We start from the raw sequence: 57,054 nt of genomic DNA, 5'->3' as shown, positions 1-57,054 counted from the left end.
GCTGGCGGACGGCTGGACGGTGGTCCTGGTCGGCCGCCGCAAGGAGCCGCTCGCGGAGACGGCCGGGCTCGCCGCCCCCGCCGACCGGGACCGCGCCGTCCCCTTCCCCGCCGACATCACCGACCCGGTGGCCGTGGACGGTCTGTTCGAGTTCGTCGAGGAACGGTTCGGACGGCTGGACCTCCTGTTCAACAACGCCGCCGACGTCATGCCGTACACCCCGACCGAGGACGTGGCCGTCGAGGACTGGCACCGCGTGATGGACTCCATCGCCACCGGCACCTTCCTCTGCTCGCGCGCGGCCTTCCGGATCATGAAGCGTCAGACCCCGCGCGGCGGACGGATCATCAACAACGGCGCGCCTTCCGCACAGACGCCCCGCCCGGACTCCGCCGCCTTCACCGCCGCCAAGCACGCGGTGGCCGGGCTGACCCGCTCGCTGTCCCTGGACGGCCGCCGCCACGACATCTCCTGCGGCCAGATCGACATCGGGAACGTGACCCCGCCCGACCGTCCCCAGCCGGCCGTCCTCCAGGCCGACGGCTCACGGCGGGTCGAACCGACCATGGACGTGCGGCACGTGGTCGACATGGTGCGGACCATGGCCGGGCTGCCGCTCGGGGTGAACATCCAGTCCGTCCTGGTCATGCCCAGCGCCATGCCGTACGTGGGCCGCGGCTAGCGCCGATCTCTCGGATCGCGCCGGGCGCCGCGCCGCCCCCGCACGGAACGTCGCGGCACCGCCCTGACCCATGTCCCGTCCCCCGTCCGGTTGCCGCTGCCGTTCGACCGGCGTCGACCGCGGTTCACCGGGTTGTTGCCCGGATGTCCCCGCGACGCCGCCGAAGCCGACGCCCCGAAGCTTCTGTCCCACCCCGGCCCGAAGCAATCCGCCGACGCGGCGAACGGCCGAAAAGTCGTCTCCCCCTCCCGCGGTGCCCCTCGCGGCGCGATCATCGTGCCGACGCCCGGTCACCACCAGCCCGTTGGGGGAGCCCTTGTTCCGCGACACCCGCCCGCACGGCATCCGCATACCGACCCACCGCGAGACCGCCGAGGAGTGGGGCGAGCAGATCGCCGTGCTCCGCGACGCCCCGCGCGGGTGGCGCTTCCTGCTGGGGCGGCTGTCCTCCGACGGCTACCTCTGCCACCTCGACCTCAACTACCACCTGGACGGCGAACTCGTCGCCGTCGTCCAGACCTCGCGCCCCGTCCCGTCCGGCCACCGGGTGGGCTCCCTCACCACCCCGCAGTCCCAACTCTCCACCTTCCTGGCGAATTCGGACCGCCTCGACCCCCGCATCCACCTCGCCCCTCCGGACGGCCCGCCCACCCCCGGCGAGGTCCGGCTCCACGGCGTCCCCGTCCCCGTCGAGGTCCACCGCAGCCACGGCTGCCGCAGCGCCCTGATCTCCCGGCTCCCCTCCCAGCCCGGCTACGCGATCGTCACCGCCGCGACCGAGCACTGGGCCACCGCCACCGACCTCGCCCTGCGGCCCCCGGCGGCGTTCTGACCGCGCGGGCCCCGCAACGGGCGTGCGCCGAAACGGGTGTGCGCCCCGAAACAGGCGCGCGCCCGCGATCATTCCCCTGTCCGGGTGACGGACGATCACATTCAGCCCTCCTCGGCAGTTCCCGGACCAGGGGCGGAGGTTGGGGTTAGCCTGTGGACATGGTTGCAAACTACAAGGAAGAAGTAGCCATGCCCGACGCGGAGTTCGTCAGCGGTCCCGCTCTGATCCTCCAGTCCCTCGCCTCCGATCCCGACCGGCAGGCCATCGTCACCGCCGACGGCGCCGAGATCACCGCCGGCGACTTCACCGCCGCCACCTACCGCCTCGCCCACGAGCTGATCGCCCGGGGCGCCGCCCTCGGCACCACCGTGACCCTGCTGACCGGCAACACCCCCGAGGCCCTGAGCGCCCGGTACGCGGCGGGCCTCGCGGGGGCCCGGGTGGTGAACCTGTACGACGGCATGAGCACCCCGGTCCTGGCCGAGATCACGGCGAGCGTCGACACCACCGTGCTGCTCGTGGACGCCGAACGGTACGCCGAGGCCGCCGAGTTGCTCCCGCTGATCGACGTGCCGACCGTCCTCACCCTCGGCCCCGGACCCGGCGGCGACCCCGCCGCCCTCGGCGAGGACGTCATCGCCGCCTCCGCCCACCGCCCCGCCGAACCCCCGGCCGTCCGGGTCGGGCCGGAGGACGACCTCAGCATCCGCCACACCGGCGGCACCACCGGCATCCCCAAGGGCATCCTCAGCCTGCACGGGCCGTACCGCCGCATCTTCGACGCCCCGATCGGCAGCGACCCCGCTGCCGGCGCGCCCCGCCTCCTCGCCGCCACCCCGCTCGCCCACCTGGCCGGCATCTTCGCCGACCTGACCCTCCAGCACGGCGGCACGGTGGTCCTCCAGCGCTCCTTCGAGCCCGGCGCGGTCCTGGCCGCCATCGAGCGCGAGCACATCACCGACCTCTGGGTGCTGCCGCCGCTGCTCCACCAGCTGCTCGACCACCCGGCGATCGGCCGCACCGACCTGTCCAGCCTGCGGTACCTCTCCTACGGGGGCAGCGCCGCCTCGCCGACCCGGATCCGCGAGGCGCTCAAGGTCTTCGGGCCGGTCCTGGTGGGCCTCTACGGGATGTCGGAGGCCCAGCTGATCTCCTTCCTCACCCCGCAGGAGCACGACCGGATCGGCCCCGGCGGCCAGGTCCCGGTCGGCCGGCCCGTCCCGGGCGTCGAGGTGGCGATCCGCTCCGACGACGGCACCGACCTGCCGACCGGCGAACAGGGCGGGATCCACCTGCGCTCCGACGCCGTCATGGCCGGGTACTGGAAGCGGCCCGACCTCACCGCCGCGGTGCTCCGGGACGGCTGGCTGAACACCGGGGACGTCGGCTACTTCGACGAGGACGGCTACCTCTACCTCTCCGACCGGGTCAAGGACCTGATCATCGTGGTCGGCGGCCACGTCTACCCCTCCGAGGTGGAGGACCTCCTGCTCACCCACCCGGCGGTCGCCCGCTGCGCGGTCTTCGGCGTCCGCGACGACCAGGAGGCGGAGCACGTCCACGTCGCCGTCGTCCCCGCCCCGGGGCAGCGGCCCGACCTGGACACCCTCCGCGCGTTCGTCACCGAGCGCAAGGGGCGGATCTTCGCCCCCGAGGTGCTGCACCTCGTCGACGAGATCCCGCTGACGCCCGTCGGCAAGCCGGACAAGAAGCGGCTGCGCGCGGCCGCCACGGCCTGAAGGCCCGCACCCGCCGGACCGCGCCGCGCGCGGCCGCCGGGTGGCGGCCGGGGTGCGCGGCCGGAGTGGCGGCCGCACACCGAACCGGCACCGGTCCCCACGGGAATCCCCACCCGGCTTCACCCCAAGGTGGGGTTTGGCTCAACACGCCACGGGCCCCGTGCCGAGAAGCCAACGGGGTGGCGGCGCTGAGGGCCGCCACCCCGTCGGCTTCCCCCCGCTCCCCCGCTACGGCCGCCGCGACCGCGCCAGCGCGTCGAGCGCCGCCGCGGCGGCCGGGTCCGGGCCGGGGGTGTAGACCTCCAACCGGTGGTCCGGCCGGTCGGGTTGGAGCCACACCTGGTACGTCACCTCCAGCGGCCCGACCGCCGGATGGTCCAGCGTCCTGCTGCCAAAGGTGCACTCCCGCACATTCCCGCCCGCCCACCAGGCGGCGAACTCCGGGCTCTTCATGCTGAGTTCGCCGATCAGCCGGGCCAGCTCGCGGTCCTCCCCGTACCGCCCGGCGACCAGCCGCAGGTAGCCGACGTGGGTCCGGGCGTAGTGCTCCCAGTCCCGTTCGAGCGCGCGGGTGCGCGGGTCCAGGAACAGCAGCCGGCTCATCGACGGCCGGGTGGCCGGATCGTCCGGCGCCCCGTACGGGAGGTGTCCGGCGAGCAGCGCGTGGCCGAGGCGGTTCCAGGCGAGCACGTCGTTGCGGCGGCCGAGCAGCAGGGCGGGCACGTGGTCCAGCGAGGCGAGGAGGTGCACCGAGCGCGGGTCCGGCTGCTCGACCGGAGGGCGGCTCCGTACGGCCCGGGGCGGGTGGCGGGCGAGGTCGCCCAGGTGGGTGCGCTGGGTGGTGTCCAGGCGCAGGACGCGGGCGATCGCGTCGAGCACCTGGTCCGAGGCGTTGGTGCTGCGCCCCTGCTCCAGCCGGGTGTAGTAGGCGACGCTGATGCCCGCCAGCCCGGCCAGCTCCTCCCGGCGCAGCCCGGCCACCCTCCGGTGCTCGGCCGGCACGCGCAGGTCCAGCTCGGCCGGGGTGACGGCGGCGCGGCACAGGCGCAGGAACTCGCCCAGCTCGCTGTTGGCTCCCATGCCCACCGAGGCTACGGCGGAAGGTTTCCGCAGGCCAGCGCCGTGGGTGACCCTCCGAGGAGCAGGAACGGCAGGTGGCTGGCCGGGGGCGCGCGGGGCGCCGGAGCATGGCCCCGTCCGGCCGCGCCCCGGCCCCGCCCCAGCCAAGGACCCTCCACCGCCATGCCCCCCGCCCTGCTCGCGCTCGCCCTCAGCGCCTTCGCCGTCGGCACCACCGAGTTCGTCACGAACGGCCTGCTGACCGCCCTCGCCACCGACTTCGACGTCACCGTCGCCCGCGCCGGGCTGGTCACCACCGCCTACGCCGTCGGCCAGGCCTGCGGTCCGGCGCTCGCCCTGCTCACCCTGCGGATGCCCCGCCGGCGCCTGCTCGTCCTGCTGATGCTGCTGTTCACGGCGGGCAACCTCGCCTCGGCCCTCGCACCGACCTTCGGCCTGCTCCTGGCCACCCGCTTCCTCACCGGGTGCACCCACACCGCCTTCTTCGGCGTCGCCTCCGTCGTGGCCTCCCGGCTCGTCCCGACGGCCCGGCGGGGAGCCGCGATCGCCCTGGTGTTCACCGGGCTGAGCCTGGCCAACGTGCTCGGCCTGCCGATCGGCACCCTGGCCGGGCAGGCCTGGGGCTGGCGCGGGGCGTTCGTGCTGGTCGCCGTGTTCGGCGCGGCGGGACTGCTCGGCCTGCTGCGGCTCCTCCCCCGCACGGACACCGCCCCCACCGACGCCCCCGCCTCCGCCGCGCCCTCGCTCCGCGCCGAACTGGCCGTCTTCGCGGACCTCCGCCTCTGGCTGGCCCTCGCCGCGACGGCCGTCGGCTTCGGCGGGCTGTTCGCCTCCTTCACCTTCGTCCAGCCGATGCTGACCGCCGTCACCGGCTTCGGAACGGGCGACGTGGTCTGGCTGCTGGCGGTCTACGGCGCCGGGCTGGTCGCGGGCAACTGGCTGGCCGGCCGGGCCGCCGACCGCGCCCTCGTCCCGACGACGGCGGCCCTGTTCGCGGCCCTCGCCCTCACCCTCGCCCTCTTCACCGCCACCGTCCACCACAAGGGCGCCGCCGTGGCCACCCTCTTCCTGCTCGGCTTCTGCGGCTTCGGCCTGCTCACCCCGACCCAGGCCTACGTCCTGCGGGTCGCGGGCCGTGACTCCGCCCTGGTCGGCACCGCCAACACCGCCGCCTTCGGCGTGGGCATCACCCTCGGCTCCCTGCTCGGCGCCGCCGTCATCGAACACGGCGGCCCCCACCCCGACACCGCCCTCCCCCTCACCAACCTCGCCGGCGCCGCCATGACGGCCCTCGGCCTGCTGGTCTTCGCCCTCTCCGCCGCAACGGGCCCCCGCCGCCCCGCCACCGCTCCATCAACTCCCGGATGACGTGCACCGGTTCAGCCGGTGCGAACCGCTCAGCCCTCCTCGCGGCCGCGGAAGGCCCGGCGGTACTCGCGGGGGGCGACGCCGACCCGGTCCACGAAGACCGGCCGCAGGGAGACCGCGGAGGCGAAGCCGCAGTGGGTGGCGACGGTGTCGACGGGCAGGTCGGTCTCCTCCAGGAGGCGCTGGGCGGTGAGGACGCGCTGGTCGAGGAGCCAGCGCATCGGGGTGGTGCCAGTGGTGGCGGTGAAACGACGGGCGAAGGTGCGTTCGGACATCAGGGCGGCGGCGGCCATCCGGCGCACCGTCCAGGGGGTGTCGAGGGAGGCCAGGACCTCGGCGCGGAGGCGGGCCAGCGGGTCGTCGCCGACGGCGGCGTCCGGGACCGGGGAGGGCAGGAACTGGTTCTGGCCGCCCGCCCGGAAGGGCGCGGTGACCATGGCGCGGGCGATGGTGGCGGCGGCCCGCTGGCCGTGGGCGGTGCGGACGAGGTGCAGGCAGAGGTCGATGCCCGCCGCGACGCCGGCCGAGGTCCAGAGGCCGTCGCCGCCGGTGAAGAGCACCTCGGGCCGGACCGTCACCGCCGGGAAGCGGCGGGCGAGTTCGGGGGCGAGCGCCCAGTGGGTGGTGGCCTCGCGGCCGTCCAGCAGGCCGGCCTCGGCGAGGACGAAGGCGCCCGCGCAGAGCGAGGCGATCGGGACGCCGGCCGCGGCGACGGCCCGCAGGGCGCCCAGGACCTCCGGGGTATGCCGGGCCCCCGGGTCCTCGACGCCCGGCACCACCACCAGGTCGCAGTCGGTGAGCGCGCCCAGGGCGTGGTCGGGGAGCCGCTCCAGCCCGCCGCCCAGCCGCACCCGGGCGCCCTCCGGCCCGCAGACCCGCAGGTCGAAGAGGGGCTGGCCGGGCCGGATGGCCCGGTTCGCCCACACCTCGCCGATCACGGCGTAGTCGAAGGCCCGGACACCGTCGAAGATCAGGCAACCCACCGTACGCATGGCAGGAATCTATCGATGGTCGGCATCTCCGCCCATCACGCCTCCCCGGCCCCGCCGACCACCATGGACGGCATGACGAACCTCGACGCCTTCGACGCCCCCCTCGCCCTCGACCCCGACGCCGTCCTGCTGCTCATCGACGTCCAGAAGGGCTTCGAGGCCCCCGCCTTCGGCCCCCGCGACAACCCGCAGGCCGAGCAGCGGATGGCCGAGCTGATCACCGCCTGGCAGGACACCGACCGCCCGATCGTCACCGTGCAGCACGACGGCCCGGGCACGCCGCTGGCCGGGGGCACCCCGGGGCACGACCTGAAGGACTTCGTCGCCGGGCTCACCCCGGCGCTGCACGTCACCAAGACCGTCAACAGCGCCTTCTACGGCACCCCCGACCTGCACGCCTGGCTGCAGGAGCGCGGCGCCCGGCAGGTGGTGGTCACCGGGATCATCACCAACGTGTGCTGCGAGACCACCGCCCGGATGGCCGGCAACCTCGGCTACGACGCGATCTTCCCCACCGACGCCATGCACTCCTTCGACATGGCCGGCCCGGACGGCACCACCATCCCGGCCGCCGACCTCGCCCGCGCCACGGCCGCCACCCTGCACGCGATGCGCTTCGCCAAGGTGGTGACCACCGAGGACGTCACCGGAGCCGCCCGGGCCTGAACAGCGGCTCGTAGGCGTTGCCCTCCTCGGCATTGAGCAGCACGTACGACGCCCCGGGGCCCAGCGCGAGCTCCCGCAGCCGCGCCAGGGCCCCGAAGGCCGGGGGACGTCGGGCCCGAGCACGGCGGCCGGGGGGCCGCTGAGCCCAAGCGCGGCGGCGGAGTCGGCGCGGACGGCGTCGAGGAGGGGCACGGCGGCCACCCCACGGACCACGAAGGGGCAGCCGTCAGGCCGCCAGCCGCTCCGCCAGGTACTCCTCCCAGGTCCGCCGCCCGTGGTCGGCGCCCGCCGGGGCCAGGTTCTCCCCCGCCCGGTACGCCCGCCCGACCTTGCCCGGCACCCGGAGCGGCAGCCGCCGGCGGCTGCGGCCGCGCGCCGCGAGGTAGCCGCGGGTCAGCTCCTCCATCGCGTACACCGTCGGACCGGCCAGGTCGGGCACCGCCCCGGCCGGCTCGCCCAGCGCCAACTCCACCAGCCGGGCGGCGACTTCCCGCACGTCCACGGGCTGCCAGCGGACCCCGCCGGGGGCCGGGACGAGCGGCAGCCGGGCCGTCTTCTCCGCCACCGTGAACGCCAGGTCGTGGAACTGCGCGGCCCGCAGGACCGTGTACGGCAGGCCCGATTCGGCCACCGCCCGCTCGGCGGCGTGCTTGGCCCGGAAGTAGCCGAGCGGCAGCCGGTCCGCGCCGATCACCGAGATGTACACCAGGTGCCGCACCCCGGCCCGCCGGGCGGCGGCGACCAGCAGCCGGGTGGCGACGTCGTCGCCCTTGGGGCCGCCCGCCAGGTGCAGCACGGTGTCCACGCCCGCCAGCGCCTCGTCCAGCCGGGCGGCCGCCGTCGCCGGGTCGCCGAGCAGGTCGCCGCGCACGTACGCGACGCCGTCGGCGTCCGGGCGCTCCCGCCGGCTGAGCACCCGCACCGGCAGCCCGGCCGCGCGCAGCAGCGGGACCACCTGCCGGCCCAGGGTCCCGGTACCTCCGGTGACCAGCACCGTGTTCTTCGTCATGACCGTCTCCGATTCGTCCCGGGAGGGGAGTTGATCTCCCCGCCGCGGCCGTTGTTGGGTGATTCCTGCTGCCCTGACCCCCGGCGACGAAGGAATGTGACACGTGGACGAGAAGGTGGACGGGGAATCCGCCCGGACCGCGCTCTTCGAGGAGCACCGCCCGCACCTGCGCGCGGTCGCGTACCGGATGCTCGGCTCGATCAGCGAGGCCGAGGACGCCCTCCAGGAGGCCTGGCTCCGCTACGACCGCACCGACACCGCCGGGGTGGACAACCTCGGCGGCTGGCTGACCACGGTGGTCTCCCGGGTCTGCCTGAACCTGCTGCGCACCCGCGCCCAGCGCCGCGAGGAGCCGCTGGAGCCCGCCGGGCCGGGCGGCGAGCCGGGCCCGCCGCGCATCCCGGACCCGCTGCTGCGGCGCGAGGGCGTGGTGGACCCGGAGCAGGAGGTGATGCTCGCGGACTCGGTCGGGCTGGCGCTGATGGTGGTGATGGAGTCGCTGTCACCGGCCGAGCGGGTCGCCTTCGTGCTGCACGACCTGTTCGCGGTGCCGTTCGAGGAGATCGCCCCGCTGATCGAGAAGACCGCCGCCGCCACCCGCCAGCTGGCCAGCCGGGCCCGCCGCAAGGTGCAGGGGCAGGCGCCCGCGCCCGACCCGGACCCCGGCCGGCAGCGGGCGGCCGTGGACGCGTTCTTCGCCGCCGCCCGCAACGGCGACCTGGACGCGCTGCTCGCCGTGCTCGACCCGGACGTGGTGCTGCGCTCGGACGGCGGCGCGCTGCTGGCCCGGCACACCGTGGTGCTCTCGGGCGCCGGCACGGTGGCCGGCCAGGCCGTCCTGTGGGGCACGCTGTCGCCGTTCGCCCGCCCGGCGCTGGTCAACGGCACCGCGGGCGCGGTGGTCATCGGCGACAACGGCCGGCCGCTGTCGGTCATGGCGTTCACCGTGGTGGACGGCGCGATCGTCGCGATCGACGTGCTCACCGACCCGCAGCGGCTGGCGGGCCTGGACCTCACCGACTTCCGGAACGGCTGACCCGGGAGGCGGGGCGGGGAGGGCGGCCGCGCCCTCCCCGGTCAAGCCCGGTCGGCCCTGCGTTCCCCCCGGTCACCGCGCCACCCTGACCAGCCCCTGAGGCGACGTCACCAGCCCTGCGCGACCACCCAGTCGGCCAGCTTCCGGGCGCAGTCGTCCACCGCCTCCTTCCAGCTGTGCTCGGCACCGTCCCCGGCCTGGTCGCTGACGTGCTTGACCAGCCGCACCGGCAGCCCGGCGCGGTGGGCGACGGTGGCGACGGCGTAGCCCTCCATGTCCACCAGGTCGGCGTGCTCGGCGAGCCGGTCGCGGGCGTCCGTGTCGGAGACGAAGAGGTCGCCGGTGGCCAGCACCGGGCCGTCGCCCTTGCCGATCACCAGCGGGGCCCCGTACTCACGCCCGGTGAGCGCGTGCAGGGCGGCGGTGTCGAGGTCGTGCTGGATCACCTGGACCACGTGGTGGGTGCCCTCCCAGCCGGGGCGCAGCGCGCCGGCCGTACCGAGGTTGATCACCTCGGACGGCTTCTCGCCCTGCGCGAGGACGGTGGCCAGCGCGACGGCGGCGTTGACCTTCCCTATCCCGGTGAGCAGCACGGGCAGGCGGTCGTCCAGGTGGGCGGCCTCCTCGCGCACGGCGACGACGAGCAGCGGACGGTCGGGCGAGATCGTTCCAAGCAGGCGCATACCTCCATCGTACGGAGCGAGGGGTCGCCGCACCCGGGAAAGCCCGCCCGCAACCGGACCCCCGCGCTCCGCCCGGCCGGGGGAACCGCGTAGGGTGCGGCCCGCGTCGGACGGTTCGCCACCTCTCGGGACGACCGGCAGGAGACGACCGGCGGGAGCGGCACGAACCGTACGGGCCGTACGGGCCGCACCGACGGCGCCGACGGCACCGGCCGCGCCGGTGCCACGGGCCGTCCGGGGGACGTGCACGACATGCTCAAGATCGGCGCAAGTCAGGTGTGGTCGGGGGGAGTCACGGCCATACTGCTGCCATCGGTCGGGCCCCGGGGACGGGCCCGGCCCCAGGGGAGGATGAGGCGGGTGGCAACACCAGTAGGCAACGGCGCGTCCGGCGCCGCGTTCCCGGCACGGCCGAACCAGCTGCCGGGGGCGCCGGGCGCCGCGGTGGCGACGGCCGTGCCGGTGGCGGCGGCCGCACCGGGGGCACCGGCCGTCACCGGATCGGCCCCGCTCGCGAAGTCCGGCGGGGCGCCCCCGGCGGCCAGACCCGGTGGGGCGCCCGAGAAGCGCCCTCCGGCGGCCGTCGCCACCGGCGTGCGCGCCCGGCTCGCACAGGCCACCCGCACGCCCCCAGGCCGGCTGCGACTGGCCGGCGTGGTGCTCGCGGTGCTCACCGTCGCCTTCGGCGGGCTCACCGCCTGGCAGCTGGAGACCAGGGCGCAGGCCGCCGACCGGGTGGTCTCGTACAGCCAGCCGCTCAGCCGGGACGCCGCCGAGATCCACCGCAGCCTGGCCGACGCCGCCACCACCGCGGCGAGCGGCTTCCTGCTGGCCGGCGCCGAGCCCGACGCGGTCCGCACCCGCTACGAGCAGGACATCGCCACCGCCGCCAAGCTGATCGCCCAGGCCGCCGCCCGGACCACCGCGACCTCGCCCGCCCAGGGCTCGCTCTCCCGGCTGAACCAGCAACTCCCCGCCTACGCCGGCCTGGTGGAGACCGCGCGGGCCGACAACCGGCAGGGCATCCCGCTCGGCGGCGCCTACCTGCGGTACGCCTCCGAGCAGATGCAGACCGTGCTGCTGCCGGCCGCCGCCGAACTGGCCGCGGCCGAGAACCAGGAGCTGGCCGACGACTACGCCGAGGCCAAGGCGGTGCCGTGGGGGGCGTACGGCCTGGCGCTGGTCACCCTGGCCGCACTGGCCTGGGTGCAGCTCACGCTGTTCCGCCGCACCAACCGGGTGTTCAACATCGGGCTGCTGGGCGCCACCGCCGCCGTCCTGGCCGGCGGGCTGTGGCTGACCGTCACCGGCCTGACCACCAGCGCGGCGCTCAAGCGGAGCGTCCACGAGGGCGCGGCCCCGCTGAAGGCGCTCAACACCGCCCGGGCGGACGTACTGACCGCCCGGCTGGCGGAGAACCTCCACTTCGTCGCCCGCGGCTCGACCACCAAGTACGCCGACCAGTGGACGAAGGCCGTCGGAGACCTCGCCGGCACCACGGACGTCCCGGCGGACCGGTCCGCCGGCTCGCTGCCGGAGGCCCTCCGCCTGGCCCCCTCGGCCGCCCAGCCGGGCGTCCGGGAGGCCGCCAAGCAGTTCGACGAGTGGCGCAAACGGCACGACACCGCCCGGAACCGGGAGGTGTTCGAGGCCGACTACCAGGGCGCGCTGGAGGCCACCGTGACGGCCAAGGGCGACGCGGCCACCGCCGACGCCTCCTTCAACGCCACCGACAAGGCGCTCGCCCAGGCCGCCGACATCGAGCAGGACCGCTTCAAGCAGGCCGCCGAGGGCACCGGCGGGGACCTGCGCACCGCCGCCGTCGCCGCCGCGCTGCTCGGCCTGGTGGCCGCGGCCGCCGCGCTGCGCGGCCTGGGCCGGCGACTGGCCGAGTACCGGTAACGGGCAAGGGGGAGAGCGACCGATGCGCACCAGGGGTTTCAGGAGCTTCAGAGGTTCCAGTGGTTCCGGCCGTTCCGGCGGTTCCGGGAGGAGGACCAGGCCCGCCGTCGCGGTGGCCCTGCTGGCGGCCGGCGCGGCCGTGCTCGCCGGGGGCGGCCCGGTCGGCGCCGCGCCGGCGGCCGTGCACCGGACGAAGCAGGACCAGCAGGAGCAGCAGGAGCAGGCCGACGGCTGCGACGTCACGAAGAGCGTGCCGCCGAGCACCGACGACGGCCCGGCCGTGAAGGCCATCAAGGCCAGGCGCAGCCTGGTGATCGGCGTGGACCAGAACAGCTACCGCTGGGGCGCCCGCAACCCGAACACCGGCCAGATCGAGGGCTTCGACATCGACCTCGCCCGGGCGATCGGCGCGGCCGTCATGGGCGACCCGGAGAAGGTGGTGCTCAAGCCGGTGGCCACGGCCGACCGGATCGACGCCATCAAGAAGGGCCGGGTCGACCTGATCGTCCGCACCATGACGATCAACTGCAAGCGGATGGAGGACGTCGCCTTCTCCAAGCCGTACTTCAACATCACCCAGCGCGTCCTGGTGCCGACGGCCTCGTCGGCGAAGAACATCGACGACGCCGTCAAGGACCAGCGGGTCTGCGCCGCCGCCGGCTCCACCGCGCTGACCGTGGTCACGGAGAAGAAGACCGCCCGGCAGGTCGTCACGGTGGAGAACCAGCTGGACTGCCTGGTCCTGATGCAGCTCGGCAAGGTCGACGCGACCATGACCGACAACGGCCTGGCGGCCGGTCAGGCCGCGCAGGACCAGACCGTGCGGATCGTGGACGGCGAGGCCCAGCCGGAGGTGGTCGGCGTCGCCATGCTGAAGGACAGCACCGACCTGACCGCCCGCGTCAACCAGGTCCTGGCCGACTACTACGCGCGCGGCGACTGGGCCCGTTCGTACGAGCACTGGCTCAAGCCGTACATGCTCAACGAGGCCGACCGCTACTGGCCGGGCACCCGCTGAGCCGGCGTCGGGGCCGCCCCGGGGTCCACCCCGGGCCGGTCCGGGGGCGACGCGGGGGACGGCGCGGGGGAGGTAGCGCGCGGGCCGTCAGCGGGGCGTTGACGGTGCCTTGACGCCCCGCGCCCGCTCCGCCCGAACGGCCACCGGCTAGGGTTCGGGACGATCACCACGGGGAGACCGGTGGTGGACACGGGGGTTGTCGTGGGACCGCACGTCCGGTACGTCCAGCACGTCAGGCACGTCCAGCACGTCAGGAACGTCAGGAACGTCGGGATCGCACGCGAGGAAGGAAGGACACCGCGGTGGCGGCATCGGCTGGCCCGGTACTGAACCGGGAGGAGGTCGACCGCGCGCTCGCCCGCCTCGGCGCGGAGCGGGACGCGGTCGAGTCGGCGCTGCTCGCCCTCCAGGACCACTCGGGCCTGCGGCTGCTGGACGGCGCCGAGCTGTCCGGACGCACCCTGGAGCGCTGGTCCGTCGCCGGCAAGGGCCTGCCCCTGCTCTGGGCGCTGTTCGACCGCTACTCCGAGGCGCTGGCCTCGGCGCGCGCCGTCCGGGCCCGCAAGGCCAAGCCCGGCGCGCCCGAACTGGCCGAGCTGAGCGAACTGCTGACCGGCGACGCGGTGACCGTCCCCGGCGGGGTGGTACCGGACGGCCCGCAGGTGCTCGGCGCGCCGGCCAGGCTGGTCGAGCGGATCAGCCTGGACGCGCTGATGGTCCGGATGAACTCCTGGTACGCCACCGTGCTGGAGGTGGTCAGCGCCGCCGACGCGGTCTGGTCGGCGCTGCCCGCCCGGATCGACCTGCTGCTGGCCGAGCTCCAGCGGGTGCGCACCCTCGCCGCCTCGCTCGGCGTGCGCACCGGGAGCCACCCGCTGGGCGACGACCTGGCCGGGATCGAGCAGGACCTCACCGGGCTGCGCGCCGAGGTCCACGGGGACCCGCTGGCGCTGTGGCGCCCGGCCCGGGTACCCGCCCAGCGCGGCACCGTCCCGGAGGGCTCGGCCTTCGCCGGCCCGGCCGGGGTGGTCGACACCGAGCGGTTCGACCGGGCCGGGCGGGCGCTGGACGGCGTCCGGCTGGAGCTGGAGGACCTGCTGCGGCTGCGCGACGAGGCCGAGGAGCGCCTCCAGGGCGTCGGCGACCTCCTCCAGCGGGCCGACGCCACCCTGGCCGAGGCCCGCCGGGCGCGCGGCGAGGTGCTGGCGAAGATAGCGTCCAGCGACGTCCCGGCGGTGCCCGGACCGGCCTCGGCGCTGCGCGAACGGATCGTCGCGGCCCTGGACCTGCGCCAGGCCGGGCAGTGGGGCCGGCTGGCGCCGCTGCTGGACACGCTGGAGGACGCCGCCGCCAAGGAGCTGGGCCGGGCCCGGCAGTCGCTCACCGAGGTGACCCAGCCGCTGGCCGTCCGGGCCGAGCTGCGCGGCCGGCTGGACGCCTACAAGGCGATGGCGGCCCGGCTGCGGGTCTCCGAGGACCCGGAAGTGATCGAACGGTACGAGAAGGCGCGCTGGCTGCTGTGGAGCGCGCCCTGCGACCTGCGGGCGGCGGCCGCCGCGGTGGCCCGGTTCCAGCAGTCGCTGCGCCCGGCCCAGACCGAGGCCGGGCAGGCACAGGAGGCGGCCGGCCAGGAGCCGGCCGACGGACAGGTCCAGGGGGGCTGAGGGTGATGGGCGGGACGTGCGAACGGCCGGAGTGCTCCGGCAGCGGCAGGATCGACGCCGACGGCTACTGCGACGAGTGCGGGCTCGCCCCGGCGGGCGGGACCACCGCGACGACCGGAGCGGCGGGGGCACCGGGCGCGGGGGCGACAGGGGCCACGGGGACACCGGCCGCCGGCCCCGGCGCGCCCTGCCCGCGCGACTGCTCCGGCACCATCGACCCGGACGGCTACTGCGACGAGTGCGGCCTGACCCCGCCCGGCGGCGACACCGGCGTCACCCAGCCCCACGTCCCCTCCGCCCGGGTCTCCCCCGGCCGCGGCCACGACGGCTCGGCCCGCTCGCTGTCGGTCCGCACCGGCTCGGCCCGCTCGATGTCCGGCCGCTCCCGCTCGCACCGCTCGACCCGCACCGGCAGCAGCCGCTCCCTCTCGGTCCGCTCCACCCGGGGCGGCTCCACCGCCGGCACCCGCAACCGGCTGGGCGCCGGCCTGGTCACCGTGCCGACCGTCGAGGCGGCCGACCCGTCCCAGGCGGTGCTGGCCGACCCCGAGGTGCCCGAGCGCAAGCGGTTCTGCTCCAAGTGCGAGACCCCGGTGGGCCGGGAGAAGAACGGCCGCCCCGGCCGCCCGGACGGCTTCTGCACCAAGTGCGGCACGCCGTACTCGTTCACGCCCAAGCTGCGCCGCGGCGACCTGGTCGGCGGGCAGTACGAGGTGGTGGGCTGCCTGGCGCACGGCGGGCTCGGCTGGATCTACCTGGCGGTGGACCGGCGGGTCCACGACAAGTGGGTGGTGCTCAAGGGCCTGCTGGACACCGGGGACGAGGACGCGCTCGCGGCGGCCGTCGCCGAGCGGCGCTTCCTGGCCGAGGTGGACCACCCGAACATCGTCCGGATCATCAACTTCGCCGAGCACCCGGACCTGCGCACCGGCTCCACCGACGGCTACATCGTGATGGAGTACGTCGGCGGGAAGTCGCTCAAGGACATCGCCAACGAGCGCCGCACCGCGGACGGCCGGCGCGAACCGCTGCCCGTCGAGCAGGGGATCGCGTACGCGCTGGAGGCGCTGCCGGCCCTGGGCTACCTGCACGGCCGGGGCCTGGTGTACTGCGACTTCAAGATCGACAACGTGATCCAGAGCGGCGACACGCTCAAGGTCATAGACATGGGCGCGGTCCGCCGCTTCGACGACGACGGCCCGATCTACGGCACCATCGGCTACCAGGCCCCGGAGATCGCCACCGACGGCCCCTCCGTCGCCTCCGACCTGTACACCGTGGCCCGCACCCTCGCGGTGCTCACCTTCGACTTCCAGGGCTACAGCGGCACCTACCGCGACTCGCTGCCCGGCCCGGAACAGGTCGAGGTCTTCGCCAGGTACGAGTCGTACTACCGCTTCCTGGTCCGCGCCACCGACCCGGACCCGGCCCGCCGCTTCGCCTCCGCCGAGGAGATGGCCGACCAGCTCACCGGCGTGCTGCGGGAGGTCCTGGCCCTCCAGGACGACCGGCCCCGGCCCGCGCCATCCACCCTGTTCGGCCCCGAACTGCGCGTCGTGGACACCGAGTTGGTCCTGCCCACCGAACAGGCCGGGCAGCTCCGGGTGGCCCCCCTGGACCCGGCCGCCGCCGCCCTCGCACTGCCCGTCCCCCGGGTCGACCCCGGCGACCCGAACGCGGGCTTCCTCGCCGTCCTGGTCACCCCCGACCCCGAGGAGACGCTCGCCGCACTGGCCGCCGCGCCCGCCGTCTCGGTCGAGAGCCGGCTGCGCGAACTGCGCGCCCTGCTCGAACTCGGCCGCCACGACGACGCGGTGAACCGCCTCACCGAGCTGGAGCGGGACCAGCCGGACGACTGGCGGGTGGTCTGGTACCGCGGGCTGACCGCCCTCGTCGACGGCTCCTCCACCGCCCTCCGGGCTGCTGCGGAGGCCTTCGACGCCGTCTACGACGCCTTCCCCGGCGAGGCCGCCCCCAAGCTGGCCCTCGCCATCTGCGCCGAGCTGCTCGGCGACGGCGGCGACGCGGCCGAGTTCTACCGGCTGGTGTGGGCCACCGACCACGCCTACCTGAGCGCCGCCTTCGGGCTGGCCCGGGTCCGGCTGGCCGAGGAGGACCGGACCGCCGCGGTCCGCGTCCTGGAGACCGTCCCGGCCACCTCCAGCCACTACACCGCCGCCCGGATCGCCGCCGTCCGGGCCCGGCTGCGCGAGCGCAGGACCACCGACGACCTGGCCGCCGACCTCGGCGCGAGCTCCGCCCAGCTGACCGCGCTGCGGCTGGACGCCCGCCGCCGCGAGGAGCTCGCCGTCGAGGTGCTCGACACGGCCCTCGGCTGGGTCGGCGCCGAGGAGGCGGCCGGCCGGCGCACCACCGACCTGGTGGTACTGGGACGTCCCGCACAGGAGCGGGAACTGCGCTTCGCCCTGGAACAGTCCTACCGGGTACTCGCCCGGTTGGCCGACCGGGCGGAGACCAGGATCGAGATGGTGGAACGGGCCAACCGTGCCCGTCCCAGGACGTGGGTGTAGCAGATGCCGCAGCAGACCGAGTGCCCGAGCTGTTCGGAGCCGATGGACCAGGAGGACGCCTACTGCGGCTCCTGCGGGACCGGCCGGGACGGCCGGGCGGCCCCCGGCTCGATGCCCACGAGCTGGGCCGCCGCCCGCGGCGAGGCCGTACCGTCGCCGCGCGGGCAGGTCTGCGTGCACTGCGGGCAGCCGCAGGTCGCCCCGGACGGCTACTGCGAGGGCTGCGGCAGCGCCCAGCCGCGCCCGCGCGACCACATGGAGAAGGCGCTCGGGGGCGTCGCCGGGGTCAGCGACCGCGGCGTGCGCCACCACCGCAACGAGGACTCCTTCACCGTCGCCGCGACCTCGCTGCCCGGCGGCGAGCCGGTCGTGGTCGCCGTGGTGTGCGACGGCGTCTCCTCCTCCGACCGCCCGGACGAGGCCTCGGAGACCGCCGTGGACGCCGCCTCCGAGTCGCTGCTGACCGCCCTGGAGGCCGGCCGGGACCCGAACTCGGCGATGCGCCAGGCCGTCGCCGACGCCGCCGACGCGGTCGCCGGCCTCGCCACCGACGGCGCCGGCCCCACCCGGCCCGACCTCAACGCGCCCGCCTGCACCTTCGTCAGCGCGATAGCCGCGGGCGGCCGGGTCACCATCGGGTGGGTCGGCGACACCCGGGCGTACTGGATCCCGGACGACCGCGCCGCCGCCGAGCCGTTCCGGCTCACCCAGGACGACTCCTGGGCGGCCCGGATGGTCGAGGCCGGGCTGATGAGCGAGGCCGAGGCCTACGCCGACCCCCGCGCGCACGCGATCACCGGCTGGCTCGGCGCCGACGCCGAGGAGGTCGTGCCGCACACCCTCGACTTCACCCCGCACGTCCCCGGGGTGGTGCTGATCTGCACCGACGGGCTGTGGAACTACGCCGAGGCGGCCACCGACCTGGCGTACTACGTGCGCCCGGACGCCCGCACCGAACCGCTCGCCACGGCGCAGACCCTGGTGAAGTTCGCGGTCGCGGCCGGCGGCCACGACAACATCACCGTCGCCGTGCTGCCGATCGACCCGCCGGCCGCCGCCCTCGAGGCGGCCGAGGAGACCCCCACCGCGTTCGACCTGCCGGTGATCGCTCCGCGCGCGGCCGTCCGGCCGGCCCCGGAGGAGGACGAGGACTACGAGCCGACCCTGCCGGACCTCCCGGTGATCGGCTCCGCCGCCGCCCCGCTGCCCCCGGCCCCGCCCGTACCCCCGGTCCCCCCGGCGCCGTCCGTCCCGCCGACCGCGCCCGCCGTTCCGCCCGTCCCGCCGCAGCCGCCGCACCCGCCGACGGCCTGACCCGACCACCCGCCGGACGCTCCGGCGGCACGGCCCGCCGGCCCCGCCCGGCGGGCCGCCCCACCGTCCTGAGCACGTCCACCCCTCACCCGACGGGAGCCGACCGCCCCATGGCAACACTGGCGAAGCCGAACCTGCCCAGGTTCAACGTGGAGATCTTCCAGAACGAGTACCTGGCCGACGGCGCCCGCGAGGTCAACGCCATCGTCACCGTCACGGCGACCGGCGGCGGCACCTCGGGCGGCCGGCCCCTCGGCTTCGTCGACGCCACCGCGGCGGGCGCCGGCACCGCGGCGGGCGCCGGCACCGCGGCGGCCGTGGTCGTCCTGGTGGACTGCTCGGGCTCGATGGACTACCCCAAGACCAAGATCAACGGCGCCCGCGAGGCCACCGCCGCCGCCATCGACGCGCTGCGCGACGGCACCGCCTTCGCCGTCGTCGCCGGCACCCACGAGGCCCGCGACATCTACCCCGGCGACGGCACCCTCGCCACCGCCTCCGCCACCACCCGCGCGCAGGCCAAGGAGTCGCTGCGCAGGCTCACCGCGGCCGGCGGCACCGCGATGGGCACCTGGCTGGCCAAGGCCGACCAGCTCTTCCTCACCCGCCGCGACATCGCCATCCGGCACGCCGTCCTGCTCACCGACGGCAACAACGAGCACGAGTCGGCCGAGGACCTGGCCCGCACCGTCGAACGGGTGACCGGCCACTTCACCGCCGACTGCCGCGGCGTGGGCACCGACTGGCGGATCGACGAGCTGCGCCGCATCTCCTCGGCGCTGCTCGGCACCACCGACATCGTCGCCGAGCCCTCCGGCCTGGCCGAGGACTTCCGCTCGATGATGGCCGGCGCGATGGGCAAGCAGGTCGCCGACGTCGCGCTGCGGATCTGGACCCCGGCCAACGCCAGGGTCCGGTTCGTCAAGCAGGTCGCCCCCGCGGTCGAGGACCTGAGCTCCCGCCGCACCGAGGCCGGCCCCCGGGCCGGCGACTACCCCACCGGCTCCTGGGGCGACGAGAGCCGCGACTACCACGTCTGCGTCGAGGTGCCGGCCGCCTCGGTCGGCAACGAGATGCTGGCCGCCCGGATCAGCCTGGTGCTGCCCGAGCAGGTCGCCGGCGGCACCCCCGAGGTGCTCACCCAGGGCCTGGTCAAGGCGGTCTGGACCGACGACCTGGCCTCCTCCACCCGGATCAGCCCGCAGGTCGCCCACTACACCGGGCAGGCCGAGCTCGCCTCCTCCATCCAGGAGGGCCTGGAGGCCCACCGGGCCGGGGACGTCGACCGGGCGACCGCCAAGCTGGGCGCCGCCGTCCGGATCGCCCACGCGACCGGGAACGAGGGCACCTACAAGCTGCTCCAGAAGGTGGTGGACGTGGTGGACCCGAAGGAGGGTACGGTTCGGTTCCGTAAGAACGTGAGCGAGGCCGACTCGATGACCCTTGAGACCCGGTCGACCAAGACGGTACGTGTGAAGAAGTGACCGCTGAAGACGTGACCGGGCCGGCACCCCGGCGCGACGCCGCACGGAGCCGGCCCGAAACGAGGGGGACCTGATGCCGATCTGCCCGAGGGGCCACGAGTCGCAGGCCGAGGACTGGTGCGACTTCTGCGGCTTCCCGATGACTCCGCCGGCCCCTGCGCCGGGGGCGCACGGAGGCTATCCGGGGGCGCACGGGGGCGACTCCGCGCCCGGCGCGCACTCCGGACACCCGGGGTACGGCGGCGCCTCCTTCGGCGCGCCGCCGCCTCCGCCGCCGATGCCGCCGGGGGCCGTCCCGCCGCACGGGGCACCCCTGCCGCCGCCCGGCCTGGTGCCCCCGGGCCGGCACGGGGCCGTACCCCCGCACGGGGCCGTCCCGCCGCAGGCCGGACCGCAGGGCCTCACCGCGGGCCTGGCCGTCTGCCCGATCTGCCGCAGCCCGCAGACCGGACGGTTCTGCGAGGAGTGCGGCTACGACTACGAGCTCTCCACGCCCTCGCGCCGCCAGGTGCCCGGCGCGGCACAGCAACAGCAGCAACAGCCGCAGCAGCAGCCGCCGCTGAACATCCCGGCCTCCTACGGCGGCCCCCCGCCGCAGCAGGCCCAGCACGGCCACGCCCCGGCCGGTCAGCCGCCGCACGGCCACGCCCCGGCGGGACAACCGCCGCACGGCCAGCCGCCGCTCGGCCAGCCGCCGTTCGGCCAGCAGCCGCTCGGGCAGTCCCCGCTCGGCCAGCCGCCGGCGGCCCAGCAGGCCGTCGCCCCGCCCGTCCCCCAGCAGCCCCAGGCCCCGGCGCACCAGCACACCTACGGCTACCCGCCGCCGGAGGGCGCGTTCCCCGACACCTCGGTGCGCGAGGACTCCGGCCCGGTGTACGCCCAGCCGACCGGCCCCGGCCCGAACAACCGCGGCGGCGACTTCGGCACCTCGTTCAACCTGGCCCCGCCCGTCCCCCAGCAGCCCCAGGAGACCGCCCCGGCCGAGCCGGTGCGGACCAACTGGATCGCCGTGGTCTCGGCCGACCGGGACTACTTCACCGACATGATGGCCCGCAGCGGCCCCGAGGCGGCCGGCCTGTTCTTCCCGCCGTACTGCCCCGAGCGCCGGATCCCGCTGACCGGCCGCGGCCAGCTGCGGATCGGGCGGCGCAGCCAGCACCGCGGCACGGTGCCGGAGATCGACCTGTCCGTCCCGCCGGAGGACCCGGGCGCCTCGCACCAGCACGCGCTGCTCGCCGAACAGGCGGACGGCAGCTGGGTCCTGGTGGACCAGGACTCGACCAACGGCACCACCATGAACGGCGGCGCGGAGCCCGTCCCGCCGCACACCGCGGTACCGCTGAACGACGGCGACCGGATCCACATCGGCGCCTGGACCACCATCACCGTGCACCGCGGCTGACCGGCCGCCGGTCGGAGGGGATTCTCCGACTGAAAACCCGTCAAATCGTTACCTGACCACACGTCGGTGACAACTCCGGCCGGGCCGGGCGGAATTCGACATCCGCCCGGCCCGGATTTGTTTGGACCATCCTCAAAATATCCGCAAATTCGCCGCCGCGGGCGTGCGCCGGAGCCTTCCCTGCCCCTAGGCTCAGGCCACATGACTGCTGCTATATCCGCTGACGGCATCCGCCAGCGGTACGGGGATGTGCAGGCCGTCGACGGGGTGTCGTTCACCGTCGAGGCCGGCGAGTTCTACGGGATCCTGGGCCCGAACGGCGCCGGGAAGACCACCACGATGGAGATCCTGGAGGGCGTCCGGAAACCGGACGAGGGCCGGGTCGAGCTGCTGGGCATGGCGCCCTGGCCGCGAAATCCGAAACTGCTGCCGCGAATCGGCGTGCAGTTCCAGGCCTCCGCTTTCTTCCGGAAACTGACGGCCCGGGAGACCATCCGCACCTTCGCGTCGTTCTACGGGGTCGGCCCCAAGCGGGCCGACGCGATGCTGGAGCGGGTCGGCCTCTCGGACAAGGCCGAGACCCTGACCGACCAGATGTCCGGCGGCCAGGCCCAGCGCCTGTCGATCGCCTGCGCGCTGGCCCACGACCCGGAGCTCGTCTTCCTGGACGAGCCCACCACCGGGCTGGACCCGCAGGCCCGGCGCAACCTCTGGGACCTCCTGCGGGACATCAACGCCGAGGGCCGCACGGTCGTGCTGACCACGCACTACCTCGACGAGGCCGAGGTGCTCTGCGACCGGGTCTCGATCATGGACCACGGCAAGATCCTGCACACCGGCGCCCCGGCGGCGCTGATCCGCGAGATCGACGACACCGTCCGGATCAGCGTGGCCTCCGGCCAGCTCCCGCTCGAGCGCGCCCGGGAGCTGCTGACCGCGGCCGGCGCGGAGATCGCCACCCTGGAGGACGACAGCGTCTCGCTCTCCGTCTCCACCCGCCTCCCGGCTCCGGTGCTCAGCGTCCTCGCCGAGCAGAACGCGCTGCGCGGCCTGGAAGTGCGCGGCGCCACCCTGGAGGACGTCTTCCTCCAGCTGACCGGACGGGAGTTCCGCGCATGACCGCCACCACCCCCACCGAGCCGCAGGCCCCCGCCCGGCGCGGCGGCCCAGCCGCCGGCGAGCGGGAGCGGGTCAGCGCGTTCTGGAGCCTGTCCCGCGCCATGCTGCTCGGGATGAAGCGCGACCGCACCGCGGCCTTCTTCATCCTGCTGTTCCCGCTGGTGTTCCTGGTCTTCTTCGGCTCCGTGACCAAGGGCTCCGGCAGCCCGCACGCCAAGGTGGCGCAGGTCGGCGCGGTGAAGCTGTTCGACTCGATCCAGGGCGAGGACCGGGCCGGGCTGGACAAGGTCCTCACCATCACGAAGACCGACGACGAGGCCGGCACGCTGGAGAAGGTCCGCAAGGGCGACTACGACGCGCTGATCAAGCAGGGCCCGAACGGCACGGTCGAGCTGCGCTACACCGCCGCCGACCAGGTCCGGGCCGGCGCGCTCCAGGGCATCCTCAACTCGGTGGTCCAGAGCGCCAACCAGGCCGCCACCGGGCAGAAGCCGGCCTTCGTGCTGGACTCCCAGCAGGTCGAGGACAAGTCACTCAAGCCGATCCAGTTCCTCACCCCCGGCCTGCTCGGCTGGGCCGTCGCCACCGGCGCGGTGTTCGGTGCCGCGCTGACCCTGGTCAACTGGCGCAAGACCAAGGTGCTGCGCCGGCTGCGGCTGGCCCCGCTCAGCGCCGGAACCGTGATCAGCTCCCGGATCCTGGTCTCGCTGCTGACCGCGTTCCTGCAGACCGCCGTCTTCCTGGTGGTCGCGACCGGCTTCTTCGGGCTGAAACTCACCGGCAACTGGTGGCTGGTCATCCCGCTGGTGGCCTGCGCGACGCTCGCCTTCATGTCGATCGGCCTGCTGGCCGGCTCGGTCGCCAAGACCGAGGAGGCGGCCAACGGCATCTCGCAGATCATCGTGCTGCCGATGTCCTTCCTGTCCGGCTCGTTCTTCCCGCTGGACGGCGCCCCGGAGTGGCTGAAGGCCGTCTCCAAGGTCATGCCGCTGCACTACCTGGTCGAATCCGCCCAGTCGGTGCTCACCCGCGGCGGCGGCGTCATGGACGCCGTGCCGACCATGGGCGGCCTGCTGCTCTTCGCGGCCGTGCTGACCGGCATCTCCTGGAAGCTGTTCCGCTGGGAGGACTGACCGTCCGGCGCTGATCTGCTACGCCGACGTCCGTGCCGACGTCCGCCGGTCCCCTCCCGACGGGGTCGTACGCCTTTGGTCCCGGTGTACGACCCCGTCGGCGTCTGCGACCATGGTCGGGTGAGAGAGATCCGGCGAGGCACGTTGAGCGAGGAGACCTTCTACGACCAGGTCGGCGGTGAGCCGACCTTCCGGCGGCTGGCCCACCGGTTCTACGAAGGCATCGCCGAGGACGAGTTGCTGCGGCCGATGTACCCCGAGGAGGACCTCGGGCCCGCCGAGGAGCGGATGGCCCTCTTCCTGATGCAGTACTGGGGCGGCCCGCGCACCTACAGCGAGCGGCGCGGCCACCCGCGGCTGCGGATGCGGCACGCGCCGTTCAAGGTCGACAAGGCCGCGCACGACGCCTGGCTCACCCACATGCGGGCGGCCGTCGCGGACCTGGAGCTGCCGGCCGAGCACGAGCAGCAGCTGCTCGAGTACCTGGTCTACGCCGCCGCCTCGATGATCAACACCCCGGGCTGAGCCCGGAGCGCTCCTCGGCGGAGCGGGCCGGGCCCCGGACCGCTGTTACCGGAGCGGGCCTGGCCCTGGACCGCCGTTACCGGAGCGGGCTGAGGCCCAGCCCCGCGCCCGGCGCGGCCGCGGTCCGCACCACCACCGAGCCCACCGGGGAGCTCAACCGCAGCCAGCCGCCCGCCCGGTGCACCGAGAGCGGCGCCTCGGGGCTCAGGAAGCCGATCCGGTACGAGGCGTGCACGGCGCGCAGCGGCAGCTCCGGCAGCACCGAGACCGGGCGGGACCACACCTCGTCCGCCAGCCGGTCCAGCACCGCGCGGGTGCGGTGGTGCTCCGGGACGGCCTCGCTGCGCTCGCGGAACTCCCCGACCGCCGCCATCAGTTCGCGGCACACCTCGGCCGCCGGCGGGGTGCCGACCGGCCGCCAGCCGGTGCGCGGCGGCAGCAGCCCGGCCCAGGCCGGACCGGTCACCGGCGCGGGCAGCGCGACGGCGCCCGAAGCTGCGTCCACGCCGTCCAGCAGCTGGCCCGCGGAGACGGTCAGGTCCACCGGCTCGTCCAGACCGTCCAGCCGGGCCGTGCGGATCGCCAGCACGCCCGAGTCGCCCAGCGGCAGCCGTCCGAAGACCGCCAGCACGCCGTCCCCCTCGCCCGGACCCACCGCCTGGATCCGGACGGCCGCCGCCCGGTCGAAGCGCAGCAGGCGCAGCAGGAAGGCGGAGAGGTCGGCGGCCTCCCCGGTGTCGGTCAGGGCGAGACGGGCGGTGATGGTCACAGTGGTTCAGCTCGAATCGTCGGGTGCGGTCAGACGGCGGCGACTACCGGCTCTTCGTCCATGAAGCGGCCGAGGAACTCCCGCTCCACCGGCGAGATCCGGCGCGGCCGGCCCTCGGCCAGGTCGTAGGGGACGACCACGGTGGACGCCCGGACGTACACGATGTCACTGCCGTCCTCGGCGACGTCCTTGATCTCGTACGAGACGGTCAGCGAGGCGCCGCCGATCTTCGTCACCCAGGTCTCGATGGTGACCGGCTCGGGCCGGTGCACCAGCGGACGCTTGTAGTCGATCTCGTGGCGGGCCACCACCGAGCCGCCCGCGAACTCCCCGGCACCGGCCGCGGCGGCCTGGGTGAACATGAAGTCGATCCGGGCCTCCTCCAGGTAGCGCAGGAAGACCACGTTGTTGACGTGCCCGAAGGCGTCCATGTCGGACCAGCGCAGCGGGCAGGCGTAGATGTGGCGAGCCACGGGAGTTCTCCTCGGTGTCCGGTCGCCCGCCGCCGTCCACCGCCGGGGCGGCGGGCGGTCGGCGACGGGCCGCGGCCCGGCAGGCCGCCCCGGAGGGCAGTCTGCCGGGCCGTCGTGACGGCTGGGTGTCAGCCTCGGGTCAGCTTCTTGTACGTGGCCCGGTGCGGACGGGCGGCGTCGGCGCCGAGCCGCTCGATCTTGTTCTTCTCGTACGACTCGAAGTTGCCCTCGAACCAGAACCACTTGCTCTCGCCCTCGTAGGCGAGGATGTGGGTGGCCACCCGGTCCAGGAACCAGCGGTCGTGGGAGATGACCACGGCGCAGCCGGGGAACTCCAGCAGGGCGTTCTCCAGCGAGGAGAGCGTCTCGACGTCGAGGTCGTTGGTGGGCTCGTCGAGGAGCAGCAGGTTGCCGCCCTGCTTGAGGGTCAGCGCCAGGTTCAGGCGGTTGCGCTCACCACCGGAGAGCACGCCGGCCGGCTTCTGCTGGTCCGGGCCCTTGAAGCCGAAGGCCGACACGTAGGCGCGGGACGGCATCTCGACCTGGCCGACGTTGATCCAGTCCAGACCGTCGGAGACGACCTCCCAGAGGGTCTTCTTCGGGTCGATGTTGGCGCGGGTCTGGTCGACGTAGCTGATCTTGACCGTCTCGCCGACCTTGACCGTGCCGCTGTCCGGGGTCTCCAGGTCCTGGAGCATCTTGAACAGGGTGGTCTTGCCGGCGCCGTTCGGGCCGATGATGCCGACGATGCCGTTGCGCGGCAGGGTGAAGCTCAGGTCGTCGATCAGGACCTTCTCACCGAAGGCCTTGTTGAGGTTCTCGACCTCGATGACGATGCTGCCCAGGCGCGGGCCCGGCGGGATCTGGATCTCCTCGAAGTCCAGCTTCCGCATCTTGTCCGCCTCGGCCGCCATCTCCTCGTAGCGGGCCAGACGTGCCTTGGACTTCGCCTGGCGGCCCTTGGCGTTGGAGCGGACCCACTCCAGCTCCTCCTTGAGGCGCTTGGCGCGCTTGGCGTCCTTCTGCCCCTCGACCTTCAGGCGGGACTGCTTGGACTCCAGGTAGGTGGAGTAGTTGCCCTCGTAGCCGATCGCGCGGCCGCGGTCGAGCTCCAGGATCCAGCCGGCCACGTTGTCCAGGAAGTACCGGTCGTGGGTGACGGCGACGACGGTGCCCGGGTACTTGGCCAGGTGCTGCTCCAGCCAGTTCACCGACTCGGCGTCCAGGTGGTTGGTGGGCTCGTCGAGCAGCAGCAGGTCGGGGGACTCCAGCAGCAGCTTGCAGAGCGCCACGCGGCGCTTCTCGCCACCGGAGAGCTTGGTGACCGGCCAGTCGCCGGGCGGGCAGCCCAGGGCGTCCATGGCCTGCTCCAGCTGGGCCTCCAGGTCCCACGCGTTGGCGTGGTCCAGCTCCTCCTGGAGCTTGCCCATCTCGTCCAGCAGGGCGTCCGAGTAGTCGGTCGCCATCAGCTCGGCGATCTCGTTGAAGCGGTCGAGCTTCCCCTTGATCTCCTTGACGCCGTCCTCGACGTTCTCCAGGACGGTCTTGGTCTCGTCCAGCGGCGGCTCCTGGAGCAGCATGCCGACGGTGAAACCGGGCGAGAGGAAGGCGTCGCCGTTGGAGGGGTGCTCCAGGCCGGCCATCATCTTCAGCACGGTGGACTTACCGGCGCCGTTGGGGCCCACGACGCCGATCTTCGCTCCGGGGAGGAAGCTGAGCGTCACGTCGTCAAGGATGACCTTGTCTCCGTGAGCCTTGCGCACCTTGCGCATCGTGTAGATGTATTCCGCCACGTGAGATCGCTCCGGCGTCGTCGGGAGTATTCGGCTTGCAGCCTTCCATTGTGCCGCACCCGGCCCTGAGGCCCGAATCGCCTGGATGACCCCACCGGGGTATCCGGAAGCGCTCCCGCCCGCCCCGGCCCCGCCGCCCGGACCGCGACCGCCCGGCGCCCCCGGGGCCCCGTCCGGGAAACGCGACGGCCCGGCTCCCCGCAGCGGGTGCGGGGAGCCGGGCCGGTTGCCGCTCTCAGGGCCTCGGGAGGTCGGTGACCCCCGGCCCGCTCGGGCGGTTCCGTCGCTTCGGGCGCTTCGGGCGCCTCAGGCGGTTCGGACGGTTCAGGCGGTGGTGCGACCGTGGCGGCCGCGGCGGCGCAGGACGAAGACGGCGGCGCCACCGGCCACGACCAGGCCACCGGCGACGGCGGCGAGGATCGGGGTGGAGTCATTGGCACCGGTCTGGGCCAGGCCACCGGTGCCCGGGGCGGCGCTGGTGGTCGCCGGGGTCGGCTGGCCGGCGCCGGTGCTCGGGGTGCCCGACGGGGCCGCGCTCGGGGTGCCGGACGGCGTGCCGGTCGCGGCGGGGGTGGTCGGGGCCGGGGTCGGCGTCACGCCGACCTTGCAGTCCAGGACGCCGGTGAACTGCTTGGTGTAGCCGTTCGGGCCGGTCACGGTGAAGTCGTAGTGCGCCTTCTCCTCGACCTTGACGAGCACGCTCTCGGTCTTGCCCGGCTGGACGGCGACCTGCTGCTTGCCGACCGTGACGGTGGCGGCCTCGTCACCGCTGTTGGTGACGGACACCCGCACGCCGCCGGTGGCGCACTCCTCCTTGGCGGTGCTGTCGATCAGCGCGCCCTTGCCCTGCTTCCAGGTGGCCTTGGCGCCGCCGGCGACGTTCACCTTGGTGGAGCCGGCCAGGATCATGGTCTGGCTGTGGCGGCCGCGGGAGTCCACGCCGCTCATGAAGACCCGGCCGCTGAGCACGGTGGCCTCGGCGGTGGCGTTGATGGCGGCCTTGCCGTCCGGGGTGCCGGCCGGCACGTCCAGGAACAGCGGGGTGTCCTTGCCGATCGGACCGGCCAGGCTGCCGTTGACCGGCTTGCTGTCCTTGTCCAGCAGCTTGATCTTGTCCGCGGCGTCGCCGGTGACGGTCAGCTTGACCTCGTTCGCGCTGGAGTTCAGCAGGAACGGGCCGAGCTTGCCGCCCGACTTCCCGGAGACCGAGTCCGGGGAGAGGGTCAGCGAGGGCTTCGGCTCGGCCGCGACGCCCTTGTTGGCGTCGCCGACGAGGTAGTCGCGCAGCTTCTTGGCCTTGTCGTTGCGCGGGACGGCGTTCTTGTTGTCCGAGAACTTCCAGATCGCGGCCTGGGTGCCGGCGGCGGCGTCCGCGTCGGTCAGGCTGTCGACGCCGGCGGCCGTCGCGAGGGACGTCAGGCTGGCCTGCGGGTACGAGTTGTCCAGGATCCAGCGGATCTTGGGGGCGTTCGCGTTGCTGTTGAGCGAGCTCGACGCCCAGTCCGCCTCGTGGTACTTGGCGCCGCTGTCCAGGTAGACCGGGTTGTCGAAGTCGATGCAGTACGTCCGGAGCTTCTCCCCGGCAGCCGTCTTGAGGGTGAACAGACCGCCGTCGACGGTGCCCTTGCCCTCGACGTCGATCTTCTCGCCGAGCATCTCGTTCTGGACTTCCGCCGTCACGCCCGAGGTCGGGGCGCCGGCCGCGACCGCCGCACCGGCCGCGAACAGGCCTCCGCCAAGCGCCAAGCTGGTCGTGAGCATGACAGTGGTTATCCGGGACAGACTCCGCCCCTGCCTCTGGAACATCTGGGATCCCTCCGGGCCGGGCCGCACCGAGTGGGCGGCCCGCCGACTTGCCGTTCCGCGCGTGCCCCCTGTGGCACTGCTACGGGTATGAACCAGACGAATCCTATTGAGCCCCAGAGGCCCGGAAACCCCCATGCGAAATCAGGACGATTCCGTATCTGGATCGTTATCAATCCCCTCAGGTCCCACACAAGCTGACGGTCGGCCAGAAAGTCCCGGGCCGCTTTCTGTTATCCGGTCGGATTGCGCGTGCGGGCGCAACGACGTTCTCGATCAACATATTTGTCGACAGGGAAGGTCACCGACCGATCAGGTCAGGGCATCCTCGGCGCCACCTCCCCGCTCCGCCCCGGACACCTCGCCCGACTCCCCCGCGGCCGGCCGCCCGCCCGGCGGCAGCGCCCGGACGACGGGCGCCGCGACCGCCGCCGGGGCCGGCGCCGGAGGCGCCCCAGAGCCCCTGCGCGCCTCCACCGCGCTGACGATCCACCCCGGCACGGCCTCGCCCCCGCCCTCCACCCCGGCCGGACCGGCGCCGCCCGGCGGCTGCCCGCGCACCCCCGCCGCCCACCGGAACGCCGTGGTACCACGGGTGAGGTCGTGTCCGACCGATCGGGCGTCGATCTCGGCCCGGCTCCGCTTCACCTCCCCCTCCGTCCACTCGCGCACCCGCAGCCGGCCGCTCACCAGCACCGGATCGCCCTTGGACAGCGAGCCGATCAGATTGACCGCCAGCGCCCGCCAGGCCGTCACCGCCACCCACTGCGTCTCGCCGTCCACCCAGCACTCGCGCTGCCGGTCGTACCGCCGCTCGGTGCAGCCGAGCCGGAAGTTCGCCATCGGCACCCCGCCGCTGGTTTCGCCGTAGCTCACCTCCGTCGCCACATTGCCGATCACCGTCACATGCGTCTCGCTCACGGCACACCCTCCGTTCTCGCCGATGCACCGTACGGAATCGACCGGTGCGCCTTGAGCGTGCACTTCGGGGGAAATCCGGGCCACCGACTTCCGAAATCCTGTGGATAACTCGGGCCTGTGGAACTGTTGTCACCCGCAGGGGTGAATTTCAGCCTTCCGTCGCCGCTTCGACCCCGCTTCTTCGCGGCCATGACAACAAACTCGCTGCTCGCCGCCCGGCCGGCGCACCCCGGAACCCGCCCGGGAACGCGCCCCGGAAGGCGCCCCGACGGCCGTCCGCGCACGTCATACGACCGGCGCAACCGCGATTAAGGCCCCCACCCGCACCGTCGGCGCCGCATTCTCCGTGCCGAATCCATAACGGGTGAGGAGGCAGCCCCGTAACGACTGCACAACGTCCGGCGCGGAACACTCCCAGACCGCTGCACTCACGGCCTTCACCTGCGATTATCGGACCGCTCCACCGAACCGACACACCAACGGCGGTGTCGTCACACCCGGCCTGGGAACCGGTCACCCTTATCCTGTCCCCGACAGGGCGAGGGCCCACCACCCCCACCCCCACCCTCAGGTACGGGGCCGGACAGCGCGCGCCCCGGCGCTCGCCAGCCCGATCCCGGCCACGGTCGCGCCCGCCAGGGCACCGCCCGTCCCGCCCCCATAGCTCAGCGGATAGAGCACCCGCCTTCTAAGCGGTAGGTCGCAGGTTCGAATCCTGCTGGGGGCACCACCCCGCAATTCCGCAGGCCACCACTCCGGCGGACACTTTCCGTGTCCGCTCCGGACCAGTCGGTAATCCCGTACACCAACCGTTCCGCGCACTCATCGCACAGAACTCGTGACCATGCGTGTCGGGGCCGCCGCGAAAACGGGGCGAAAAACGGGGCCAACCGGAACAACCGGAATTCCCGGTGAATCCCCCACCCCGAACACGCCGGAGCCCGCCCCGGGCCGGGCCGGCGCTCCCGGAAGCGCCCCGGCCTACCCCGCCAGCCCGGCCAGCCCGGCCAGGTAGGCGTCCAGCAGCTCCGTCTGCCGCTCCGCCGGGAACTCCTCCGGGGCGAACAGCGCCTGGACCACCAGGCCCAGCACAAAGGCCTGCGCCCCCGCCGCGAGCGCGGCCGGGTCGGCCCGCGCCGGGAGCTCCCCCAGCCGCTGGGCGTCCGCGACGTGCGCCGTGAGCGCGGTGCGCGAGCGCGCGTAGCGGCCCGCGTGGGCGGCCGCCAGCTCCGGGTCGGCCAGGGCGTGGTCCCAGGAGCCGACCCAGATCCGGTTGTCGGCGGCGGCCTCACCGTCCAGCGGCAGCACGTCCAGCAGCGACGCCCGCACCCGGGCCAGGCCGGCCGGCGGCGCGCTGCCGTCGGCGGGGGCGGTGCGCCGGGGCCGGGCCAGCGAGCGCCGGTCCAGCTCCTCCAGCGCGTGGCTCAGCAGCGCCCGCTTGTTCGGGAAGTAGTGCGTCAACAGCCCGGTGGAGGCACCCAGTTCGGCGGCCACCGCGCGCAGGGTCAGCCCCTCGAAGCCCCGGGTGGAGAGCACCCGCCACACCCCCTCGGAGACTTCCGAGCGTCGGGCGTCATGGTCTCCACGGGCCGGTGTCATGGGGGCTATCTTACGTACCAAACGTTTGTTATGAATAGTCCAGCCAACCTCAGCACCACCCGTGAAAGGCCGCCCGTGTTTGCCGTACCGCTCACCGAGAACGCCGAACTGCGCCCGCTGGAGCCCTGGCAGGCGCCCGAGTTCCTGACCCACCTCGACCGCGCCCGTGCCCACACCGACCCGTGGATCCCCTGGGCCACCTTCTCCGTCGACCTGGACTCCGCCCGCGCCACCCTCCAGCGCTACGCCGACGGCCTGGCCGCCGACCAGAAGCGGATCTACGGGATCTGGCTGGACGGCACCCTGGTCGGCGGCGTGATGTTCGTGAGCTTCGACGCCCGGTCCGGCGTCTGCGAGATCGGCGCCTGGACGGAGCCGGCCGGCGAGGGCCACGGGCTGATCACCGCCGCCGTCAAGCAGCTGCTCGACTACGCCTTCACCACCCGCGGCATGCACCGCGCCGAGTGGTGGTGCTCCTCCGTCAACGCCCGCAGCCGGGCGGTCGCCGAGCGGGTCGGCATGACCCGCGACGGCGTGCTGCGCGAGTGGTACCCGTACAACGGGGTCCGCTACGACAAGGAGATCTGGGCCGTGCTGGCCGACGAGTGGGCCGGCCGGGCCTGAACCGGCAACGGCGCCGGGCCCGGTGGACTCCCCCGCCCACCGGGCCCCGCACCGAACCGCACCGCACCGCACCGCACCGTCCCGGCGGCCCACCAGCCCGCCGACCGCCCACCCGTCAGGCGGCCGGCGCCACCCCCGCCGCCCCGGCGGGGCCCGCCGGCTCGGCCGGCCGCAGCCGCAGCACGCACACCAGCGCCAGCGCCAGCACCCCGCCCGCCGACAGGAAGACCACGTCCACCGCGTCCGTGAAGCTGCGCACCGCGTGCTCGCGCGCCGCCCCGGTCAGCGCCCGGACCGCGCCGAGCGGCCGCCCCGGCTCGCCCGCCTCGAAGACCCGGGTCAGCACGGTGCCGAAGAGCGCCGCGCCGAGCGCGCTGCCGAGGCTCTGGAAGAACCGGATCCCGGTGGTCGCCACCCCCAGCTGGTGCCGGGGCGCGGTCTCCTGCACCACCGTGACCAGCTGGCCGATCAGCTGCCCCAGCCCGCAGCCCAGCAGGGCGAGTTCGGCCAGCACCGCCCACAACCCGGTGTCCGGCCCGCTGAGGCCGAGCAGGGCGAGGGCGAGCGTGGCGCAGGCCGCGCCGGCCGCCAGGAAGGTCCGGGGCGGGTGGCCGCGCCCGGTCAGCCGCCCGACCAGCAGGCCGGCCGCCGTCATCCCGGCCGCCATCGGGACCAGGTAGAGGCTGGCCGAGGTCGGGGCGACGCCCCGGGCGATCTGCAGGTAGAGCATCACGTACATGATCGAGCCGACCATGCCCATCCCGACCAGCCCCTGGATCGCGAAGCCCAGCCGCACCGCGCGGATCCGGAACAGCGACAGCGGCAGCACCGGCTCGGCGGCGGTGGCCTGACGCCACAGGAAGAGGCCGAGCACGGCCAGGGTGGCGGCGGCGAGCCCGAGGATCACCGGGGAGGTCCAGGCGTGGTCCTTGCCGCCCCACTCGGTGACGAGCAGCAGCCCGGTCGCGAAGGCCGCCGCGAGGGCCGCGCCGACGAAGTCCAGGCTCCGGCGGCCGGTCGCCCGGGGCAGCCTGACCACCAGGGCGACGCCGACCAGCACCAGCAGGCCGAGCGGCAGGTTGACGTAGAAGACCCAGCGCCAGCCGAGGTGGTCGGTGAGCAGCGCGCCGACCAGCGGGCCGACCGCCATGCCGAGGCCGGCGACGATCCCGCCCACCGCGCCGCCCTTGGCCCCGTCGCGCTCCTCCGGGTCCTTGAACTGGGCGATGACCACCATGGTGACGCTCATCAGCCCGCCGCCGCCGACGCCCTGCACCGCCCGGAAGGCGATCAGCTGGTCCATCGACCGCGCCGCCCCGCAGAGCGCCGAGCCGAGCAGGAAGGTGCCGACGGCCCCGAGCAGCACGCGCTTGGCGCCGTACACGTCGCAGAGTCTGCCGTACAGCGGCAGCAGCGCGGTGGCGGCCAGGGCGAACGCGCTGACCAGCCAGGGCAGCCGGTCCACGCCGTGGACGGGGTCGAGGTCGCGGACGATCGGCACGGTGGCGGCCGACACGATGTTCATGTCGAGCACCGCCAGCACGATCGTGACCAGGCAGAGCAGCATGCCCAGCTTGCGCCGGGCCGGGGTCATCAGCGCGGTGTCCGGCGGCGCGGGTGCGGCAGCGGGTACGGCGGCGGGTACGGCGGCGGTGGTGGCCATGGTCGGGTCCCCCCAGGGTCCGTCGGATTCGCGCCGGGGCCGGGGCGGCCGGCGGCACGCCCTCACCATCGCAGCGTTTTTGGACTCGGTCAATTCTTCATCCCGACCAATCTTTCTGCCTGGTCAACATTTGATCCTGGTACAGTCCCCCCATGGCGATGCGACCCGCACAGGACTTCGGCCCCGACGTCGACCTCGACGCCCTCCCGCTGCGCGAGCGCAAGAAGTTCCAGACCGGCATGCGGATCTTCCGCACGGCCGTCGCGCTGTTCACCGAGCGCGGCTTCGACCAGGTCTCGGTCGCGGAGATCGCCGCCGCCGCCGAGGTGTCCAAGATGACCGTCTTCAACTACTTCCCCACCAAGGAAGACCTGGTCATGGGCCCGATGGAGCAGCACCTCGACGAGCCGGCCCAGGCGGTGCGCGACCGCGCCCCGGGCACCTCGGCGGTGACGGCGCTGCGCGAGCAGTTCCTCGCCGCACTGGAGCGCTTCGACCCGGCCGCCGGGCTGAACGACGACCGGATCGTGCTCGACGTGGTCCGGCTGATCCACCGCACCCCCGCGCTGACCGCCCGCGCCACCCACGGCTTCGACCGGCTGGCGCACGCCGCGCTCGCCGCCGAACTGCTCGCCCAGGACCCGGCCCACGACGAACTGACCGCCCGGGTCGCCACCGCCCAGCTGCTCGCCGTCCGGGTCGCGCTGATCGCCGCCAACCACCGGCGGATGCTGGCCGGCGAGCGCGCCGCCGACGCCCTGCCCGCCGTCCTGGAGGAGGCCCGCCGCGCCTTCGCCCTGCTCGAGCACGGCCTCGGCGACTACTGCACCCGCGCCGCCTGAGAGAGTTGGCGCACCACGACCGACCGGAGGTGCGCATGGACCAGCCGCTGCTCACGCGGGACCGCTCCGCCCTGCCCGCGCAGGCCGACGGCCTCAACGCGTACGTCGGCGAGGACGGCGTCGCCGTCCTGGAGTTCGCCCGCCCGCACCGCCGCAACGCGGTGACCCTGGCGGTCTGGCAGGCGCTGCCCAAGGTGCTGGAGCAGCTGGCCGGCCACCCGGGCGTGCGCGTCCTGCTGCTCACCGGCGCCGGCAACACCTTCAGCGCGGGCGCGGACATCGCCGAACTCTCCGAGGTGTACGGCGATCCGGACCGCGCGGAGGCCTACCACGCGACCAACGTCGCCGCCGAGGAGGCGCTGGCGGCCTTCCCGCACCCGACCCTCGCCGTGGTGCACGGCGCCTGCGTCGGCGGCGGCTGCCAGCTGGCCGTCGCCTGCGACCTGCGGTTCGTCGCCGAGGACGCCCGGCTCGGGATCACCCCGGCCAAGCTCGGCGTGGTCTACCCGGCGGTGCCGACCGTACGGCTGGCCCGGCTGATCGGCCCGGCCCGGGCCAAGTACCTGCTGTTCTCCGGCGAGTTGGTGGCCGGCCGGGACGCGCTGCCGCTCGGCCTGGCCGAACGCGTCCTGCCGGACGCCGAACTGGACGCCGCCGCCCTGGACTTCGCCCGGCTGCTGACCCGTCGCTCCGCCCAGACCGTCGGCGCGGCCAAGGCCGTCCTGGACGCCCCGCCCGAGCGGGCCGACGAGGTCCTGGCCCCCTGGCTGCTCCGCGCCCGGGAGGGCTCGGACGTCCGCGAGGGCCTGGCCGCCTTCCTGGAGGGCCGGCCCGCCCGGTTCTGAACGGGAACGGGTCCGAGCGGGAACGGGTCCGAGCGGGAACGCTCCCGCGCGGGAACGGTGCGGGCCCGGCAGAAGGGGTCTCACCAGCACCCGTACGATCATCCGACCGGAACCCGTCCACCCCTTCCCGCCCCCGGAGCACCCACCCCGATGACGACCGAGGCCCAGGCCGTGCCCGTCCCGCCCGCCCCCACCCGCCGGACGGCCCTGGCCCGCCGGATCACCGACGGCCTGGAGCCGAAGAACGTGATCCTCGTGCTGCTCCCGCTGCTGGGCGGCCTCCGCTACGGCTGGCTGGGCATCGGCTGGGCGCTGTTCGCCGCCCTGTTCGCCGCCGTCGTCCCGACCCTGATCATCGGCCACGGCATGCGCAAGGGCACCGTGGCGGACCGTCACGTCGGCCGACGGCAGCGCCGGCTGACCCTCTTCCCGCTCATCATGGGCTCGGTGCTGCTCAGCTTCGCGGTGATGATCGGACTGGACGCCCCGGCCGACCTGACCGCGCTGGTGCTGGCGATGTTCGCCTCGCTGGTCCCGATCCTGGTGATCACCGTCTGGTGGAAGGTCTCCGTGCACACCGCCGTGGCCACCGGCGCGGTGGTCTGCCTCGCCATCGCGCTCGGCCCGCTCTGGCTGCTGCTCGGCGCGCTGGTCCCGCTGATCGGGTGGTCCCGGGTGGTGCTGCGGGACCACACCGCCGCGCAGACGGCCGTCGGCGCGGTGGTGGGCGCGCTCGCCGCCGGCCTCACCTTCTGGGCCGCCCGCTGACGGGCCACCCGCTCTCGGGCCGCCCACCGGCCAGGGCGACCACGGCGACCGGTCAGCGGATCGGCACCCCCGAGATCGCCCGGGCGATCACCAGCCGCTGGATCTCGCTGGTCCCCTCGAAGATCGAGTAGATCGCGCTGTCCCGGTGCATCCGCTCCACCGGGTACTCCCGGGTGAAGCCGTTGCCGCCGAGGATCTGCATCGCCTGCGCGGTCACGTACTTGGCGGTCTCGCCCGCGTACAGCTTGGACATCGAGCCCTCGGCCGCCGTGAACGGCTGGTTGTTGACCGCCATCCAGGAGGCCCGCCACACCAGCAGCCGGGCCGCGTCGATCCGGGTCCTCATGTCGGCGAGCTGGAAGGCCACGCCCTGGTTGTCGATGATCGGCCGGCCGAACTGCTCCCGGGTCCTCGCGTAGTCCAGCGCCACCTCGTACGCGGCCCGGGCGATGCCGATCGCCTGCGCGCCGACGGCCGGCCGGGAGGCCTCGAAGGTGGCCATCGCCGCGTTGCCCCTGCCGCCGGGGCGCTTGACGCCCTCGCGGGCCCGGGCGAGGCGCTCGTCCAGCTTCTCCTTGCCGCCGAGCAGGCAGCTGCCGGGCACCCGGACGCCGTCCAGCACCACCTCGGCGGTGTGCGAGGCGCGGATGCCGTGCTTCTTGAACTTCTGGCCCTGGCTCAGCCCCGGGGTGCCCGGCGGGACGACGAAGGAGGCCTGGCCCTTGGCGCCGAGCTCCGGGTCGACGGTGGCGACCACCACGTGGACGGCGGCGATCCCGCCGTTGGTGGCCCAGGTCTTGGTGCCGGTGAGCACCCACTCGTCCTTGGCCTCGTCGTACACCGCCCGGGTGCGCAGCGCCGAGACGTCGGAGCCGGCGTCCGGCTCGGAGGAGCAGAAGGCGGCCACCTTGACGTCCTCCGGGGTGCCGAACATCTGCGGGGTCCAGGTGCCGATCTGCTCGTCGGTGCCGTTGGCCAGCACCGCGACGGCGGCCAGGGTGGTGCCGACGATGGACAGCCCGATGCCCGCGTCGCCCCAGAACAGCTCCTCCATGGCGATCGGGATGCCGACGCCGGAGGGGTCGAAGTACTGCTGGGCGTAGAAGTCCAGCGAGTAGATGCCGAGTTTGGCGGCCTCCTGGATGACCGGCCAGGGGGTCTCCTCGCGCTCGTCCCACTCGGCCGCGGCGGGGCGCATCACGTCGGCGGCGAAGCCGTGCAGCCAGTCGCGTACGGCGAGCTGGTCCGCGCCCGGGTCCAGCGAGAACGTGCTGCTCATGGTGCGTGCCTCCGAAGACGTGTGCGGCCGACCGGGGTGTTACCTCGGGTAACATCGTCGGAGTCTGCTACTGATTGGTAACCGGTGTCAACGCCCAGACGGACCCCAACTCCGAGGAGCAGCGCATGTCCCGAGAGCCCCGCCGCGAGCAGCTGCTCAACGCCGCCGACCGGGTCGTCCAGCGCGAGGGGCCGGGCGCCAGCATGAACGCCATCGCCGCCGAGGCCGGCATCACCAAGCCGATCCTCTACCGCCACTTCGGCGACCGGAACGGCCTGATCAGAGCCCTGACCGAGCGCCACACCGGCGGACTGCTGACCGCCGTCCGGGCCGCCCTCGCCGAGCCGCTGGAGCGCCGCGACCGGGTCGAGCACGTCCTGGACACCTACCTCGCCGGCATCGAGGCCCGCCCCCAGGTCTACCGGCTGCTCACCCACCCCGAGCCCGGCGACCCGAGCGGCGCCGGCAACGCCCTCGCCCCCGCGCTCCGGCAGATCGCCGAGGAGATCACCCGGGCCGTGCAGAGCCAGGTCGACCTCGGCGCCGACCGCGACCTGCTCGCCGAGGCCTGGGGCCGGGGCATCACCGGGATGGTGCTGGCCGCCGGGGACTGGTGGCTGGAGACCAGACCCTGCTCGCGCGCCCGGATGGTGCAGGCGCTGGCCGACCTGCTCTGGGGCCGGCTGGCCGCCGCCGCGGACCGGCCGACCGCCGTCCTGCCGACCGCGCCCGAACCGGCCGCGGACTGAGTCCTCCGTAGACCGAACTCTTGTGCGGCGCACGGAAGTCCGGGCATCATCGGGCCCCACCCCCACCCCCCGCCGTGCGAGGTCCCCGATGCGCCTGCGCCGCACCGCCGTCGCCCTGCTGCTCGCCGCCACCGCCGTCCTCACCGCCGTCCCGGCCTCGGCCCACGACGGCCCCCCGGACCGCTTCCCCACCGGAACGGCCACCGCCGCCGACGGCCGCACCGCCCTCACCGACGCCCAGGGCCGCCGGCTCCTCCTGCGCGGCTTCAACCTCGACAAGTACGCCGAGGCCACCCCGGCCGACCTCGACTCCGTCGCCGCCCAGGGCTTCACCCTGGTCCGGCTGCCGGTCTCCTGGACCAGGCTGGAACCCCGGCGCGGCCGCCTCGACCCCACCGAGCTGCACCGCGTCCAGCGGCTCCTCGACCGGGCCGACCGGCTGGGCCTGCTGGTCCTGGTCGACCTCCACCAGGACGTCTACGGGCCCGCGTTCGGCGGCGGCACCAACGGCGTCCCCGTCTGGGCCACCCGGGACGACGGCCTGCCGTTCACCCCGGACCCGGACGACTGGTTCGCCGGCTACTTCCAGCCCGCCGTCCAGGCCGCCTTCCGCCACCTCTACGACGACCCCGACCTGCGCGCCTGGCAGGCCGACTTCTACACCCGGCTCGCCCGCGAACTGCGCGGCCACCGCTCGCTGCTGGGCTACGACCTGTTCAACGAGCCGTTCGGCCCGGTGGACGGCGATCCGAGCGACCCGGCCGTGCTGGCCGCCGCCGCCTCCGCCCTGGAGCAGGGCCGGCTCGCCGACATGTACCGCCGCCTGATCGCCGCCGTGCGCCGGGCCGACTCCCGCGCCTGGCTGTTCGTCGAGCCGACCGTGCTGGTCGGCCAGGGCGTGCCCACCAGCCTGCCCGGCTTCGCCGACCCCCGCCCCGGCGCGGCCCGGCTCGGCTACGCGCCGCACTTCTACGACACCGCGGTCGAGGGCGGCGCCGACTGGAACCCCGCCGACGGCTTCGTGGAGCGGTACACCGCCGCGATCACCGGCTACCCGGCCGCCCACCGCCTGCCCGTCCTGGTCGGCGAGTGGGGCCCGCCGGACTCCCGCACCCCGGGCAACACCGAGCTGGTCCGCCGTCAGACCGCCGCGATGGACGGCTTCGCCGAGGGCTGGACGATGTGGTACTGGTGCCGGGGCAACGGCGGCTACTGCGCGCTCGACCCGGCCGGGCGCCCCGCCCCCGGCGACGAACCCGCCTTCGGCCCGTACCCGGTGGCCGTCGCGGGCACGGACGTCCGCACCGACGCCCGCGCCGACGGCGCCACCGTCCGCTGGCGCGCCGACGGCACCGGGCGCGGCGGCGAACTCCTGCTCCCCCCGGCCGCGTTCCCGCACGGGGCCCGGGTCGCCGTCTCCCCCGCCGGCGCCCGGGTCGAGGTCGACCAGCCGACCGGCGGGCGCGCGGGAACCGTCCGCGTCCGGCTCCCGCACACCCGCCGGGGCACAACCGTGACGGTCACGCTCACCGCGGCCTGACCGTGACAGTGACGGTCAGACCAGCCCCCGGCGGGCCAGCAGCGGCCCGGTCTCCGGAGCCCGGCCGACCACCGCGCGGAAGGACTCCAGCGGGTCCCGGCTGAACCCGCGCGCCAGCAGCTCGCGCCGGAACAGCTCACCGCTCTCCCGCACCGCGCGCCCGTTGGTCTCGAACCACTGCACGGTGTCGGCGTCCAGCACCTCCGACCAGATGTACGCGTAGTACGCGGCGCTGTAGCCGCTGGAGAAGATGTGCTGGAAGTACGTCGTCCGGTAGCGCGGCGGGATCGCGTCCACCGCGATCCCGGCCGCGGCGAGCGCCCGCGCCTCGAACTCCTCGGCGTCCGCGACCTCCTCGCCGCGCGGCACGGTGTGCCACGCCCAGTCCAGCAGCGTGGCCGCCAGGTACTCCACCGTCCGGAAGCCCTGCCCGAAGCCCTCGGCCGCCGTCATCCGCTCGACCAGCTCGGCCGGCAGCGGCTCCCCGGTCGCGTGGTGGCGGGCGTAGTTGGCCAGCACCTCCGGCCGGACCATCCACATCTCGTTGACCTGCGAGGGGAACTCGACGAAGTCCCGGGGCACCGAGGTGCCGGAGAACAGCGGGTAGCGCACGTCCGAGAACAGCCCGTGCAGCGCGTGCCCGAACTCGTGGAACAGCGTGCGCACCTCGTCCCAGTCCATCAGCACCGGCTCGCCGGGCGCCGGGCGCGGGATGTTGAGGTTGTTCAGCACCACCGGGCGCTGCCCGGTCAGCCCGGACTGGGCCACCATCGCGTCCATCCAGGCGCCGCCGCGCTTGGACGCCCGGGCGTGGAAGTCGCCGATGAACAGGCCCAGCGGGGTGCCGTCCTCCTCGAACACCTCGAAGACCCGGGCGTCCCGGTGGTGGGCCGTCAGCTCCGGCCGCTCGGTGAAGGTCACCCCGTACGCCAGGTTCGCGGCGAAGAACACGCCGTCCCGCAGCACCCGCTCCAGCTCGAAGTACGGGCGCAGCACGGCCGCGTCCACCTGGTAGGAGCTCTGCCGGACCTTCTCCGAGTAGTACGCCCAGTCGTGCGCGGCGATCTCCGTGATGCCGTCCGCGGCCGCCGCCCTGGCCAGCTCGGCGGCCTCCCGGCGGGCGTTGGCCACCGCCGGCTCCACCAGCCGGGCCAGCAGCGAGGAGACCGCCTCGACGGTGCCGGCCGTCTCGTCCGCCACCACGTACGCGGCGTGGCTCGGATACCCGAGCAGCGCCGCCCGCTCGGCGCGCAGCCCGGCCATCCGGATCGCCAGCGGGCCGTTGGCCTCGACGCCCCGGCCGAGCGAGGCGGCCAGCAGCCGCTCGCGCACCGCGCGGTCGGTGAGCTGGGCCAGCTCGGGCTGGCCGGAGGTGTTCTTCAGGCTCAGCACGTACCGGCCGTCGTGGCCCAGCACCCGGGCGTTCTCGGCGGCCCCGGCGATCGCGCCCCCGGACAGCCCGGCGAGCTCCTCGGCGGAGTCCAGGACCAGCGCGGCGGCCCGGGTGGCGGCGTTCACGTTCTGCTGGAACGTGGTGCCGAGCGCGGCGAGTTCGGCGTTCAGCTCGCGCAGCCGGGCCTGCTCGGCCGCGCCCAGCCGGGCGCCGGAGCGCACGAAGGCGGTGTACCGGCGCTCCAGCAGGCGCAGCGACTCCGGGTCCAGGCCGAGCCCGGCGCGGTCCTCGTACAGCGCCTCGATCCGGGCGAACAGCGCGAGGTCCAGGTGGATCGCGTCGTGGTGGGCGGCGAGCAGCGGGCTCACCTTCGCCTCCACCTCGTCCAGCACGTCGGTGGTGTCCGAGGAGGACTGGTTGCGGAACACCGCGTCGACCCGGCGCAGCAGCTCCCCGGAGCGCTCCAGGGCCACCAGGGTGTTCTCGAAGGTCGGCAGGCTCCGGTCCGCGGTGATCACCGCGATCTCGGCCAGCTGCTCGGCCATCCCCCGCTCGTACGCGGGCAGGTAGTGCTCCTCACGGATCTCGGCGAACGGCGGGAGCTCGTAGACCAGCGGGCTGGCCTGGAAGAACGGGTTCACGGTCATTTCGCGAACCCTACGCCGTGTCCCGAGCCGTGCCCACGTGCTTTTACCGCCCCTTGCGGGGCCCGCGTGCCGCCCGTTGTCGTACCCACCCGTTAACGTCGACGCGCGGGCCCGTCGGTCGCGGGCCGCGGCGTGCCCGTCCGCGGGCCCGCGTCCCCGTACCCGTCCCCGCACGCCCGACCGCGCGCCGGAGAGGAGCAGCCCCCGTGGCACCCAGGACCGCCATCGCGCCCGATCCGCACGGCCCCGGCGGCCGGCTCCAGCCGCTGGACGACACGGGCCGGCCACTCGGCCCGCCGGAGGCCGTCCGCGACCTCGCCACCGCCGTCGCCGCCCGGGAGGCCGCCGACCACCCGCGCTGGGTCTGGGCCGCCGCCGACTCCGGGTACGCCCCGCTGCTGCCGCGCCTGCCCGACCGGCTCGCCCGCTGCCACGACCTGCGGCTGGTCGAGGCGCTGCTGCTGGCGCACGAGGGCCGGTTCGGGGCGCCGCGCTCGCTCGGCGCCGCCTGGGCCCGGCTGCGGAACCTGCCCGTCCCGGCGGACCTGCCCGAGCCCGGCCTGGCCGACGCCGACGACGGCCAGGACACCCTGTTCGCCCCCGACCGGCTGCAACTGCCGCCCGGCGCCGACCCGTTGGAGGCCGTGGTCGCCGTCCACGCCGAACAGCAGCGCCGGATCGCCGCCATCGCCGACCCGGCCGCCCGGCAGCGCTTCCGACTGCTGGTCGCCGCCGAGTCGGCCGGCGCCCTGGTGGCCGCCGAGACGGCCCACGACGGGCTGCCCTGGCGGGCCGACGTCCACGACCGGCTGCTGACCGAACTGCTCGGCCCCCGGCCGACCGTCCCCGGCACCCAGCCCAGGGTCCTCGCCGAGCTCGCCGTCGACCTCCAGCAGGCCCTCGGCGCCAAGCCGTTCAACCCCGACTCGCACACCCAGGTGCTGCGCGCCTTCGCCGAGGCGGGCATCCAGCTCGGCTCCACCCGCTCCTGGGAGCTCAAGGGCGTCGACCACCCGGCCGCGCAGCTGCTGGTCCGCTACAAGGAGCTGTCCCGGATCCACGTCGCGCACGGCTGGGCCTGGCAGGACGCCTGGGCCCGCGGCGGCCGGTTCCGGCCCGAGTACGTGGTCGGCGGCGTGGTCTCCGGCCGCTGGGCCAGCCGCGGCGGCGGCGCCCTGCAGATCCCGCGCATCCTGCGCCGCGCCGTGGTCGCCGACCCGGGCTGGCTGCTGGTCGTCGCCGACGCCGCCCAGCTGGAGCCCCGGGTGCTCGCCGCGCTCTCCCAGGACGCCGGGCTGGCCCGCACCGCCGCCGGCGGCGACCTGTACGAGGCGCTCGCCGCCCAGGCCTTCCAGGGCGACCGGGACAAGGCCAAGCTCGGCCTGCTCGGCGCCATGTACGGGCAGACCAGCGGCGACATCGGCCCGCTGCTGAACACCCTGCACCGCCGCTACCCGGCCGCGATGGGCTACGTCGAGGCCGCCGCCCGCACCGGCGAGGACGGCGGCGTGGTCGCCTCCCGGCTCGGCCGGGTCTGCCCGCCGGCCTCCGCCGACTTCCTCGACCTCACCGAGGGCGAGGGCGCGGGCGAGGCCGGCGGCCGCACCGCCCGCGCCCGCGGCCGCTTCACCCGCAACTTCGTCATCCAGGCCAGCGCCGCCGACTGGGCGCTGGCCCTGCTCGCTGCCCTGCGCCGCCGGCTGAACGAACTGCCCGCCGCGGGCCCGGAGGACTGCCCGCACCTGGTGTTCTTCCAGCACGACGAGGTGATCGTGCACACCCCGGCCAACCTCGCCGACGAGGTGGCCGCCGCCGTCGCCGAGGCGGCCGACGAGGCCCGCCGGCTGGTGTTCGGCGACACCCCGGTGCGCTTCCCGCTCAGCACGGCGGTGGTGGACTGCTACGCGGACGCCAAGTGAGCCGCGGGCACTGGACGACGCCCGGACACCGGTCCGTCAGAGCTTCCGGAACCCGCGCGCGTCCTCGGCCGCCGCGACCACCTCGGCCAGGCCCGCCCCGGTCGAGGCGGTGACGGCGGCGGCCACCGCGCCCTCCACGAACGGCGCGTCCACCAGCCGCACGCCCGGGCGCGGCTCGTCCTCCAGCACCGTGACGGCGGTGAGCACCGAGCTGCCGAGGTCCGGCAGCACGACCACGCCCGCCCCGGCGTCGGCCCGCGCGATCGCCCCGGCGATCAGGTCGTAGCTGGTGCCGAGCCCGCCGTCCTCGGTGCCGCCCGCGACGACCACCCGCACGCCGTCCGAGGCGAGTTCGCCGAGCAGCTCGCGCAGCCCCTCCGCGAGCCGGGCGCTGTGCGAGACCAGAACAATGCCCACGTTCTCACTCATGCGGCCGACCCTACGGCCGGAACCCGGTACTCCGGGAGAGTGATCGGAATCCCGCGTGTCGCACCCCGTGCCCACCACCCCCGTCTGGCGTAGCGTCGGGGCTACGGCGTCGCCGGCCGTGGCGTCCTCACCCAGGTCACCCAGGTCACCAAGGGAGCGAAGAGCGTTGAAGAAGCTGATCAACACCCCGGAGAGCGTCCTGGAGGACGCGCTGGCCGGGATCGCCGCCGCCCATCCGGAGCTGACGGTGGACGTCCCCAACCGGGTGATCACCCGGGCCGCCCGCCCGGCCGGCCCGAAGGTCGCGCTGATCTCCGGCGGCGGCTCCGGCCACGAACCGCTGCACGGCGGCTTCGTCGGCCCCGGCATGCTCGACGCCGCCTGCCCCGGCGAGGTCTTCACCTCGCCCGTCCCGGACCAGATGCTGGCCGCCGCCAAGGCCGTGGAGACCGGCGCCGGCGTGGTCTTCGTCGTGAAGAACTACACCGGCGATGTGATGAACTTCGAGCTCGCCGCCGAACTCGCCGCCGAGGAGGGCCTGGAGGTCCGCACCGTCCTGGTCAACGACGACGTCGCGGTCGAGGACTCCACCTGGACGGCCGGCCGCCGGGGCACCGGCGCGACCGTCCTGGTCGAGAAGACCGCCGGCGCGCTGGCCGAGCGCGGCGCCCCGCTGGACGAGGTGGCCGCCCTGGGCGAGCGGGTCAACGCCGCCTCCCGCTCCTTCGCCGTCGCGCTCACCGCGGCCACCGTCCCGGCCGCCGGCAAGCCCGGCTTCGACCTGCCCGAGGACGAGATCGAGGTCGGCGTCGGCATCCACGGCGAGCCCGGCCGCCGCCGCGAGAAGCTCCGCCCGGCCCGCGAGCTGGCCGCCGAGGTCGTCGACACCATCCTGACCGACCACCACCTGACCCCGGGCGACGAGGTGATCGCCCTGCTCAACGGCCTCGGCGCGACCCCGCTGCTGGAGCTGTACGTGGTCTACGGCGAGGTCGCCGCCCGGCTCGCCGAGCGCGGCATCACGGTGGCCCGCAGCCTGGTCGGCAACTACGTCACCAGCCTGGACATGGCGGGCTTCTCGCTCACCCTCACCAAGGCCGACGCCGAGCTGCTGGAACTCTGGGACGCCCCGGTCGACACCCCCGCCCTCAAGCGGGCCTGAGGAGGACGCACGATGGACTTCGACACCCCGCTGGCCGAGGCCTGGGTCCGCGCGATCGCCGCGGCCGTCGAGAAGGAGCGGGCCCGGCTCACCGACCTGGACTCCGCGATCGGCGACGGCGACCACGGCAGCAACCTCCAACGCGGCTTCGCCGCCGCCCTGACCGCCCTGGACAGCCTCCAGCCCGCCGGCCCCGGCGCCGTCCTCACCAAGACCGGCACCACCCTCATCTCCAAGGTCGGCGGCGCCTCCGGCCCGCTCTACGGCAAGGCCTTCCGCGCCATCGGCGCCGCCCTGCCCGACCCGGCCGACCCGGCCGCCGTCGCCGAGGCCCTGTCCGCAGGCCTGGACGCCATCCGCCTCCTCGGCAAGGCCGCCCCCGGCGACAAGACCATCGTGGACGCCTGGACCCCAGCCGTCGCCGCCTTCCGCGCCACAGCCGCCACCGGCGCCGACCTCCCCACAGCGGCCGCAGCGGCCGCCGAAGCCGCCGAACAGGGCGCCCGCGACACCATCCCCCTCCAGGCCCGCAAGGGCCGCGCCTCCTACCTCGGCGAACGCAGCATCGGCCACCAGGACCCGGGCGCCACCTCCACCGCCCTCGTCTTCCGCACCCTCGCCGACATCACCACCACCTGACCCCCACCCACCGCCCACACCCACCCCACCCGCTTCACCCCCCACCTCCCGCACCAGGGCCACCTCCCCCGCCCCCACCCACCCGCACTAAGGCCACCTCCCCCACCCCCACCCACCCGCCCCTCCCCTCTAGCGAGAGGGACGCGCTGCGGGAGGGGGTGGCGCAGGGGGTGGCCGCGGAGAGGGGCGTGACGGGTGATTTTCAGACTGCCAACGGCCTGAACGCCCCACCCCCAGGGTTGGCAGTCTGAAAATCATCCAGCCCCCGGAGCGACCACCCCCGGAGCCACCCCCGGCCCCCCACCCTCCCGAGAGCCCACCCCCACAGAAGACCCCCGCAGGGCCCCCTCACCCATCCGTCCGCACGATCAGCAGCAACAACGCGTCGTCCCGCAACTCCCCACCCGTGTGCGCCAGCAGGTCCGCGTACACCCGCCCGACCGCCGTCTCCAGCTCCCCCTCCGAGCGCGCGGCCCCCCGCACCAGCGGCCCGACCCGCTCCGCCAGCGGGTAGAACTCCCCGCTCGTCCGGTGCCGCGCCTCGATCACCCCGTCCGTGCAGAGCACCAGCACGTCCTCCGCCCCGAACGGCTGGGCCCAGGTGGTCGGCTCCCCCGCCGCCAGCCGGCCGAGCCCCAGCGGCACCCACGGGTCGGGCGCGTCCAGCACGTGCGCCCGCCCTTCGTGGTCCACCCGGATCGGCGGCACGTGCCCGTACTGCAGCAGCTCCATCGCCCCGGGCGTACGGAACTCCGCGAACAGCGCCGTGGTGAACTCCCCGTCCGGTACGTGCCGTTCGACGCTGGCCTCGATCCGCGCCGCGACGCCCCGCAGTCCGGCCTCGTCGTACGCCGCCTCGCGGAAGGCGCCCAGCACCACGGCCGCGGTCTGGACGGCGGCCAGTCCCTTGCCCCGGACGTCCCCGACCGCGACCCGGGTGCCGTGCGGCGTCTCCAGCACGGAGTACAGGTCCCCGCCGATCCGTGAGGCGTCCGCCGCCGAGACGTACCGCACCGCGAGCCGCAGCGGCCCGACGGTCGGCCCGGGCAGCTGCAGCAGCGCCCGCTGGGCGGCCTCGGCGACGGAGCTGACGGCCGCGAAGGCCGCCGCGCGCCGCATCCGGATCTTGGCGACCCAGGCCGAGAACAGCGTCAGGACGACGTAGCTGACCATCGCCCCGTACAGGAAGCGGGCGTCGTTGATGTTGTCGACCTCGTCGTGGTGGCTGAGCCCGAACACCGTGAGCAGCCCGAGCGAGCAGACCAGCAGCAGTTCGCGGGGCTTCAGGGTCAGTGCCGCGACGGTCGGCACCACGGTCATCAGCGGCGCCAGGTAGCGGTCCTTGCCGGAGAGGAAGTCCGCGAGCCCGACGAGCAGGACGGCGATCAGCGCCGGGGTGGCGCGCCGCCAGAAGGGCACGTCCTGGAGGTCGGCGGCGAGCAGGGCGCCGCGCTGCCGGTCCGGCGGCAGTCCGGCTGCCGTGGGAGCCGAGGGAGACTGGGCGCGGCGGAGCGGAAACACATACCGAACATAAGGGACGATCACCGCGGAAGCCCGACCGGCCCTGGCCCCCGGCGTTCCCGGGCGATCCGGGCGCCCCACCCCCACCACTCCCGGAATACCCTGGAGGGGTATGGTGTTGTCACAAGAGTCGTTGCCAGCGCCGCGCCCCGGGCGAACACCCGGGCCGCCCGGACCTCCCGGAGGCCCCCGATGTCCAGCACCATCACCTACACCGTGTCCGGCATGAGCTGCGGCCACTGCGAGAAGGCGATCAGCGAGGAGGTCTCCGCCCTGGCCGGGGTCACCGGGGTCGCCGCCGACGCCACGGCCGGGACCGTGACGATCTCCTCCGCCGCCCCGTTGGACGACGAGCAGGTGCGCGCCGCGATCGACGAGGCCGGCTACGAGCTGGTCGGCCGCAGCGCCTGAACCACCCGGCACGGCGGGGCCGCCGCGGCGCCCCGCCGGCCACCCGCACCGAGGAGCTGATCCGCATGAGCACGTCCACCCCGGACCTCGGGGCGCGGGACCGGGTCGAGCTGTCGATCGGCGGGATGACCTGCGCCTCCTGCGCGGCCCGGATCGAGAAGAAGCTCAACCGGATGGACGGCGTCGAGGCCACCGTCAACTTCGCCACCGAGAGGGCCCGGGTCGACTTCGGCCCCGGCACCACGGTCGAGGACCTGATCGCCACCGTCGAGCGCACCGGCTACACCGCCGAGCTCCCCCCGCCCCCGGCCGCCCCCGAGCACCCCACCCGGCCCGAGCCCGCCGACCCCCTGCGCGACCGGCTGCTGACCAGCGCCGTCCTCGCCGTCCCGGTGGTGCTGCTGTCGATGGTCCCGGCCCTCCAGTTCACCGACTGGCAGTGGCTGGCCTTCGCACTCACCGGCCCGGTCGTGGTCTACGGCGGCCTGCCCTTCCACCGCGCCGCCTGGACCAACCTCCGGCACGGCGCCGCCACCATGGACACCCTGGTCTCGCTCGGCACCCTGGCCGCCTTCGGCTGGTCCTGCTGGGCGCTGTTCGGCGGCCACGCCGGCCGGCCCGGGACGCACCACGACTTCTCGCTCTCGGTCGGCGACACCGACGCCTCGGCCACGCTCTACCTGGAGACCGCCGCCGCCGTCACCGTGCTGATCCTGCTCGGCCGCTACCTGGAGGCCCGCTCCAAGCGCCGGGCCGGCGCCGCGCTGCACGCCCTGCTCGACCTCGGCGCCAAGGACGTCGCGGTCCTGGAGGGGGGACGCGAGGTACGGCTGCCGGTGGACCGGCTGACGGTCGGCACCCGCTTCGTGGTCCGGCCGGGCGAGAAGATCGCCACCGACGGCACGGTGGTCGAGGGCGCCTCGGCGGTGGACGCCTCAATGCTGACCGGCGAGTCCGTCCCGGTCGAGGTCACCGTCGGCGACGCCGTCACCGGCGCCACCGTCAACGCGGGCGGCCGGCTGGTGGTCGAGGCCACCCGGGTCGGCGCGGACACCCGGCTGGCCCGGATGGCCCGGCTGGTCGAGGAGGCCCAGAACGGCAAGGCCGCCGCCCAGCGGCTGGCCGACCGGATCTCCGCGGTCTTCGTCCCGGCCGTCATCCTGATCGCCCTGGCCACCCTGGTGGTCTGGCTGCTGGCCACCGACAGCTCCACCGAGGCCTTCACCGCGGCCGTCGCCGTGCTGATCATCGCCTGCCCGTGCGCCCTGGGCCTGGCCACCCCGACCGCGCTCATGGTCGGCACCGGCCGCGGCGCCCAGCTGGGCATCCTGATCAAGGGCCCCGAGGTGCTGGAGACCACCCGCACGGTGGACACCGTCGTCCTGGACAAGACCGGCACCGTCACCACCGGCCGGATGGCCCTGGTCGCCGTGCACACCGCCGAGGGCGTGGACCGGGCCGAGGCGCTGCGCCTGGCGGGCGCCGTCGAGCACGCCTCCGAGCACCCGGTCGCCCGGGCGGTCGCCGAGGCCGCCGCCGAGGCCGGCGCCCTGCCCGCCGTCGCGGACTTCCGCAGCGTGCCCGGGCGGGGCGTGGAGGGGGTCGTGGCGGGGCGCGCGGTGGTCGCCGGGCGCGAGGCCCTGCTGGCCGACCGCGCGCAGCACCTGCCGCCCTCCCTGGCCCGCGCCAAGGCCGCCGCCGAGGCGGCCGGCCGCACCGCGATCGCGGTCGGCTGGGACGGCGAGGCCCGGGCCGTGCTGGAGGTCGCCGACGCGGTCAGGCCGACCAGCGCCGAGGCCGTCGGCAGGCTGCGCGCGCTCGGCCTGACCCCGGTGCTGCTCACCGGCGACAACCGGGCGGTGGCCGAGGCCGTCGCCGCCGAGGTCGGCATCGCACCGGAGCACGTGCTCGCCGAGGTGCTCCCCGAGGACAAGGTCGCCACCGTCAAGCGGCTGCAGGCCGAGGGCAAGGTCGTCGCGATGGTCGGCGACGGCGTCAACGACGCGGCCGCGCTCGCCCAGGCCGACCTGGGCCTCGCCATGGGCACCGGCACCGACGCCGCCATCGAGGCCGGCGACCTCACCCTGGTCCGCGGCGACCTCCGCTCGGCGGCCGACGCGATCCGGCTCTCCCGCCGCACCCTGGCCACCATCAAGGGCAACCTGTTCTGGGCCTTCGGCTACAACGTGGCGGCGATCCCGCTGGCCGCCGCCGGCCTGCTCAACCCGATGGTCGCGGGGGCCGCGATGGCCTTCTCCTCGGTCTTCGTGGTCACCAACAGCCTGCGGCTGCGCCGCTTCCGGCCCGCCTGAGCCGGCCGACGCGAAGGCCCCGGACCGGTGTCGGTCCGGGGCCTCGACGCGTACGGGGTGCCCCGGGGCGTTCGGGGCCGGGCCTCAACGCCCCAGCAGCTCGCCGCCGTTGCAGTGCAGGATCTCGCCGGTGATGAACCCGGCCTCGGGCGAGGCCAGGAAGTACACCGCCGCCGCCACCTCGCCGGTCTCGCCGATCCGCCCGAGCAGGGTGCGGGCGGCCCGGCGGGCGACCTCGGCCTCGTCCAGCCGCGGCCCGAAGAACTCGGTGCCCGCGACGGTGCCCGGCGCGACGATGTTGGCGGTGATGCCCGAGGTGCCCAACTGGGCGGCCAGGAAGTGGTTCCAGGCGTGCAGCGAGGCCTTCGCCGCGCCGAACGAGCCGGCCCCGCGCAGGGCGGCGATGGAGCTGATGGTGACCACCCGGCCGGAGCCCGGGGTGAGCCGGTCGCGGACCGACTCGGTGAGCAGCACCACGGTCAGCACGTTGCGCTCGAAGTCGCCGCGCCAGCGCGCCAGCAGGGCGTGCGGCCCGCCGCCGACCACGGTCTCCCGGCTGCCGGCGTTGTTGACCAGGACGTCGATCCGCTCGGGCAGGTCGGCGAGCGCGGCCTCGACGGCGTCCGGGTCGGCGAGGTCGCACACCAGCGGGGTGACGTTCGGCCCGAGTCCGGCCGCGGCCTTCTCCAGGACCTCCCGGCGGCGGCCCACGATCACCACGTGGTCGCCGGCCTCGACGAACCGCCGCGCGACCTCGTACCCGATTCCCGTGCCACCGCCGGTGACGACGACGTTCCTGGCCATCTGCGCACTCCCTCCCCAGTTCCGCCGTCGCGCGGCGAATGTGCGCGACGGTCCGTACCGGAATGCCACGATTCCTATCACGCTCGGTTGCCGTGACTGCGGGGAGGGTGACGTCCGGCGCGAGCGAAGGTGTGATATGAGCGTGGTACGACGCGCACACGGAGCGTGGCGAGAGGCAGCTCACACCCCCCGGGCGTAACTTCTCGCACCCTGATACGTCTTAGGTTGGTAGTGCGGCAGTTTTTCCGGTGGGCGGGGACACGCTGAACGGCAACGTGTCCCCGCGCTTCCAGCGGGCTGTCGCCGACGGGGCTCCGGCGGGCCCCGGGACGGTCGTCGACCCTGACGGCCTTCGCGCACGACGCCGGGGTTCTGGCGGGCCTGGGACGCTTTGAGCGGCCGTCCCCGGCTGCGGCCGACCCCGGAGTCGTGCGCCGTACGGTTCCGTCCCCGCGCGGGCCCTCGGGCGCGCCACCGGGACGCGAAGGGGCCCGGCCGCTCTCGCGGTCGGGCCCCTCTCAGCTTCCGTGCGGGCCGGTGGTCGGCGCCGCTGCGGTCAGCGGGCGTCCAGCGGGACGTAGTCGCGGATCGCGGTGCCGGTGTAGATCTGGCGCGGACGGCCGATCCGGCTGGTCGGGTCGTTGATCATCTCGTGCCAGTGGGCGATCCAGCCCGGCAGCCGGCCGAGGGCGAACAGCACGGTGAACATGCTGGTCGGGAAGCCCATGGCGCGGTAGATCAGGCCGGTGTAGAAGTCCACGTTCGGGTACAGCTTGCGCGAGATGAAGAAGTCGTCCTTGAGGGCGTGCTCCTCCAGCTTGAGCGCGATGTCCAGCAGCTCGTCGCTCTTGCCGAGCTGGCCGAGGACCTCGTGCGCGAGCAGCTTGACCTGGGCGGCACGCGGGTCGAACGCCTTGTAGACCCGGTGGCCGAAGCCCATCAGCTTGACGCCGGCTTCCTTGTTCTTCACCTTCGTGATGAAGGCGTCGACGTCGCCGCCGTCCTTCTGGATGCTCTCCAGCATCTCCAGCACGGCCTGGTTGGCGCCGCCGTGCAGCGGGCCCCACAGGGCCGAGATGCCGGCCGAGATCGAGGCGAACAGGTTGGCGTGGCTGGAGCCGACCAGGCGCACGGTGGAGGTCGAGCAGTTCTGCTCGTGGTCCGCGTGCAGGATGAGCAGCTTGTCCAGCGCGTTGACGACGACCGGGTTGAGCTCGTAGTCCTCGGCGGGGACGGCGAAGGTCATCCGCAGGAAGTTCTCGACGTAGCTCAGGTCGTTGCGCGGGTAGACGAAGGGCTGGCCCATCGCCTTCTTGTACGCGTACGCGGCGATCGTCGGCAGCTTGGCGAGCAGGCGGACCGTCGACAGGTGGCGCTGGGCCGCGTCGAACGGGTTGTGGCTCTCCGGGTAGAACGTGGACAGCGCGCCGACGACCGAGGACAGCATGGCCATCGGGTGGGCATCCCGCGGGAAGCCCTGGAAGAAGCGCTTGACGTCCTCGTGCAGCAGGGTGTGCTGGGTGATCTCGCGGTTGAACTCGGCCAGCTGGTCCGCGTTGGGCAGCTCGCCGTTGATCAGGAGGTACGCGGTCTCGATGAACCCGCCATCGGAGGCGAGCTGCTCGATCGGGTAGCCGCGGTACCGCAGGATGCCGTTGTCGCCGTCCACGAAGGTGATCGCGGACTTGTACGCGGCGGTGTTACCGAAGCCGTTGTCCAGGGTGACCAGGCCGGTCTGCGGGAGCAGCTTCGAGATGTCGAAGCCGGCGTTGCCCGCAGTGCTCTCGACGACGGGGTACTCGTACTCGCCGTCCTGGTACCGCAGTACTACCGAGTTGTCGCTCACGTCTTCCTCACCGACGAAATGAATCCTCTTCCAAGGTGCCCTGACTGTCTCTACCATCCCCCATCCGGAGGACAGTCGCGCACCCGGGGTGGCCCGAAAGGGCCCGCCCCTACAAAACCTGCTGCCGCAGCCGGTACGAACCGGACAAGATCGGCACCACCCTAGGCTCTGCCGTAAATCTCTTCACGTCAAGAGAACATTAGAGGCAACCATCCCGTTGGATAATCATCCAGCTGCGAGCCGATGGTCGAGTCCGGTATGCCTCCGACCTGCACTGACGGCCCGGACGGCCTGTCCGATCGCCTTGCGTGACCCCACCAGCACCACGAGTTTCCGTGCCCTGGTCACAGCGGTGTAGAGCAGGTTCCGCTGGAGCATCGTCCAAGCGGACATGGTGACCGGAATCACCACGACCGGGTACTCGCTCCCCTGCGAGCGGTGGATCGTCACCGCGTACGCGTGGGCCAGCTCGTCCAGTTCGTCGAAGTCGTACGCCACCTCCTCGTCCTCGTCGGTGAGCACCGTCAGCCGCTGGTCGTCCACGCTCAGCGCGGTCACCACTCCCACTGTGCCGTTGAAGACGCCGTTCCGCCCCTTGTCGTAGTTGTTGCGGATCTGGGTGACCTTGTCCCCCACCCGGAACGTCCGGCCGCCGAACCGGCGTTCGGCCAGCCCCTCCCGGGCCGGCGTCACCGCCGCCTGGAGCAGGGTGTTCAGGTTCCCCGCGCCGGCCGGGCCGCGGTGCATCGGCGCCAGCACCTGCACGTCCCGGCGCGGGTCGAAGCCGAACTTCTGCGGGATCCGGCGCGCCACCACGTCCACCGTGAGCCCGGCCGCCCGCTCCGCGTCGTCCTCGGCGAACAGGAAGAAGTCCGCCAGCCCGTCCGTCAGCGGCGGCCTCCCCTCGTTGATCCAGTGCGCGTTGGTCACCACGCCGGACTGCTGCGCCTGCCGGAAGATCCTGGTCAGCCGCACCGACGGGATCGGCCCGCCCTCCGCCAGCAGGTCCCGCAGCACCTCCCCGGCGCCCACCGAGGGCAGCTGGTCCACGTCCCCCACGAACAGCAGGTGCGCGCCCGGCGGCACCGCCTTGACCAGCTTGTTCGCCAGGATCAGGTCCAGCATCGAGGCCTCGTCGACCACCACCAGGTCCGCGTCCAGCGGCCGGTCCCGGTCGTACGCGGCGTCCCCGCCCGGCTTCAGCTCCAGCAGCCGGTGCACCGTCGAGGCCTCCACCCCGGTCAGCTCCGCCAGCCGCTTCGCCGCCCGGCCGGTCGGCGCCGCCAGCACCACCTTGGCCCGCTTCGCCAGCGCCAGCGTCACGATCGACTTCACCGTGAACGACTTGCCGCAGCCCGGACCGCCCGTCAGCACCGCGACCTTCTCGGTCAGCGCCAGCCGGACCGACTCCTCCTGCTCCGGCGCCAGTTCGGCCCCGGTCCGCTTCGCCAGCCAGTCCAGGGCCACCGGCCAGTCCACGTTCCCGAACCACGGCATCCGGTCCGCGTCCGAACGCAGCAGCCGCACCAGCTGGTTGGCCAGCGAGATCTCCGCCCGGTGGAACGGCACCAGGTACACCGCGGTGACCGGCTCGCCGCCCTCCCCCGGGACCGCCTCGCGCACCACGCCCTCGGCCGCCACCAGCTCCGCCAGGCAGTCGATCACCAGCCCGACGTCCACCTGCAACAGCTTCACGCCGTCCGCGATCAGCCGCTCCTCCGGCAGGAAGCAGTGCCCCTGGTCGGTGCTCTGCGACAGCGCGTACTGCAGGCCGGCCTTCACCCGCTCCGGGCTGTCGTGCGGGATCCCCACCGCCTGGGCGATCCGGTCCGCCGTCAGGAAGCCGATGCCCCACACGTCCGAGGCCAGCCGGTACGGCTCGTTCCGCACCACCCCGATCGAACCGTCGCCGTACTGCTTGTAGATTCGCACAGCCAACGAGGTGGACACCCCGACCCCCTGCAGGAAGACCATCACCTCCTTGATGGCCTTCTGCTCCTCCCAGGCCGCGGCGATCTTCTTGGTCCGCTTGGGCCCCAGCCCCGGCACCTCGATCAGCCGGCCCGGCTCGTTCTCGATCACCTCCAGGGTGTCCGCCCCGAAGCGCTCCACGATCCGCTCGGCGAACCGCGGCCCGATCCCCTTGATCAGCCCCGAGCCCAGGTACCGCTGGATCCCCTGGATCGTGGCGGGCAGCACCGTGGTGTAGTTCTCCACCGTGAACTGCCGCCCGTACTGCGGGTGCGAGCCCCACCGCCCGTGCAGCCGCAGCGACTCGCCGACCTGCGCCCCCAGCAGCGCGCCCACCACCGTCAGCAGGTCGTTCGCGCCCCGGCCGGTGTCCACCCGGGCCACCGTGTAGCCGGTCTCCTCGTTGGCGTAGGTGATCCGCTCCAGCACGCCCTCGACCTGCGCGAGCTGGCGCGGCACCTGCTGCCCGGACTGCGCCGCCTGCTTGCTCACCGGACCCCCTTCGACCGGTACGGGTGGACGATTCCGCTACGCACCGTACCGCCCCACCCCGACACCCCGCCCCCGCCGGTGCGGCGGCCGCTGCCGTGCACCGCCCCGGCCGAGGTGCCAGGCTGGGAGGGACCGAGGGGGACCGCCGTCGACCGCGCCCGCCCGGGCCCCGTCCGAGGAGCAGTGCCGCCATGCTCAACACCGACTTCCGCCCCGGTTCCCCGGACTGGCTCGACCTGAGCAGCCCCGACACCCGCGCGTCCGTCGACTTCTACACCGCGCTGTTCGGCTGGACCTTCGACTCGGCCGGCCCCGAAGCCGGCGGCTACGGCTTCTTCCAGCTCGACGGCCGGACCGTCGCCGCCCTGGGCCCGCTTGCCGAGGAGGGCACCCCGCCCGGCTGGACGCTCTACTTCGCCACCGAGGACGCCGACCGCACCACCGCGCTGGTCGAACAGGCCGGCGGCCGCGTCCGGTTCGCCCCCTTCGACGTCTTCACCGCGGGCCGGATGGCCGCCTACACCGACCCGACCGGCGCCGACTTCGCCGTCTGGCAGCCGCACGGCACCCGCGGCCTGGACGTCGTCACGGAGGAGGGCAGCCTCTGCTGGGCCGAGTGCTACAGCGTCGACGCCGAACTCGACAAGTCCTTCTACCGCTCCGTCTTCGACTGGCAGGAGCAGGACGTCCCGCTCGGCGAGGTGATGTACACCGTCCTCACCCCGGCCGGCGGCGGCAGCGACGACGCCCACGGCGGCATCATGCAGCTCGGCCCCGAACACACCGCGCGCGGCACCACTTCGCACTGGCTCCCCTACTTCGAGGTCCCCAACGCCGACGCCAGCCTCGCCATCGCCGACACCCTCGGCGCGACCGTACGGATCCCGGCCATGGACGTGCACGGCGTCGGCCGCCTGGCCCAGCTGGTCGACCCGCACGGCGCCGTCTTCGCCGTCATCACCAGTGCCAAGCCCGGGGACTGACGCCGAGAGGGTCCCACGGCCCTTCAGAAGGCCCGGGAAGGGGTGCTACGGGCGTAGACAAGGCGCGGTGCGCCAGACGGGGGCCTCTAGTCTCTGATCATGACTGAAACGGCTGTTCTGACGATCCGGCGGGCCACCGCCGACGACCTGCCGGCGATCGTGGCCATGCTCGCCGACGACCCGCTGGGCGCCACCCGCGAGAGCCCCGACGACCTCACCCCCTACCGCACCGCCTTCACCAGCATCGACGGCGACCCGCACCAGCACCTGATGGTCGCCGACCGGGCCGGCCGCACCGTCGGCACCCTCCAACTCACCGTCGTCCCCGGCCTCTCCCGGGCCGGCGCCACCCGCACGATCATCGAGGGCGTCCGCATCCACGCCGACGAACGCGGCAGCGGCCTGGGCACCGAACTGATCCGGTGGGCCGTCGACCGCTCCCGCGAACTCGGCGCCGACCTCGTCCAGCTGACCTCCGACGCGACGCGCACGGACGCACACCGCTTCTACGAGCGGCTGGGATTCGTGGCCTCGCACGTCGGGTTCAAGCTCAAGCTCTGAGCTTGCCGTTTAACCCTGGTGCGCTTGGTGTTTCTTGATCGTCTTGGCGCGTTTGACGGTCTTGCCGACGTCATGGCGCTTGGCTCGGTGCTTGTTCTTCGAGCCTGGAGGCCGTCC

Annotated in this window: 47 protein-coding genes and 1 tRNA gene (1 of these 48 only partly in view); 30 read left to right on the top strand and 18 right to left on the bottom strand. The window is 74.2% G+C overall.

The window, feature by feature from the left end; genetic code table 11:
* From ACFY4B_RS35540 to ACFY4B_RS35530, 3 genes are all read left to right on the top strand, one after another.
* Positions 1-682 carry the 3' portion of an SDR family oxidoreductase gene (locus tag ACFY4B_RS35540; protein WP_387974832.1) on the top strand. The gene continues 68 nt to the left of window position 1, outside the view, so the window shows 682 of its 750 coding nt (coding positions 69-750); its start codon lies off the left edge, out of view; the stop codon is at positions 680-682.
* Between the two features lie 304 nt (positions 683-986).
* A complete protein-coding gene (locus tag ACFY4B_RS35535) occupies positions 987-1,514 on the top strand; it encodes a hypothetical protein (RefSeq protein ID WP_143204705.1) in 528 nt (175 codons plus the stop codon).
* Positions 1,515-1,702: 188 nt separating this feature from the next.
* On the top strand, positions 1,703-3,253 hold the full coding sequence (locus ACFY4B_RS35530) for an AMP-binding protein (protein ID WP_387974828.1): 1,551 nt from the start codon (positions 1,703-1,705) through the stop codon (positions 3,251-3,253).
* Positions 3,254-3,481: 228 nt separating this feature from the next.
* Here the strand turns inward: ACFY4B_RS35530 and ACFY4B_RS35525 are convergent, their stop codons facing one another.
* Complete coding sequence (locus ACFY4B_RS35525; RefSeq protein ID WP_387974825.1) at positions 3,482-4,333, bottom strand: helix-turn-helix domain-containing protein; 852 nt, start codon at positions 4,331-4,333, stop codon at positions 3,482-3,484.
* Positions 4,334-4,495: 162 nt separating this feature from the next.
* Here ACFY4B_RS35525 and ACFY4B_RS35520 point away from each other — a divergent pair, with 162 nt between their 5' ends.
* Positions 4,496-5,701 carry an MFS transporter gene (locus tag ACFY4B_RS35520; protein WP_387974822.1) on the top strand — a complete coding sequence of 402 codons (1,206 nt, stop codon included), beginning with the start codon at positions 4,496-4,498 and terminating at the stop codon, positions 5,699-5,701.
* Between the two features lie 29 nt (positions 5,702-5,730).
* Here the strand turns inward: ACFY4B_RS35520 and ACFY4B_RS35515 are convergent, their stop codons facing one another.
* Positions 5,731-6,693 carry a GlxA family transcriptional regulator gene (locus ACFY4B_RS35515; RefSeq protein WP_074005563.1) on the bottom strand — a complete coding sequence of 321 codons (963 nt, stop codon included), beginning with the start codon at positions 6,691-6,693 and terminating at the stop codon, positions 5,731-5,733.
* Between the two features lie 15 nt (positions 6,694-6,708).
* Between ACFY4B_RS35515 and ACFY4B_RS35510 the strand changes: the two genes are divergently transcribed.
* A complete protein-coding gene (locus ACFY4B_RS35510) occupies positions 6,709-7,359 on the top strand; it encodes a cysteine hydrolase family protein (RefSeq protein ID WP_338016376.1) in 651 nt (216 codons plus the stop codon).
* Between the two features lie 226 nt (positions 7,360-7,585).
* Here the strand turns inward: ACFY4B_RS35510 and ACFY4B_RS35505 are convergent, their stop codons facing one another.
* Entirely contained in the window at positions 7,586-8,368 is a 783-nt protein-coding gene (locus ACFY4B_RS35505; protein ID WP_387974819.1) for an SDR family oxidoreductase, read from the bottom strand.
* A 103-nt stretch (positions 8,369-8,471) separates the two neighbouring features.
* Between ACFY4B_RS35505 and ACFY4B_RS35500 the strand changes: the two genes are divergently transcribed.
* Positions 8,472-9,404: a sigma-70 family RNA polymerase sigma factor gene (locus ACFY4B_RS35500; RefSeq protein WP_387974816.1), complete on the top strand. Its 933-nt coding sequence runs from the start codon at positions 8,472-8,474 to the stop codon at positions 9,402-9,404.
* Between the two features lie 107 nt (positions 9,405-9,511).
* Here the strand turns inward: ACFY4B_RS35500 and ACFY4B_RS35495 are convergent, their stop codons facing one another.
* Entirely contained in the window at positions 9,512-10,087 is a 576-nt protein-coding gene (locus ACFY4B_RS35495; RefSeq protein WP_049649370.1) for a nucleosidase, read from the bottom strand.
* Positions 10,088-10,447: 360 nt separating this feature from the next.
* Between ACFY4B_RS35495 and ACFY4B_RS35490 the strand changes: the two genes are divergently transcribed.
* The 10 genes from ACFY4B_RS35490 (at position 10,448) to ACFY4B_RS35445 (ending at position 24,179) form a co-directional block, all read left to right on the top strand.
* Entirely contained in the window at positions 10,448-11,989 is a 1,542-nt protein-coding gene (locus ACFY4B_RS35490) for a hypothetical protein (protein ID WP_387974813.1), read from the top strand.
* Positions 11,990-12,101: 112 nt separating this feature from the next.
* Positions 12,102-13,007: a glutamate ABC transporter substrate-binding protein gene (locus tag ACFY4B_RS35485; protein WP_387974810.1), complete on the top strand. Its 906-nt coding sequence runs from the start codon at positions 12,102-12,104 to the stop codon at positions 13,005-13,007.
* Positions 13,008-13,309: 302 nt separating this feature from the next.
* On the top strand, positions 13,310-14,671 hold the full coding sequence (locus ACFY4B_RS35480; protein WP_234348701.1) for a hypothetical protein: 1,362 nt from the start codon (positions 13,310-13,312) through the stop codon (positions 14,669-14,671).
* Positions 14,672-14,676: 5 nt separating this feature from the next.
* Positions 14,677-17,202, top strand: coding sequence for a tetratricopeptide repeat protein (locus ACFY4B_RS35475; protein WP_387974807.1), 2,526 nt, complete (start codon positions 14,677-14,679; stop codon positions 17,200-17,202).
* 3 nt (positions 17,203-17,205) lie between these two features.
* A complete protein-coding gene (locus tag ACFY4B_RS35470) occupies positions 17,206-18,516 on the top strand; it encodes a protein phosphatase 2C domain-containing protein (protein ID WP_375873171.1) in 1,311 nt (436 codons plus the stop codon).
* Positions 18,517-18,626: 110 nt separating this feature from the next.
* The gene (locus ACFY4B_RS35465) at positions 18,627-20,000 is read left to right on the top strand and encodes a VWA domain-containing protein (protein WP_387974804.1); all 1,374 of its coding nucleotides are present in this window, start codon (positions 18,627-18,629) and stop codon (positions 19,998-20,000) included.
* A gap of 73 nt (positions 20,001-20,073) precedes the next feature.
* Positions 20,074-21,402 carry an FHA domain-containing protein gene (locus tag ACFY4B_RS35460; protein ID WP_387974801.1) on the top strand — a complete coding sequence of 443 codons (1,329 nt, stop codon included), beginning with the start codon at positions 20,074-20,076 and terminating at the stop codon, positions 21,400-21,402.
* Between the two features lie 201 nt (positions 21,403-21,603).
* Complete coding sequence (locus ACFY4B_RS35455) at positions 21,604-22,521, top strand: ABC transporter ATP-binding protein (protein ID WP_049657872.1); 918 nt, start codon at positions 21,604-21,606, stop codon at positions 22,519-22,521.
* Entirely contained in the window at positions 22,518-23,654 is a 1,137-nt protein-coding gene (locus tag ACFY4B_RS35450) for an ABC transporter permease (RefSeq protein WP_079272765.1), read from the top strand. Before ACFY4B_RS35455 ends, ACFY4B_RS35450 begins: the two co-directional genes overlap by 4 nt.
* A gap of 120 nt (positions 23,655-23,774) precedes the next feature.
* Positions 23,775-24,179, top strand: a complete 405-nt coding sequence (locus ACFY4B_RS35445) for a globin (RefSeq protein ID WP_049657871.1) — start codon at positions 23,775-23,777, stop codon at positions 24,177-24,179.
* A gap of 76 nt (positions 24,180-24,255) precedes the next feature.
* Here the strand turns inward: ACFY4B_RS35445 and ACFY4B_RS35440 are convergent, their stop codons facing one another.
* The 5 genes from ACFY4B_RS35440 to ACFY4B_RS35420 form a co-directional block, all read right to left on the bottom strand.
* A complete protein-coding gene (locus ACFY4B_RS35440) occupies positions 24,256-24,948 on the bottom strand; it encodes a hypothetical protein (protein ID WP_049657869.1) in 693 nt (230 codons plus the stop codon).
* 29 nt (positions 24,949-24,977) lie between these two features.
* Positions 24,978-25,421, bottom strand: coding sequence for an acyl-CoA thioesterase (locus ACFY4B_RS35435; protein WP_387974798.1), 444 nt, complete (start codon positions 25,419-25,421; stop codon positions 24,978-24,980).
* 128 nt (positions 25,422-25,549) lie between these two features.
* Positions 25,550-27,214 carry an energy-dependent translational throttle protein EttA gene (gene ettA, locus ACFY4B_RS35430; RefSeq protein ID WP_049657863.1) on the bottom strand — a complete coding sequence of 555 codons (1,665 nt, stop codon included), beginning with the start codon at positions 27,212-27,214 and terminating at the stop codon, positions 25,550-25,552.
* A 324-nt stretch (positions 27,215-27,538) separates the two neighbouring features.
* A complete protein-coding gene (locus ACFY4B_RS35425) occupies positions 27,539-28,975 on the bottom strand; it encodes a Cys-Gln thioester bond-forming surface protein (RefSeq protein WP_181970694.1) in 1,437 nt (478 codons plus the stop codon).
* 354 nt (positions 28,976-29,329) lie between these two features.
* A complete protein-coding gene (locus ACFY4B_RS35420) occupies positions 29,330-29,938 on the bottom strand; it encodes a single-stranded DNA-binding protein (RefSeq protein WP_387974795.1) in 609 nt (202 codons plus the stop codon).
* A 654-nt stretch (positions 29,939-30,592) separates the two neighbouring features.
* Here ACFY4B_RS35420 and ACFY4B_RS35415 point away from each other — a divergent pair.
* Positions 30,593-30,668 (top strand) — tRNA-Arg (locus tag ACFY4B_RS35415).
* Positions 30,669-30,919: 251 nt separating this feature from the next.
* Here ACFY4B_RS35415 and ACFY4B_RS35410 read toward each other — a convergent pair.
* A complete protein-coding gene (locus ACFY4B_RS35410) occupies positions 30,920-31,537 on the bottom strand; it encodes a TetR/AcrR family transcriptional regulator (protein ID WP_380739237.1) in 618 nt (205 codons plus the stop codon).
* A gap of 75 nt (positions 31,538-31,612) precedes the next feature.
* Here ACFY4B_RS35410 and ACFY4B_RS35405 point away from each other — a divergent pair, with 75 nt between their 5' ends.
* Positions 31,613-32,161: a GNAT family N-acetyltransferase gene (locus ACFY4B_RS35405; protein WP_387974791.1), complete on the top strand. Its 549-nt coding sequence runs from the start codon at positions 31,613-31,615 to the stop codon at positions 32,159-32,161.
* A gap of 115 nt (positions 32,162-32,276) precedes the next feature.
* Here the strand turns inward: ACFY4B_RS35405 and ACFY4B_RS35400 are convergent, their stop codons facing one another.
* A complete protein-coding gene (locus ACFY4B_RS35400; RefSeq protein ID WP_387974942.1) occupies positions 32,277-33,755 on the bottom strand; it encodes an MFS transporter in 1,479 nt (492 codons plus the stop codon).
* Positions 33,756-33,976: 221 nt separating this feature from the next.
* Between ACFY4B_RS35400 and ACFY4B_RS35395 the strand changes: the two genes are divergently transcribed.
* The 3 genes from ACFY4B_RS35395 to ACFY4B_RS35385 all read left to right on the top strand — a co-directional run bounded on the left by ACFY4B_RS35395 (position 33,977) and on the right by ACFY4B_RS35385 (position 36,279).
* Positions 33,977-34,666: a TetR family transcriptional regulator gene (locus ACFY4B_RS35395; protein ID WP_241853153.1), complete on the top strand. Its 690-nt coding sequence runs from the start codon at positions 33,977-33,979 to the stop codon at positions 34,664-34,666.
* Positions 34,667-34,701: 35 nt separating this feature from the next.
* Positions 34,702-35,511 carry an enoyl-CoA hydratase/isomerase family protein gene (locus ACFY4B_RS35390; RefSeq protein WP_079272763.1) on the top strand — a complete coding sequence of 270 codons (810 nt, stop codon included), beginning with the start codon at positions 34,702-34,704 and terminating at the stop codon, positions 35,509-35,511.
* Between the two features lie 150 nt (positions 35,512-35,661).
* On the top strand, positions 35,662-36,279 hold the full coding sequence (locus ACFY4B_RS35385) for a hypothetical protein (RefSeq protein WP_387974788.1): 618 nt from the start codon (positions 35,662-35,664) through the stop codon (positions 36,277-36,279).
* Between the two features lie 52 nt (positions 36,280-36,331).
* Here ACFY4B_RS35385 and ACFY4B_RS35380 read toward each other — a convergent pair whose 3' ends face one another.
* Positions 36,332-37,558: an acyl-CoA dehydrogenase family protein gene (locus ACFY4B_RS35380; protein ID WP_049655719.1), complete on the bottom strand. Its 1,227-nt coding sequence runs from the start codon at positions 37,556-37,558 to the stop codon at positions 36,332-36,334.
* Positions 37,559-37,683: 125 nt separating this feature from the next.
* On the opposite strand from ACFY4B_RS35380, the gene ACFY4B_RS35375 reads away from it, so the two are divergent.
* Both ACFY4B_RS35375 and ACFY4B_RS35370 read left to right on the top strand, forming a co-directional pair.
* Positions 37,684-38,307, top strand: a complete 624-nt coding sequence (locus tag ACFY4B_RS35375) for a TetR family transcriptional regulator (RefSeq protein ID WP_387974786.1) — start codon at positions 37,684-37,686, stop codon at positions 38,305-38,307.
* Between the two features lie 88 nt (positions 38,308-38,395).
* A complete protein-coding gene (locus ACFY4B_RS35370) occupies positions 38,396-39,847 on the top strand; it encodes a cellulase family glycosylhydrolase (RefSeq protein WP_387974783.1) in 1,452 nt (483 codons plus the stop codon).
* 15 nt (positions 39,848-39,862) lie between these two features.
* Here the strand turns inward: ACFY4B_RS35370 and ACFY4B_RS35365 are convergent, their stop codons facing one another.
* The gene (locus ACFY4B_RS35365) at positions 39,863-41,887 is read right to left on the bottom strand and encodes a M3 family metallopeptidase (RefSeq protein WP_380779440.1); all 2,025 of its coding nucleotides are present in this window, start codon (positions 41,885-41,887) and stop codon (positions 39,863-39,865) included.
* A gap of 206 nt (positions 41,888-42,093) precedes the next feature.
* On the opposite strand from ACFY4B_RS35365, the gene ACFY4B_RS35360 reads away from it, so the two are divergent.
* On the top strand, positions 42,094-43,806 hold the full coding sequence (locus tag ACFY4B_RS35360; protein WP_387974779.1) for a bifunctional 3'-5' exonuclease/DNA polymerase: 1,713 nt from the start codon (positions 42,094-42,096) through the stop codon (positions 43,804-43,806).
* Positions 43,807-43,842: 36 nt separating this feature from the next.
* Here ACFY4B_RS35360 and dhaM read toward each other — a convergent pair whose 3' ends face one another.
* Positions 43,843-44,235: a dihydroxyacetone kinase phosphoryl donor subunit DhaM gene (dhaM, locus tag ACFY4B_RS35355; protein WP_387974776.1), complete on the bottom strand. Its 393-nt coding sequence runs from the start codon at positions 44,233-44,235 to the stop codon at positions 43,843-43,845.
* A gap of 166 nt (positions 44,236-44,401) precedes the next feature.
* On the opposite strand from dhaM, the gene dhaK reads away from it, so the two are divergent.
* On the top strand, positions 44,402-45,397 hold the full coding sequence (gene dhaK / locus ACFY4B_RS35350; RefSeq protein WP_049659693.1) for a dihydroxyacetone kinase subunit DhaK: 996 nt from the start codon (positions 44,402-44,404) through the stop codon (positions 45,395-45,397).
* A gap of 12 nt (positions 45,398-45,409) precedes the next feature.
* A complete protein-coding gene (dhaL, locus tag ACFY4B_RS35345; protein WP_387974773.1) occupies positions 45,410-46,036 on the top strand; it encodes a dihydroxyacetone kinase subunit DhaL in 627 nt (208 codons plus the stop codon).
* 348 nt (positions 46,037-46,384) lie between these two features.
* Here dhaL and ACFY4B_RS35340 read toward each other — a convergent pair whose 3' ends face one another.
* Positions 46,385-47,557, bottom strand: a complete 1,173-nt coding sequence (locus ACFY4B_RS35340; protein ID WP_053112039.1) for a PP2C family protein-serine/threonine phosphatase — start codon at positions 47,555-47,557, stop codon at positions 46,385-46,387.
* A 192-nt stretch (positions 47,558-47,749) separates the two neighbouring features.
* On the opposite strand from ACFY4B_RS35340, the gene ACFY4B_RS35335 reads away from it, so the two are divergent.
* Both ACFY4B_RS35335 and ACFY4B_RS35330 read left to right on the top strand, forming a co-directional pair.
* Positions 47,750-47,968 carry a heavy-metal-associated domain-containing protein gene (locus tag ACFY4B_RS35335; RefSeq protein ID WP_049651134.1) on the top strand — a complete coding sequence of 73 codons (219 nt, stop codon included), beginning with the start codon at positions 47,750-47,752 and terminating at the stop codon, positions 47,966-47,968.
* A 65-nt stretch (positions 47,969-48,033) separates the two neighbouring features.
* A complete protein-coding gene (locus ACFY4B_RS35330; RefSeq protein WP_387974770.1) occupies positions 48,034-50,280 on the top strand; it encodes a heavy metal translocating P-type ATPase in 2,247 nt (748 codons plus the stop codon).
* An 84-nt stretch (positions 50,281-50,364) separates the two neighbouring features.
* Here the strand turns inward: ACFY4B_RS35330 and ACFY4B_RS35325 are convergent, their stop codons facing one another.
* From ACFY4B_RS35325 to ACFY4B_RS35315, 3 genes are all read right to left on the bottom strand, one after another.
* Positions 50,365-51,084, bottom strand: a complete 720-nt coding sequence (locus ACFY4B_RS35325; protein WP_049651142.1) for an SDR family NAD(P)-dependent oxidoreductase — start codon at positions 51,082-51,084, stop codon at positions 50,365-50,367.
* A 556-nt stretch (positions 51,085-51,640) separates the two neighbouring features.
* Positions 51,641-52,930 carry a citrate synthase gene (locus tag ACFY4B_RS35320; RefSeq protein WP_049651143.1) on the bottom strand — a complete coding sequence of 430 codons (1,290 nt, stop codon included), beginning with the start codon at positions 52,928-52,930 and terminating at the stop codon, positions 51,641-51,643.
* Positions 52,931-53,155: 225 nt separating this feature from the next.
* A complete protein-coding gene (locus tag ACFY4B_RS35315) occupies positions 53,156-55,393 on the bottom strand; it encodes an ATP-dependent RecD-like DNA helicase (RefSeq protein WP_387974767.1) in 2,238 nt (745 codons plus the stop codon).
* Between the two features lie 191 nt (positions 55,394-55,584).
* On the opposite strand from ACFY4B_RS35315, the gene ACFY4B_RS35310 reads away from it, so the two are divergent.
* Together ACFY4B_RS35310 and ACFY4B_RS35305 are read left to right on the top strand one after the other, a co-directional pair.
* On the top strand, positions 55,585-56,376 hold the full coding sequence (locus tag ACFY4B_RS35310; protein ID WP_049651145.1) for a VOC family protein: 792 nt from the start codon (positions 55,585-55,587) through the stop codon (positions 56,374-56,376).
* A 99-nt stretch (positions 56,377-56,475) separates the two neighbouring features.
* Entirely contained in the window at positions 56,476-56,937 is a 462-nt protein-coding gene (locus ACFY4B_RS35305; protein ID WP_387974764.1) for a GNAT family N-acetyltransferase, read from the top strand.
* The last annotated feature ends 117 nt before the right edge of the window (positions 56,938-57,054 follow it).

Origin of the sequence: Kitasatospora sp. NPDC001261, from assembly GCF_042896795.1 — a bacterium.
Lineage (GTDB): Bacteria > Actinomycetota > Actinomycetes > Streptomycetales > Streptomycetaceae > Kitasatospora.
The sequence above is the reverse complement of the archived record's forward strand: the minus strand, read 5'-3'. Positions and strand labels throughout refer to the sequence as shown.

Excerpts from the sequence above, each read along its gene's own strand:
- ACFY4B_RS35495 (WP_049649370.1), bottom strand. The coding sequence starts at position 10,087 with ATGCGCCTGCTTGGAACGATCTCGCCCGACCGTCCGCTGCTCGTCGTC.
- ACFY4B_RS35505 (WP_387974819.1), bottom strand. The coding sequence starts at position 8,368 with ATGACGAAGAACACGGTGCTGGTCACCGGAGGTACCGGGACCCTGGGC.
- ACFY4B_RS35470 (WP_375873171.1), top strand. The coding sequence starts at position 17,206 with ATGCCGCAGCAGACCGAGTGCCCGAGCTGTTCGGAGCCGATGGACCAG.
- ACFY4B_RS35510 (WP_338016376.1), top strand. The coding sequence starts at position 6,709 with ATGGTCGGCATCTCCGCCCATCACGCCTCCCCGGCCCCGCCGACCACC.
- ACFY4B_RS35410 (WP_380739237.1), bottom strand. The coding sequence starts at position 31,537 with ATGACACCGGCCCGTGGAGACCATGACGCCCGACGCTCGGAAGTCTCC.
- ACFY4B_RS35325 (WP_049651142.1), bottom strand. The coding sequence starts at position 51,084 with ATGGCCAGGAACGTCGTCGTCACCGGCGGTGGCACGGGAATCGGGTAC.
- ACFY4B_RS35460 (WP_387974801.1), top strand. The coding sequence starts at position 20,074 with ATGCCGATCTGCCCGAGGGGCCACGAGTCGCAGGCCGAGGACTGGTGC.
- ACFY4B_RS35475 (WP_387974807.1), top strand. The coding sequence starts at position 14,677 with ATGGGCGGGACGTGCGAACGGCCGGAGTGCTCCGGCAGCGGCAGGATC.
- ACFY4B_RS35335 (WP_049651134.1), top strand. The coding sequence starts at position 47,750 with ATGTCCAGCACCATCACCTACACCGTGTCCGGCATGAGCTGCGGCCAC.
- dhaL (WP_387974773.1), top strand. The coding sequence starts at position 45,410 with ATGGACTTCGACACCCCGCTGGCCGAGGCCTGGGTCCGCGCGATCGCC.
- ACFY4B_RS35390 (WP_079272763.1), top strand. The coding sequence starts at position 34,702 with ATGGACCAGCCGCTGCTCACGCGGGACCGCTCCGCCCTGCCCGCGCAG.
- ACFY4B_RS35465 (WP_387974804.1), top strand. The coding sequence starts at position 18,627 with ATGGCAACACTGGCGAAGCCGAACCTGCCCAGGTTCAACGTGGAGATC.
- ACFY4B_RS35380 (WP_049655719.1), bottom strand. The coding sequence starts at position 37,558 with ATGAGCAGCACGTTCTCGCTGGACCCGGGCGCGGACCAGCTCGCCGTA.
- dhaM (WP_387974776.1), bottom strand. The coding sequence starts at position 44,235 with ATGAGTGAGAACGTGGGCATTGTTCTGGTCTCGCACAGCGCCCGGCTC.
- ACFY4B_RS35455 (WP_049657872.1), top strand. The coding sequence starts at position 21,604 with ATGACTGCTGCTATATCCGCTGACGGCATCCGCCAGCGGTACGGGGAT.
- ACFY4B_RS35385 (WP_387974788.1), top strand. The coding sequence starts at position 35,662 with ATGACGACCGAGGCCCAGGCCGTGCCCGTCCCGCCCGCCCCCACCCGC.
- ACFY4B_RS35370 (WP_387974783.1), top strand. The coding sequence starts at position 38,396 with ATGCGCCTGCGCCGCACCGCCGTCGCCCTGCTGCTCGCCGCCACCGCC.
- ACFY4B_RS35395 (WP_241853153.1), top strand. The coding sequence starts at position 33,977 with ATGGCGATGCGACCCGCACAGGACTTCGGCCCCGACGTCGACCTCGAC.
- ACFY4B_RS35400 (WP_387974942.1), bottom strand. The coding sequence starts at position 33,755 with ATGACCCCGGCCCGGCGCAAGCTGGGCATGCTGCTCTGCCTGGTCACG.
- ACFY4B_RS35520 (WP_387974822.1), top strand. The coding sequence starts at position 4,496 with ATGCCCCCCGCCCTGCTCGCGCTCGCCCTCAGCGCCTTCGCCGTCGGC.
- ACFY4B_RS35305 (WP_387974764.1), top strand. The coding sequence starts at position 56,476 with ATGACTGAAACGGCTGTTCTGACGATCCGGCGGGCCACCGCCGACGAC.
- ACFY4B_RS35365 (WP_380779440.1), bottom strand. The coding sequence starts at position 41,887 with ATGACCGTGAACCCGTTCTTCCAGGCCAGCCCGCTGGTCTACGAGCTC.
- ACFY4B_RS35450 (WP_079272765.1), top strand. The coding sequence starts at position 22,518 with ATGACCGCCACCACCCCCACCGAGCCGCAGGCCCCCGCCCGGCGCGGC.
- ACFY4B_RS35425 (WP_181970694.1), bottom strand. The coding sequence starts at position 28,975 with ATGCTCACGACCAGCTTGGCGCTTGGCGGAGGCCTGTTCGCGGCCGGT.
- ACFY4B_RS35525 (WP_387974825.1), bottom strand. The coding sequence starts at position 4,333 with ATGGGAGCCAACAGCGAGCTGGGCGAGTTCCTGCGCCTGTGCCGCGCC.
- ACFY4B_RS35310 (WP_049651145.1), top strand. The coding sequence starts at position 55,585 with ATGCTCAACACCGACTTCCGCCCCGGTTCCCCGGACTGGCTCGACCTG.
- ACFY4B_RS35515 (WP_074005563.1), bottom strand. The coding sequence starts at position 6,693 with ATGCGTACGGTGGGTTGCCTGATCTTCGACGGTGTCCGGGCCTTCGAC.
- ACFY4B_RS35330 (WP_387974770.1), top strand. The coding sequence starts at position 48,034 with ATGAGCACGTCCACCCCGGACCTCGGGGCGCGGGACCGGGTCGAGCTG.
- ACFY4B_RS35375 (WP_387974786.1), top strand. The coding sequence starts at position 37,684 with ATGTCCCGAGAGCCCCGCCGCGAGCAGCTGCTCAACGCCGCCGACCGG.
- ACFY4B_RS35530 (WP_387974828.1), top strand. The coding sequence starts at position 1,703 with ATGCCCGACGCGGAGTTCGTCAGCGGTCCCGCTCTGATCCTCCAGTCC.